Source organism: Paenibacillus sp. UMB4589-SE434 (assembly GCF_030226685.1).
Lineage (GTDB): Bacteria > Bacillota > Bacilli > Paenibacillales > Paenibacillaceae > Paenibacillus_B.
On the sequence record NZ_JASOYK010000001.1, the window covers coordinates 1038082 to 1095752 of the forward strand.

At 42.3% G+C, this 57671-nt stretch carries 56 protein-coding genes and 4 pseudogenes (2 of these 60 only partly in view); 12 read left to right on the forward strand and 48 right to left on the reverse strand.

Features of this window, described 5'->3' with window-relative positions:
• Window positions 1–331, forward strand: the end of a protein-coding gene (locus QP775_RS04365; RefSeq protein ID WP_239331145.1) for an MBL fold metallo-hydrolase. The gene continues 695 nt to the left of window position 1, outside the view; only the last 331 of its 1026 coding nucleotides appear in the window; its start codon lies off the left edge, out of view; it ends in the stop codon at window positions 329–331.
• A 149-nt stretch (window positions 332–480) separates the two neighbouring features.
• On the opposite strand, the gene cysC is transcribed toward QP775_RS04365, so the two are convergent.
• The 6 genes from cysC to QP775_RS04395 are packed head-to-tail and all read right to left on the reverse strand — an operon-like array spanning window position 481 to window position 6126.
• Entirely contained in the window at window positions 481–990 is a 510-nt protein-coding gene (gene cysC / locus QP775_RS04370) for an adenylyl-sulfate kinase (RefSeq protein ID WP_285103909.1), read from the reverse strand.
• Window positions 991–1004: 14 nt separating this feature from the next.
• Complete coding sequence (locus tag QP775_RS04375) at window positions 1005–1862, reverse strand: STM4011 family radical SAM protein (RefSeq protein WP_285103911.1); 858 nt, start codon at window positions 1860–1862, stop codon at window positions 1005–1007.
• A complete protein-coding gene (locus QP775_RS04380) occupies window positions 1859–3235 on the reverse strand; it encodes an STM4012 family radical SAM protein (protein ID WP_285103913.1) in 1377 nt (458 codons plus the stop codon). Before QP775_RS04380 ends, QP775_RS04375 begins: the two co-directional genes overlap by 4 nt.
• Before the next feature lie 19 nt (window positions 3236–3254).
• Window positions 3255–4040 (reverse strand): STM4013/SEN3800 family hydrolase, encoded by a 786-nt coding sequence (locus tag QP775_RS04385; protein WP_285103915.1) that lies wholly within the window; start codon window positions 4038–4040, stop codon window positions 3255–3257.
• Window positions 4041–4060: 20 nt separating this feature from the next.
• Window positions 4061–5278 (reverse strand): STM4014 family protein, encoded by a 1218-nt coding sequence (locus QP775_RS04390; protein WP_285103917.1) that lies wholly within the window; start codon window positions 5276–5278, stop codon window positions 4061–4063.
• Window positions 5279–5280: 2 nt separating this feature from the next.
• Window positions 5281–6126: an STM4015 family protein gene (locus QP775_RS04395; RefSeq protein ID WP_285103919.1), complete on the reverse strand. Its 846-nt coding sequence runs from the start codon at window positions 6124–6126 to the stop codon at window positions 5281–5283.
• Between the two features lie 432 nt (window positions 6127–6558).
• Between QP775_RS04395 and QP775_RS04400 the strand changes: the two genes are divergently transcribed.
• The 4 genes from QP775_RS04400 to QP775_RS04415 all read left to right on the forward strand — a co-directional run bounded on the left by QP775_RS04400 (window position 6559) and on the right by QP775_RS04415 (window position 8859).
• Window positions 6559–6687: an Ada metal-binding domain-containing protein gene (locus tag QP775_RS04400; protein ID WP_483312001.1), complete on the forward strand. Its 129-nt coding sequence runs from the start codon at window positions 6559–6561 to the stop codon at window positions 6685–6687.
• Window positions 6687–7235 carry a methylated-DNA--[protein]-cysteine S-methyltransferase gene (locus tag QP775_RS04405; protein WP_285103921.1) on the forward strand — a complete coding sequence of 183 codons (549 nt, stop codon included), beginning with the start codon at window positions 6687–6689 and terminating at the stop codon, window positions 7233–7235. Before QP775_RS04400 ends, QP775_RS04405 begins: the two co-directional genes overlap by 1 nt.
• Entirely contained in the window at window positions 7228–7941 is a 714-nt protein-coding gene (locus QP775_RS04410) for a 2OG-Fe(II) oxygenase (RefSeq protein ID WP_285103923.1), read from the forward strand. Before QP775_RS04405 ends, QP775_RS04410 begins: the two co-directional genes overlap by 8 nt.
• 99 nt (window positions 7942–8040) lie before the next feature.
• On the forward strand, window positions 8041–8859 hold the full coding sequence (locus QP775_RS04415) for an SPL family radical SAM protein (RefSeq protein WP_285103925.1): 819 nt from the start codon (window positions 8041–8043) through the stop codon (window positions 8857–8859).
• A 296-nt stretch (window positions 8860–9155) separates the two neighbouring features.
• Here the strand turns inward: QP775_RS04415 and QP775_RS04420 are convergent, their stop codons facing one another.
• The 4 genes from QP775_RS04420 to QP775_RS04435 form a co-directional block, all read right to left on the reverse strand.
• Window positions 9156–9839 (reverse strand): DNA alkylation repair protein, encoded by a 684-nt coding sequence (locus tag QP775_RS04420; protein ID WP_285103927.1) that lies wholly within the window; start codon window positions 9837–9839, stop codon window positions 9156–9158.
• Window positions 9840–9855: 16 nt separating this feature from the next.
• A complete protein-coding gene (locus tag QP775_RS04425) occupies window positions 9856–10473 on the reverse strand; it encodes a DNA-3-methyladenine glycosylase family protein (RefSeq protein WP_285103929.1) in 618 nt (205 codons plus the stop codon).
• Between the two features lie 146 nt (window positions 10474–10619).
• Window positions 10620–11255 carry a pentapeptide repeat-containing protein gene (locus QP775_RS04430; protein ID WP_285103931.1) on the reverse strand — a complete coding sequence of 212 codons (636 nt, stop codon included), beginning with the start codon at window positions 11253–11255 and terminating at the stop codon, window positions 10620–10622.
• Window positions 11256–11310: 55 nt separating this feature from the next.
• Window positions 11311–11835: a VOC family protein gene (locus QP775_RS04435; RefSeq protein WP_239331366.1), complete on the reverse strand. Its 525-nt coding sequence runs from the start codon at window positions 11833–11835 to the stop codon at window positions 11311–11313.
• 406 nt (window positions 11836–12241) lie between these two features.
• On the opposite strand from QP775_RS04435, the gene QP775_RS04440 reads away from it, so the two are divergent.
• A complete protein-coding gene (locus QP775_RS04440; protein ID WP_285103933.1) occupies window positions 12242–12976 on the forward strand; it encodes a class I SAM-dependent methyltransferase in 735 nt (244 codons plus the stop codon).
• Window positions 12977–13179: 203 nt separating this feature from the next.
• On the opposite strand, the gene QP775_RS04445 is transcribed toward QP775_RS04440, so the two are convergent.
• From QP775_RS04445 to QP775_RS04495, 11 genes and pseudogenes are all read right to left on the reverse strand, one after another.
• Window positions 13180–14028 carry a stalk domain-containing protein gene (locus QP775_RS04445; protein ID WP_285103935.1) on the reverse strand — a complete coding sequence of 283 codons (849 nt, stop codon included), beginning with the start codon at window positions 14026–14028 and terminating at the stop codon, window positions 13180–13182.
• 115 nt (window positions 14029–14143) lie between these two features.
• A complete protein-coding gene (locus QP775_RS04450) occupies window positions 14144–14854 on the reverse strand; it encodes a HEAT repeat domain-containing protein (RefSeq protein WP_285103937.1) in 711 nt (236 codons plus the stop codon).
• A gap of 175 nt (window positions 14855–15029) precedes the next feature.
• Window positions 15030–16406 (reverse strand): hypothetical protein, encoded by a 1377-nt coding sequence (locus QP775_RS04455; RefSeq protein WP_285103939.1) that lies wholly within the window; start codon window positions 16404–16406, stop codon window positions 15030–15032.
• A 201-nt stretch (window positions 16407–16607) separates the two neighbouring features.
• Window positions 16608–17480 (reverse strand): hypothetical protein, encoded by an 873-nt coding sequence (locus tag QP775_RS04460; protein WP_285103941.1) that lies wholly within the window; start codon window positions 17478–17480, stop codon window positions 16608–16610.
• Between the two features lie 45 nt (window positions 17481–17525).
• Complete coding sequence (locus QP775_RS04465; RefSeq protein WP_285103943.1) at window positions 17526–18026, reverse strand: suppressor of fused domain protein; 501 nt, start codon at window positions 18024–18026, stop codon at window positions 17526–17528.
• Window positions 18027–18248: 222 nt separating this feature from the next.
• Window positions 18249–18851 (reverse strand): hypothetical protein, encoded by a 603-nt coding sequence (locus QP775_RS04470; protein ID WP_285103945.1) that lies wholly within the window; start codon window positions 18849–18851, stop codon window positions 18249–18251.
• A 142-nt stretch (window positions 18852–18993) separates the two neighbouring features.
• On the reverse strand, window positions 18994–19473 hold the full coding sequence (locus tag QP775_RS04475; RefSeq protein ID WP_285103946.1) for a DUF4265 domain-containing protein: 480 nt from the start codon (window positions 19471–19473) through the stop codon (window positions 18994–18996).
• 70 nt (window positions 19474–19543) lie between these two features.
• Window positions 19544–20509, reverse strand: coding sequence for a hypothetical protein (locus QP775_RS04480; protein WP_285103948.1), 966 nt, complete (start codon window positions 20507–20509; stop codon window positions 19544–19546).
• 231 nt (window positions 20510–20740) lie between these two features.
• Window positions 20741–21460: a suppressor of fused domain protein gene (locus QP775_RS04485; protein ID WP_285103950.1), complete on the reverse strand. Its 720-nt coding sequence runs from the start codon at window positions 21458–21460 to the stop codon at window positions 20741–20743.
• A 278-nt stretch (window positions 21461–21738) separates the two neighbouring features.
• Window positions 21739–22405, reverse strand: a pseudogene (locus tag QP775_RS04490) (aldo/keto reductase); the annotation flags it as partial.
• Between the two features lie 129 nt (window positions 22406–22534).
• A complete protein-coding gene (locus tag QP775_RS04495) occupies window positions 22535–23575 on the reverse strand; it encodes an oxidoreductase (protein WP_285103952.1) in 1041 nt (346 codons plus the stop codon).
• Window positions 23576–23816: 241 nt separating this feature from the next.
• Between QP775_RS04495 and QP775_RS04500 the strand changes: the two genes are divergently transcribed.
• Window positions 23817–24575 carry a DeoR/GlpR family DNA-binding transcription regulator gene (locus QP775_RS04500; RefSeq protein ID WP_285103954.1) on the forward strand — a complete coding sequence of 253 codons (759 nt, stop codon included), beginning with the start codon at window positions 23817–23819 and terminating at the stop codon, window positions 24573–24575.
• A gap of 91 nt (window positions 24576–24666) precedes the next feature.
• Here the strand turns inward: QP775_RS04500 and QP775_RS04505 are convergent, their stop codons facing one another.
• From QP775_RS04505 to QP775_RS04565, 13 genes are all read right to left on the reverse strand, one after another.
• Window positions 24667–25509 (reverse strand): aldo/keto reductase, encoded by an 843-nt coding sequence (locus tag QP775_RS04505; protein ID WP_285103956.1) that lies wholly within the window; start codon window positions 25507–25509, stop codon window positions 24667–24669.
• A gap of 279 nt (window positions 25510–25788) precedes the next feature.
• Window positions 25789–26412, reverse strand: coding sequence for a hypothetical protein (locus tag QP775_RS04510; RefSeq protein WP_285103958.1), 624 nt, complete (start codon window positions 26410–26412; stop codon window positions 25789–25791).
• Between the two features lie 34 nt (window positions 26413–26446).
• On the reverse strand, window positions 26447–27814 hold the full coding sequence (locus QP775_RS04515; protein ID WP_285103960.1) for an ABC transporter substrate-binding protein: 1368 nt from the start codon (window positions 27812–27814) through the stop codon (window positions 26447–26449).
• 5 nt (window positions 27815–27819) lie between these two features.
• On the reverse strand, window positions 27820–28983 hold the full coding sequence (locus QP775_RS04520) for an efflux RND transporter periplasmic adaptor subunit (RefSeq protein ID WP_285103961.1): 1164 nt from the start codon (window positions 28981–28983) through the stop codon (window positions 27820–27822).
• Window positions 28984–29002: 19 nt separating this feature from the next.
• Entirely contained in the window at window positions 29003–29881 is an 879-nt protein-coding gene (locus QP775_RS04525) for a carbohydrate ABC transporter permease (protein WP_285103963.1), read from the reverse strand.
• A gap of 13 nt (window positions 29882–29894) precedes the next feature.
• Window positions 29895–30767 carry a carbohydrate ABC transporter permease gene (locus tag QP775_RS04530; protein WP_285103965.1) on the reverse strand — a complete coding sequence of 291 codons (873 nt, stop codon included), beginning with the start codon at window positions 30765–30767 and terminating at the stop codon, window positions 29895–29897.
• Complete coding sequence (locus tag QP775_RS04535) at window positions 30764–31588, reverse strand: hypothetical protein (RefSeq protein ID WP_285103967.1); 825 nt, start codon at window positions 31586–31588, stop codon at window positions 30764–30766. The genes QP775_RS04530 and QP775_RS04535 overlap by 4 nt, the downstream gene beginning before the upstream one ends.
• Entirely contained in the window at window positions 31578–32153 is a 576-nt protein-coding gene (locus tag QP775_RS04540; protein ID WP_285103969.1) for a sigma-70 family RNA polymerase sigma factor, read from the reverse strand. Before QP775_RS04540 ends, QP775_RS04535 begins: the two co-directional genes overlap by 11 nt.
• 501 nt (window positions 32154–32654) lie before the next feature.
• Window positions 32655–33716: an NAD(P)/FAD-dependent oxidoreductase gene (locus tag QP775_RS04545; RefSeq protein ID WP_285103971.1), complete on the reverse strand. Its 1062-nt coding sequence runs from the start codon at window positions 33714–33716 to the stop codon at window positions 32655–32657.
• Between the two features lie 40 nt (window positions 33717–33756).
• Window positions 33757–34755, reverse strand: a complete 999-nt coding sequence (locus QP775_RS04550; protein WP_239331201.1) for a FecCD family ABC transporter permease — start codon at window positions 34753–34755, stop codon at window positions 33757–33759.
• The gene (locus QP775_RS04555; RefSeq protein WP_483311987.1) at window positions 34748–35785 is read right to left on the reverse strand and encodes a FecCD family ABC transporter permease; all 1038 of its coding nucleotides are present in this window, start codon (window positions 35783–35785) and stop codon (window positions 34748–34750) included. The genes QP775_RS04550 and QP775_RS04555 overlap by 8 nt, the downstream gene beginning before the upstream one ends.
• A gap of 84 nt (window positions 35786–35869) precedes the next feature.
• Window positions 35870–37837 carry an AraC family transcriptional regulator gene (locus tag QP775_RS04560; RefSeq protein ID WP_285103974.1) on the reverse strand — a complete coding sequence of 656 codons (1968 nt, stop codon included), beginning with the start codon at window positions 37835–37837 and terminating at the stop codon, window positions 35870–35872.
• Between the two features lie 482 nt (window positions 37838–38319).
• Window positions 38320–39468 (reverse strand): exosporium glycoprotein BclB-related protein, encoded by a 1149-nt coding sequence (locus QP775_RS04565; protein WP_285103976.1) that lies wholly within the window; start codon window positions 39466–39468, stop codon window positions 38320–38322.
• Window positions 39469–40619: 1151 nt separating this feature from the next.
• Here QP775_RS04565 and QP775_RS04570 point away from each other — a divergent pair.
• Entirely contained in the window at window positions 40620–41153 is a 534-nt protein-coding gene (locus QP775_RS04570) for an NAD(P)H-dependent oxidoreductase (RefSeq protein WP_285103978.1), read from the forward strand.
• A gap of 82 nt (window positions 41154–41235) precedes the next feature.
• Here the strand turns inward: QP775_RS04570 and QP775_RS04575 are convergent, their stop codons facing one another.
• The 11 genes and pseudogenes from QP775_RS04575 to QP775_RS25850 form a co-directional block, all read right to left on the reverse strand.
• The gene (locus QP775_RS04575; protein ID WP_285103980.1) at window positions 41236–41595 is read right to left on the reverse strand and encodes a winged helix-turn-helix transcriptional regulator; all 360 of its coding nucleotides are present in this window, start codon (window positions 41593–41595) and stop codon (window positions 41236–41238) included.
• 18 nt (window positions 41596–41613) lie between these two features.
• Window positions 41614–41928, reverse strand: a pseudogene (locus QP775_RS04580) (nucleotidyltransferase domain-containing protein); the annotation flags it as partial.
• Window positions 41929–42121: 193 nt separating this feature from the next.
• Window positions 42122–43678 (reverse strand): ABC-F family ATP-binding cassette domain-containing protein, encoded by a 1557-nt coding sequence (locus QP775_RS04585; protein WP_239331212.1) that lies wholly within the window; start codon window positions 43676–43678, stop codon window positions 42122–42124.
• 188 nt (window positions 43679–43866) lie between these two features.
• Window positions 43867–45183, reverse strand: coding sequence for a condensation domain-containing protein (locus QP775_RS04590; RefSeq protein ID WP_239331214.1), 1317 nt, complete (start codon window positions 45181–45183; stop codon window positions 43867–43869).
• A gap of 359 nt (window positions 45184–45542) precedes the next feature.
• Window positions 45543–46475, reverse strand: a complete 933-nt coding sequence (locus tag QP775_RS04595; RefSeq protein WP_285103983.1) for a hypothetical protein — start codon at window positions 46473–46475, stop codon at window positions 45543–45545.
• 192 nt (window positions 46476–46667) lie between these two features.
• The gene (gene nagA, locus QP775_RS04600) at window positions 46668–47813 is read right to left on the reverse strand and encodes an N-acetylglucosamine-6-phosphate deacetylase (RefSeq protein ID WP_285103985.1); all 1146 of its coding nucleotides are present in this window, start codon (window positions 47811–47813) and stop codon (window positions 46668–46670) included.
• A 2-nt stretch (window positions 47814–47815) separates the two neighbouring features.
• Window positions 47816–48598 (reverse strand): DeoR/GlpR family DNA-binding transcription regulator, encoded by a 783-nt coding sequence (locus QP775_RS04605; RefSeq protein WP_239331224.1) that lies wholly within the window; start codon window positions 48596–48598, stop codon window positions 47816–47818.
• 279 nt (window positions 48599–48877) lie between these two features.
• The gene (locus QP775_RS04610; RefSeq protein ID WP_285103988.1) at window positions 48878–51190 is read right to left on the reverse strand and encodes a fibronectin type III domain-containing protein; all 2313 of its coding nucleotides are present in this window, start codon (window positions 51188–51190) and stop codon (window positions 48878–48880) included.
• A gap of 240 nt (window positions 51191–51430) precedes the next feature.
• On the reverse strand, window positions 51431–51820 hold the full coding sequence (locus tag QP775_RS04615) for a VOC family protein (RefSeq protein ID WP_239331230.1): 390 nt from the start codon (window positions 51818–51820) through the stop codon (window positions 51431–51433).
• Between the two features lie 254 nt (window positions 51821–52074).
• A complete protein-coding gene (locus tag QP775_RS04620; protein ID WP_285103991.1) occupies window positions 52075–52299 on the reverse strand; it encodes a hypothetical protein in 225 nt (74 codons plus the stop codon).
• 112 nt (window positions 52300–52411) lie between these two features.
• Window positions 52412–52546: pseudogene (locus QP775_RS25850) on the reverse strand (IS30 family transposase); the annotation flags it as partial.
• 165 nt (window positions 52547–52711) lie between these two features.
• On the opposite strand from QP775_RS25850, the gene QP775_RS04625 reads away from it, so the two are divergent.
• Window positions 52712–52945, forward strand: a complete 234-nt coding sequence (locus QP775_RS04625) for a hypothetical protein (RefSeq protein WP_239331236.1) — start codon at window positions 52712–52714, stop codon at window positions 52943–52945.
• 11 nt (window positions 52946–52956) lie between these two features.
• Here QP775_RS04625 and QP775_RS04630 read toward each other — a convergent pair.
• Window positions 52957–53100, reverse strand: a pseudogene (locus QP775_RS04630) (IS1595 family transposase); the annotation flags it as partial.
• Window positions 53101–53144: 44 nt separating this feature from the next.
• A complete protein-coding gene (locus QP775_RS04635; RefSeq protein ID WP_285103994.1) occupies window positions 53145–53525 on the reverse strand; it encodes a winged helix-turn-helix transcriptional regulator in 381 nt (126 codons plus the stop codon).
• Window positions 53526–53689: 164 nt separating this feature from the next.
• Between QP775_RS04635 and QP775_RS04640 the strand changes: the two genes are divergently transcribed.
• From QP775_RS04640 to QP775_RS04650, 3 genes are all read left to right on the forward strand, one after another.
• The gene (locus QP775_RS04640; protein ID WP_285103996.1) at window positions 53690–54322 is read left to right on the forward strand and encodes a flavin reductase family protein; all 633 of its coding nucleotides are present in this window, start codon (window positions 53690–53692) and stop codon (window positions 54320–54322) included.
• A gap of 263 nt (window positions 54323–54585) precedes the next feature.
• Window positions 54586–54756, forward strand: a complete 171-nt coding sequence (locus tag QP775_RS04645; protein WP_285103998.1) for a hypothetical protein — start codon at window positions 54586–54588, stop codon at window positions 54754–54756.
• Between the two features lie 503 nt (window positions 54757–55259).
• Window positions 55260–56033 (forward strand): hypothetical protein, encoded by a 774-nt coding sequence (locus tag QP775_RS04650; RefSeq protein WP_285104000.1) that lies wholly within the window; start codon window positions 55260–55262, stop codon window positions 56031–56033.
• 790 nt (window positions 56034–56823) lie between these two features.
• On the opposite strand, the gene QP775_RS04655 is transcribed toward QP775_RS04650, so the two are convergent.
• On the reverse strand, window positions 56824–57671 hold the 3' portion of the coding sequence (locus QP775_RS04655) for a HAMP domain-containing sensor histidine kinase (RefSeq protein ID WP_285105703.1). It continues 388 nt past the right edge of the window; only the last 848 of its 1236 coding nucleotides appear in the window; its start codon lies off the right edge, out of view; the stop codon is at window positions 56824–56826.

Consider the following 57671-nt stretch of genomic DNA (forward strand, 5'->3'; position numbering starts at 1 on the left):
AGGGCATGGCGCCATCTGCGGCCTGGACTTCGTGAGGGAGCAGAGAGAATACCTCCTGAACCTGATCAGCGAGTTTAACAAGCATTACAATGACGAGATTGATGCCTTGTCCCTGACCAAGCAAATTGATATTTCCCGCTTCCTTCATTGGATTCAGCCAGAACGCTTGTATGTTACAGTGGACATCCTATTGAAAAGCAAACGAGGTTTACCACCCCTTCCAATTTGGAACGAGGTGCCTGCTAAGCTGGAAGACATGAAAGCTTTTTTGGCCGGAAAATATGGTAATCAAATCAAGCCATGGGATCCTATGAGTGTTTGGCAAGAATAGCAATTTGAAGCTTGCCTTCTAAAAACATTAGAACGGCCCTGTCGCAAACGATGCGAACAGCGGCCGTTTTTTTGAATTGCTCCACTGAAATAAAATCGACGCTTAAAAACGATTACCTCTCCTCTTAGGAACCAGGCAATCGTTTTTGATTATTTCATTAAGTACTCCAAAATTTCGCATACGTTAGACTCCACACTGTTTGTGTGAGTATGTATCGTGATTTCCGGATGCACGGGCGGTTCATAGACATCAGAAATACCGGTAAATGCTGTGATTTCGCCTTTTATTGCTTTTGCATATAAGCCTTTCGCATCTCTACGTACACATTCCTCCAATGGACAATGCACATACACTTCAACGTATGACTCCAGCTCTGCTCGCGCATAGTCCCGCATTTCCATATAGGGTGCAATCATGGAGATGATTGTCGTAACACCATTGCGGTTCAGCAGCTTGCTAATATAAACGGCACGACGAATATTCTCTAGTCGATCTTCTCTACTGAATCCAAGCTCTCGTCCTACGTTGTGCCTGAGTTCATCGCCATCCAAGCATTCGACCCTGACGCCTCTTTCCTGAAGAGCCGCTGTCAAAGCTAACGCTGTTGTCGTTTTACCAGAGCTTGGAATCCCTGTTAACCATATTGCTGTCCCAACCAATGCACTATTCCCCTTTATGATAAAATAGCAATCCGTTCGAGTGCACGTTCTCCGTAAATAGAATCAAACGGCTGCTCCTCCATATGGATGTAACCTATGTAACAATCACATTGCCTCATACGGCATGGGCGTTCTTTAGAGATTCCATCTAGGCCATCTTTATACAAATTTCCGATCACTTGACGGTCCTTATAGCAGCGTTTTACGCGCCCGTCGCCTTGGACATAAAACACATTTTCTCCTGCACGGCACGGCTTGTCCATACTATCGTAATCTTTGGCATTAAGGACAAAATAAGGGTCAATCTCGGTCAAAAATGCGGTATCCTTGGCAGAATAGTATTCTGGTTTATCTTTGTAGGCATTGACCCACATATAAACATCATCAGGTAGTGCATTCCTTAATGAAGAAATGGAGTTGAACGCACTCTTAACACCGACACAGCCTACACTGAACGGTATTTTTTGTTCATAAAGCTTGCTGCATTGCTGTAAAAATCGCTTTTCCTCCGTCTGCCCCGGATGGTAGGTTACCCAAAATGCAGCAGTAACCGGATCCAATTCGGCTGTCCAATCGAGCCTAGCGGATAAGTTGGTTTGGATAGCGACCTTAGTAACGTGCTGCATGTGCGACAGCTTAACCAAAGCTTCCCTGTACCACCGATGCGTAAGTCCTTCACCATATGGATTAAAAAACAAGGACAACTGATGCCCGCTTCCTTCTTGTGTCCTTACCCACTCGACAAATGTCTGCACCTGCAGCCGATCCTTTGCCAATGTCTCTTGACTATCCATATTCTTGCTAAAAGGACAATAAGGGCAATCATAATTGCATGAGCTCAAGCTCCCGCGAAAATAAATCGTCACTTTCATAACAGTACACAGCTTTCCATGCGCGCCCGTATTTCTGGAGAAATGAACCAATCCCCTATAGAATCGGAGTACATGAGCCCTTCATCCGTCAGACGCAGCACCTCATGCTCTATAGCAGCCAGATCCGTATGCACAAGCAGATTCAACTCGGGATAGTCTACTAGAGCTGACGATGTGAATCGCTCCGCGTAGCTGCTCAATGCCAAGCCTTCTGTATGAAGCAGTGCTTTTAGGATAAAGCGTCGCTGCTGATCATCCTTGCTTAACACAATGCCATAATCTGCATGGGTATAATCGGCTGAAGCCACATAGTCGGCAATGATGCTTGCTGTAGCTGAACGACCTACACTGTATCGCGAGGAGTAATGGACTGTTCTCGTGTAAGATCGTGCGCCACAGCCAAGTCCAATCATGCCCTCCTCCTGGCAACCATAAGGGAGTAATGATTTCTCCGACATAGCATCTGCTTTGGCAAATCTCCGCATCGAGTACTGGGTATATCCATGTGCACGCAAACGATCCCGCGCCACACGATAGAAGCTTAGTCTCTGATCCTCGCCACTCTGCCTGATCTGCTCTGGCTTTACGATCGTGTGCTCACGAGTATATAACGGATAAATAAATAACTCCTCTGGATCATAAGACAACGCCTTATCCAGCGAATATATCCAGCTATCAAGGGTCTGGCCAGGAAGGCCATAAATCAAGTCCAGATTAAGGATCGGAAATTGATACAGCTTGAGCTGTCTCAGAGCTCTTTCGACTTCCTGCGGCTTTTGAGGACGATAGATCGCATCCGCTTCAAATTCTACGAAGCTTTGAATGCCCATGCTGACCCGATCCACCTGCCTGCTTTTTAAAATGTCCAAGCGTTCGGTGGTGATCGTCTCGGGGGATGTCTCTACCGAGATGGAAGCTTGGTTTGGATTCATGCCCATCACATGTTGAGCAATATGAAACAACCGATCCAGTTGGGTAGGTTCCAGTAAAGTCGGTGTACCGCCTCCAATTGCAAATCTGGCAACCGGTTTATTTGGAATGAGCGGAGCCCATTGTGCAGCTTGTCTTTCCAAAGCATCCACATAATTGGTATGTACGTCGGCCCTCTTGTCAGGCAACGTGAATAAATTGCAAAAACCGCAGCGTGCTCCGCAAAATGGAATATGCATATATAAAAATAACGTATCTGCTAATTCCTGACTCCACAATTCGGAAAGCGGCAGCTTCCTCTCCAATTCTCGATAGGAGGTTTTGTGTGGATAAGCGTATAGATAAGATCGGTAAGGCTCTGATGTGAGGTTTTCTTTCCAACTGCGCAGAGCCTCCGAATTCTGGATGATATCCGTGTAATTAGGGTAGACCGTATGGCTCATCATGTTCCCTCCTCTCACCTTACAATATAAATTCGCGATAAGGCACGTTCCACACGACCTCATGCGCTAGTCTATGGCCGTTGTAGCCATCTTCACCGAAGGCGGTGCCATGATCAGAGAACGCCATGCAAAATACAGGCCGTTCTCGTTCTCTGAATGCCTGAAATAATCGACCAAGCTCACCGTCAACATATCGAAGTGCCGCGCGCTGCGTCTCTATGGAGTCTTTCTTTGCTCCTGGTACAAAATAATGATTGGGCCCATGAATCGCTGATATATTCATAAACAGAAACAGACGTTCTGTCTGCTCCGAATTGTGCAGTAGCTTGATGGCATGGTTCACCTGGTGCTCAGTAGAGCGTTGATTCGTAACTCCAAAGGTCATCCGCCAATAGCTTTCTTGGAAATAGCTTGGAAGAACTTTAGCGAGCGGAACTTTTTTGGTGAAAAAGATGACTCCACCTATACAAATCGTACGGTAGCCCGCTACCTGCAATCCAGATACGAGATCCGTTGAATCAAATTGCCATGTAAACGGATGTGTCTTTAATCCCGTATTTTTCGAATGAAACAATCGAACATGCTCTGACTTGTTTGTCGTAGCGGGGGTCGGCAGAAATCCGCCAAAGAAAGCATGATGGGCTGCATAAGTGAAGCTGCCGGGCGAATGTCGCTTTTCCCAATGTGCGTCCCCGCACAAATTCGGACAGTTTGCTTCCTCCAACACAGCGGCGTCATATCGCAGCGTATCCAGCGTAATCATCAGAATATCATGACTGCCTACAATTTCGTTCATGTTAAACATCGTGGTGATCCTCTTCCATTTTAAATATTCGTAGAGCGTGAAGCCATTCTCATTTCCCATTCATAGGGATCGTGTCCTTCATAATGGCTATGATACAGTAAATCCCCAAACGGATTAACATCCAATACATACGGTCTATAGGAACCACTGCTCAGTAGTACATCTATGCCTGCGACGGTAGAGCGTTGAAATACCGATAACGTTTGTTCAGCGCATTGTCGTACGGCAGCTTGAAGGTTGTCAGACATGCCAACCTCCTCCAAACTCATTCGATCACTATCGAGATGCAGATTCGTTATAGGTGTTCTGCTTGCCCTTGCAATACTGTGACAAGCTTGACCTGCTACGACAAGTTGCCGGATATCAAAAGTGCGATCCCGATAAGACGCTTTTGGAATCCATTGCTCTACATGAGCGCCGTGTCCTAATAACCAGTTGATGATTTGGCGAATGACTTGGTGTTCTTTATAGTTCATCAGCTTTTTTACATTATAAAATACAGGTGGTCTACGGAGATAGTTCTCCACACCTATCGTCGTCACGGCCGATTCCGCTCCTGTAACGGGGTTTACCTGATACGCGATTACACCACATGCGCCAGAACCAGTTGCTAGCTTGATAAATAGACGATATGTTCGCTCTTTTGCCATTGCATCCCGAAGTGTATCGTAATCCGGTATGGCTTCCGGTGCAGCTAATCTTCTTGGCACCGGTAATCCAGCTGATGATAAGATCTGGTGCGTATACCTTTTATCGAACATGGCGGCTATATCCTCGGGAGCATTCATCCATCGCGGGGTATTCCACAGTTGTGCTGCCTCCCTGTCCAATCGAGATAACAGCTTGCAATACCCACGAAACCACTGGGAGGGATGATAGAGTTTTCCCTTGATCTCCTTCAGCCCTTTGGCCATCCTTACCAAAATAGGCTGAACAACGCTCTTGTTGTATCTCAGCCAACGCTCGTCTATTTGAGTGTTAGCCGCATCAGGGGCGCCAAGTGCAATCAGCTCACGTTCTACTTCAAAATGTTCCCCGGGCGCGTCGATCCGCAGCAATGGAGATTCAGCAAACATTAGCCCCGAGCTTTGTGCAAGCGAACTTAAGGATGCATTTCCCTGCAGCACATCCCTATAATCCAAAACAAAGGCTGGGGGCAACCCCAGCCGAGCTCTTGCCGCTTGCAGTCCGGTTGTTCTTCTATTACCGGAGTTGCCAATAATAATCATCGATTCCATCGTTATTCCGTCAATGAAGGATAGCGATAATCCTCGTCTTCATCTGAATCCTGTTGATCGCTGATATCTACATTCAGCCCTGACTGCTTCCAACGATTCATCATTTCATCCGACATATAATGATAGCTTAAATCAAGGTTCTTCAGTCTCATTACCTTTTCACTATGGATAAGTGCTTCAGCCCCCTCATCTGTCAAGGTCCCCATAGAAAGATCCAACGTATGTAGTTGATCAAGAATCGGTGCATTGGCTACCGCAATAGCAATTTCATCTTGAATTTCACTGTCTTTGAGCCCCAGATAGGAAAGCAGAGGGAATTTTCCAGGTTCAATCAACTGGAGCACATCCTCGAGACTTCCGTCAAAACCATACTCTTCTACCCCTAAATAAAGTTCTAGCTTCTTTAAGTTTTTGAAACTACCTTCACTTATGCTAGTAATGACGTCATTACTAAGACCGCCGCAAATAATAGTAAGCTCCTCCAGTTTGTCATGGTGAGCCGGAATTAGGCTGAGACCTGTGCTTCCTTTAATTGTGAGAGAGCGAAGCTCGGGATAGGCAGATAGAATCGGTCCTAGGTTAGATTGGTTAATCCAAGAGACCTCGCATTCTTCATAGGACATATCGCCAATAAATAAACTCCGCAACTGCGGAAAGCGGTCTTTCAACCGAACAAGAACTTCGACAATTTCACTGGAATCATTCTCGTAGGCTCCGCCCCAGTCACCGATGACGAGACTTTCAAGTTGCAAGCTCTCATCCTTGTCTGCCATTTCCACTATTAAGTCTACGATTTTGACACCTTTCTCATATTGATCATAATCGACAGATAATTTACATTCGGACATAACAACAATACCTCCTAAAATGAATACTAACTTTTATTATAATAGCCATACTTGCGAGTTACAAATGTTTGCCAATTAATAAATAAATCCTACATAATTGACTAACAGAAGAGAACCCGATATCTGGATCTTTTTCTGTAAAAGTCAAACTGGCATACAGCTTCACGAGTGCCTCGAATCTACACTTAAATTTTGCTCTTAAGAGCGTATATTGGGGGCTTATTAAATAAATTCGAACTTCTACCTGGATCCACAGGTTTATCATCCTCTCTGAACGTGAGTTAACAGTTATCTTATTGTCACATAAGGACTTGTCATTGTAATTTCGCTATCTTGCTATTACATTCCAAAATGCACACAAAAGCCTGTTTTCAGGGTTATACTAACTTTTGTTAACCGTCTTGCAAATCAAGACTGCCCAAAGGGGAATAAATCGGCTTTTTCAAAAATGTCGATCACGCATTAGCCGCATATTTTCGTCCCTGCAAACGGCGCAAGCCACACGGGCAAACGCTGGAAGTCAACCAACGGCTGAAAAAACACTTGAAGGAGGCATTTTAATGACAACTAAAAACAGCAGTCCTCTCTATTGGACCTTGCTTTCTTATGAAAATTGGAAGGTGCATATCGGCGCAACTGAAGCAGGCTTATGTTTTGTGGGCTCGCAGAATCAGCCATACGAAGAATTGGCGACATGGACAAATAACCGCTTTCCTGGACACGGGCTGATTCAAGATGATGAAAAGCTGCAACCGTATGCAGATGAACTTGTTCGATATTTTCAAGGTCAACTTAATCAATTCACCATCCCACTCTTTTATCGCGGAACGCCTTTTCAGGAAGCTGTATGGAAGGCACTTTGTGATATCCCTTACGGTCAAACCCGGTCTTACTCGGAGATTGCTCATCAGATTCAAAAACCGGCTGCGGTTCGAGCGGTTGGTACTGCCATTGGCTCAAATCCGATTCTAATTACGGTTCCTTGCCATCGGGTTATCGGCAAGAATGGATCGCTGACGGGTTATCGCGGCGGAATGGACATGAAAACAAAACTGCTGGAACTGGAGCAAAGCACACCAATCCTTGAAAAGGAGCTGCACCATGTCTGACCAACGTATACCATCATTAGTCAATCTTAACTGGTCCGAGTTGCACCAGACACTTGACGAACAGGGCTACGCCAAACTACCATGTCTTCTTAATTCCGATGTGTGTGAAAGTCTGATGGAAGGCTATGAAGATGAATCACTTTATCGCAAAACCATCGATATGACGCGTTATCGTTTCGGAATCGGAGAGTACAAATATTATCAAACTCCCCTTCCAGATCTGTTACAACAGCTTCGTGATGGCCTGTACCCGGAGCTCGCCAAAGCGGCTAATCGCTGGCTGGAACGTTTGAATCGATCACCAGAGTATCCTGATACTCTGGCTGCCTTTCTCGATCAATGTCATCAGGCGGGGCAAACTCGTCCCACCCCGCTGATTCTTAAATATGAAGTAGGGGGCTACAATTGTCTCCATCAGGATTTGTACGGTGACATCTTCTTCCCCTTTCAAGTCGTATTTGCGCTAAACCAACGAGGCGAAGATTATACAGGCGGCGAATCTTTACTCATCGAGCAGCGGCCACGGGCGCAGAGCAGAGGTCATGTCATTATGCTGAATCAGGGTGAAGGATTAATCTTTCCAACCCAGCAGCGGCCCGTATCAGGTACACGCGGCTATTATAGGGTGACTCTGCGACATGGCGTAGGTACAATCACATCGGGAACACGTTACAGCATGGGGATTATTTTTCATGATGCGAAGTGAACGAACAACCGAATACTCGACATACAAGTTTGATTCAACAAAGAACTGCAGTCTCGCCTATTATACGTATACAAGGCATGGATCGGCAGGTGAACGAGGATGACAGTCCAGTATTTGTACAAAACACCAAAAACACTGCTGAATAAAGGAACTGGTTTTTTGTCCGGCTATAGTCATTCGTTAAATCCTTATACAGGATGTACCTTCGCCTGTTCCTATTGCTATGTGCGGCAAATGCCTGTCTCCACTTTTCGCAGCGCGGAGTGGGGAACCTGGGTAGATATTAAAAAAGAGGCTGCGGTCACATTCCAAAAGGAGTTGCGCAGAGCCAGAGTCAAGGGCCCGGTTACCATCTTCATGTCATCCAGTACGGACCCTTACCAACCAATCGAACACAAGGAGAAAGTTACGCAGTCTTTACTGGAGGTTATGGTCGACAATCCCCCGGACTTCTTGCTTGTTCAGACACGCAGCCCACTTGTCAGCAGGGACATTATGTTGCTGCAACAGCTGGGGGCCAAGGTTCGGGTAAGCATGACGGTAGAGACAGACCGGGAAGATATTCGCAAGCACTTTGCCCCCTATGCTCCTCCCATTCAGGCAAGACTTAAAACACTACAACTGCTTGCTAAATTCGGTATTCCTACACAAGTTGCCATCGCTCCCTTATTACCGAGCAGTAAGCGATTTGCAGAAATGTTGCGTCCCCTGGTTAACCGGGTATGTGTAGACGATTATTTTATGGGGGACGGCAGTGGCGGTAAACGAACGCGCAATTTGGGCTTACAAGCGTTATATAAAAATCTGGGCATGGAAGAATGGTATCATCCATCCGCCTATCAATTGGTTTATGAGCAAATGCGGCAGCACTTTTCGGAAGATGAACTTTACATCAGCCAGAAGGGTTTTGAACCCTAACGTGATCATATGTAAAATCATGTCTCCATTTATTTTCAATCCTGTGTAAAAGTAATAGATGAAGTTGAGTGAAGCCTATGGACTTCAAGAAATATATTGGCAAGACAGAACAGGTAAGAATTCCGGAGCCCCGCAATCCTTACCTGTTTTCGTTTCACCATCATGTATAAGTTTAATTTAATGACGTGAACATTGCCTAATGAAGTCTTATTGCCGCGTTAACATGTTCGCATTGTAATACTCGGTATTTTCCACCTCACGACTTTCATTCTCAAACCTACGTTTGTTACATATTTTTATTTGCGTTTCATACTACGAATAATACGCTTGGTTTCCTGGTCTACTCGGAAAGACTCCGTTATTTTCTGCAAAGCTTTGTTAAATGTATCGTTGTCCAAAGAATTAGATTTTAAGTATGTCATCGTTGGCTCAGGCATTTTGATAAAGCAAATCGATATCGCCCAAGCTACAGCCATTTTTACATAGTATGCTTCATGTTTAATACCATCCAGTTTTTTTAAAACGGCATCCAGATAGATATCGTCTACATAATAATTAAGAAGCATCACGACAGCGAAGCGAAGATCATATTCATTTGTGGATTCAAAATATGGCTGAAGAAAATCCCATACATGCTCTTTATGCTTCTGAGTAACCTTGAGACCTGCACAAAAACTATCACATACCGACCAATTGTCGATGCTTGGTATAAACGCGGCTATATGATACAAAACTTCATCAATGTCCGCCTTCAAGTAGCCAATAATCATTCCGTGCACCATAACCTCTTCAAACCACTCTGCTTGGTTTTCAATAAAATTGCCTGTCCAATTGCCCGTTGCCATTTTTTTCGCGATCTTGCGAAGCTCTGGCAATCGTACACCCAATACATTATTTATATTGGGGATCAAGGCCGCAGAAAAAGCTTGGTACCCCGGCTCTGCCAGCTCGAGTAGCTGTTCCTTCAATGTCATTTCCATGGTAGTAACTCCTTATTTACTCAAACGAAATCACCCACAAATATAGGGAAGCCACCGAACCGAATGGCGAATATTTACGCCGATACTGCTCAAATTCTACTTTTGATAAATCAGAAAGACTGTACAGTTTCATTATCCCTCTTCGGATCGCAATATCTCCCCAACTGACAACATCCCGACGTTCCATGGAATTGATAAGCAACATCTCTGCAGTCCAACGTCCAATGCCATTTAACGTTGTCAGCTGACGAATCACCTCATCATCGGGTAGATCGCGAAGCGTTTCAATATCCCATTTACCTGTCGTGAGCGTTTCGGCAATGGAATGGATACAGACCGCTTTTTTCATCGTCATCCCGCATTTCTGGATATCGTCTGCGCTGTGTCTGGTTATATTTTCAGGCGTGATTTCGCCCAATCTCTCCTGCATTCGATCCCAAACGGTATGAACGGCTTTAACGGACACCAATTGCCCCACTATTGCGTGTACAAGCGCGGGAAATAGATCGGGAATGATTTCACGTTCGACTTTCCCCAAACGATCAATGGCTCTTCCCAAGATTTCATCCTTTTGCTTTAGATAATCGATTTCGTTTTGCCCATACTCATAAAACTTGGTCACGACTCTGTTCAACCAGTTATCCTCCAATCGTGAATGATAGAACTAATGTGTCACCTATTACTATACCTAAAAAGGCTGTATTTAAGTGAAAACTCGAATGAAACAGCAAGATTAAGAACTAATTGAATTGAAACATAATAATTCCTCACAAGCATCAGTCACCGAATAATCATTCCCATTAAACCCACAAAAGTTGAAGCCTGATGACTGGCAATAATACATCCATCTAAATCCTCAACCTCGACACTTAGCTCATTAAAGTTACAGTCGCTAAGATCGACGCCCTTTAGCTTTAATCCGATCATACAAGATTGATCGATATTACAACGGGTAAAGTTTAATTTTTGAATAGTAGAACCATAATAGTCAGCGCTTTCTAAAGAACAATCTTCAAAACTTACTTGTTTAAATCTAGCGAAGCGAAAATTTGAAAAATCAGCTAAGCAGTCCAGAATACGGACATTTTGAAGTCTACTCTGAGAGAAGTTTGTACCAATTAGCTTACAATTTCTAAATTCAATACGATGAAAGAATGAACTTGGAAAATTAACATTTGAAAAATCGCAATTCTCGAAAACAATATCTGTAAGTTCGATTTGTTCCAACGATGACTCTGTAATGGTTACATTTCTAAAAATCATTTTATCCATGGAAACCTTGACAGCATCCTGGTACTCAATTGTTATATTATCAATAACTCCATTACTAATCTCATCTCTTGATTCTAATGAGTGAATAGTTCTTGTTTCGAGCAAATCAACTGGAATTTTAGGCTGCTCAATCTTAAATATCATATTGTCCTCCATCCTTCATCCGTTGATAGATCAGCTATCAAAATGATTATTGCATTTATTCTCCACTAAAACTTTTGGCCCATTCAGCAACCCTGCGACTACTTTCTTCCTCTGACAAATCTTCAATCCTAGTCATAATACTCCACCTTACTCCAAAAGGGTCCAGTATACTACCAAATCGATCACCTGAAACAAAACTTGTAACTGGTTCCCTTACTTTTGCTCCTCTTGATACTGCATTTTCAAATACCTGATCAACATTAATTACATAAATTCCTAAAGAATAACATGCATTGTCTTCATCTGGCGGCAAGACCAATTTATATGCCGGATTCGCTGCTCCCAATTGCAAAAAACCATTTCCAAAATCTAATTCTGCATGGATAATTATTTTATTGCCATTCCCATCAGGTAGTTCAGTAATATCCTTCACCCTTGCATTGAAAACAATTTTATAGAACTCAATTGCTTTAACAGGATCCTTCACGGTTATAAATGGTGTTATCGTTGTCACGCCGTTAGGTGTACCATTCTTTGTATGTTTACCTGATACGGCCGTATATTTTATGCTTTCAGTCAACTTTACTCCTGCTTTATTCATTTACAAGCTCTCCTTATTTTATCATTTATCAAGTGATACCAACGATCCATCTCGGTAATCAATGATTATCTTCATTATAAAAAAACTTCAGTGACATCTACTGTCAGTCAAGTTTTTGAAGTTGATCATATCTACTTATATTTAAATTTACTTCCGCGATCGTTTAGTTCTATCTTACCTTCATCCATATGGTCCAGCATCAGGTTCTGACTGCGAATGGACGCTGGATGGATGATTTTAACTGGATTTGTATATATAAAACCGATATATTATGTGGGAGTTAAGAGCACAGAGTGTTCGTGTTCGATATGTGTAATTGGAAGAACGCGCATGTCGAAATCTACACGTTTAGGCTCATATTATTTATATTTGGGAGGGCGTCGGCATGGACAAAAATTCTGTTTATGAAACAAATAGCTTCTATTGGGATACAAAAGGAAATGACTTTTTAAGAGCAATTGTTCTTCCGTTTTATGGCGCATTTGTCTCAGAAGAAAAATGCCAGCTTTTTGGTGATGTGTCAGGGAAAAAGATGCTGGAAATAGGTTGTGGAAACGGTCAATCCTTGCAATATCATGGGGAACGCAAAGCATCTGAACTATGGGCTGTGGATATATCAGAAAAACAAATCAAAAAGGCAGCGCAGCATTTAAAGGCATGCGGTCTTTCAGCAAAATTGATTTGTTCTCCCATGGAAGAGGAATGTGGTATGCCAGTTGATTATTTTGACTTTGTTTACTCGATTTACGCCATAGGATGGACCACCGACCTTGAGGGTACATTTCGCCGGATCGCTTCTTACCTGAAAAAAGACGGTGTATTTATTTTCAGTTGGTCTCACCCTATTCACAGATGTGTTACTGCAGAAAATAATACGCTTACTTTTAATAAATGTTACTTCGATGAATCTTGGTATTCGATATCTCTTGATGAAGGTGTGATAACCTTATCGGATCGTAAACTATCAACCTATGTGAATGCGTTGGCAAAAGCGGGATTCGTAATTGAGCAAATGATTGAGCAATCTGATGATGAAATTATGCGGGACGATAACAGCGAGTTTGCACAAAGAGCGAAAATGCTTCCTGTAACTTTTGTAATCAAAGCAAGAAAACTATAGACTATTATGACAAAAGCATCTGCCTTCTTCAATGTTCCAGTAACCTGGAACTGAGCCACTTATTCCATCTCAACTTACGTAACCACTAACGCTTTCAGAAGAAACTAAACGACCGTTCCCCGGTAGAATACTGAGAAACGGTCGCAGCATAATGATGTTTTTTATTCTTGTCTTCGTTACACTATTCATATTTCAATGCCATTTTACCGAGCAATTACTTCAAGCACATCGCCGGTTCCATCATCAATAATACGTATATTTTTGTCATCAATGAGTTGAATTGTGCCGTCCGGCTTCAACGTTTCATGCTGCTCCTTTAACCCGTGAGCAATGGTTTTACGAATCAGCCCTTGATTCTTGAATACCAACGTATACAGGTCATGTTCTCCACTCTTTCGATTAGAATATTCAATTGTGACTATAAGTAGATTCTTGTTAGTCCCCTTGAAGTTTAAGTTGAGAACATGAGTATTCAAGTTAATGTCTTTTATGCCTAACGGAATCGAAGTCTTTTGTCCCGTATAAACATTAGTAATATCTAAATCCCCTTTTCCTGCGCGAATCGTATAGTTGTATCCCATCATGCTGCCATAAAAAGTATCCGTATAATTGTTGAGTCCTGTCACGGTTACCTTGCCCGTCTTGGTGTCTTGATTGGCCACTTCCCCCTCCAAAGCAGATGCAAGGAATCTAATCGGCACATAAAGATGACTAATATACCATACAGGTTCTCTGCCCATATCCACTTCTTTACCATCAACTTCGGCAATTTTGCTTCCCATATGGACAACAATACGCTTCTGATTCCTTTTCAAAACCGCCGTCTTGTCACTTTCCATCTCCCAATGCAGACCTGCGTTGCTGCCCAGCGAGAAAAAACTTCCGTAAGTAACGCCGTCCTTAAGCAGCGTCTCAATATGGTTGATACGGCCGTCTTCCCATTGCAGTTCCAACTTCACGTACTTGGATGCTGCATTCGTTTCATGTGATCCAAGCGGAAAAAGAAATGACATGATAACTAGAATGGCAACTGCATTTTTCCAATTGTTCATTTTCATAGCAACCTCACCCACTTAATGTATTTTTCATTCTATAATAGAAACGCGTATATCTTATAAAAAGTTGCTGTTACCATAGGAGTTGGAACGCAGAATGACGATTTTCGAATTATGTTCTTTCGTGTTCTCTTATTCTTGATAATGCTATTGTGGCTGCTAATTTTCCATTATGCATTCCGTTTTTAGAAACCTCTGTTAACTTTTCTTTAGCCGGAATGTATCTATGAAAACCAATAATCTCACATGCTCTCTCTTGCACATACATATCTTCATCATCTAAATACTTTATTAATGAATCAAGATATCTTTTCGGTGTTAATGCCATGATTGAAAAAATATACTGACAACGAACATCATCATTTATTAGTTCGTTAGAACTTATCAATTTGTTCAGCTCTTCAATACAAATTGAGTCTTCAGCAAGCTCAGTATGACTAAATTCTATTTCTGAGGGATAGTCTTTCTTTAATTCATCCCAATCCAAATTAGGATGTAGTTCGAGTTTAGTTATAAATGAACTTATACTTCTAAAACTTGGTGATAAATCCGTTTCCTCATGATTGATGTAACTTATCCTGTATTTGCATGCACCTTGAAAATGTAAACCTATGTAGTTCGAATTATCATCTGTCCATAACGGAATAATATCTTGATAACCCTCCATTTCAGACATAAAATCTGCTGTCTCAATGATTTCATCAAATTCCATTAATCTTAAAAAGTATTTTTGATCCTTCTGTTGTTTGCTGTGAGTTTCTAACTCTTCAACTAATCTAATAGGTAATGTAATGCTGAATCTATTAAAAAGATCTATAAACATATTTCTGCTCCTTTGAAAAAAGATACTTTTGAGCTAACCTACTTGTTAATTGAGAAGAGGCCGCCTTATAGCAGCCTACATGTAATTCAACTATCGTGTCCCGTTAGTTGAATATTCATATCCGGTTTCTTCGTTTGGTTTTGTACAAGCTGCGTCTAGAATATAGATGCCATTCTCAATTCTTCTGCGCAATAAATTGTTTGAATCTTACAAAATACTGCTCTGATGCCTCCCAACGCCTCCAGTCCAAAAAGGACATGTCCTGCTTACCATATTGATCCGGTGGCTGATAATGCCGGGAAACATAAGTTCCGTTGTCCAGTGAATAAAAATAATACGCTCCATCAGGAGTCTTGATTTCAATCCTAGCATCTAGGTAATCTCCATCTTCGTCTATGCGGGCCTGACGGAAGGTGTAACATTTTGAGCCGTCCCAGAATCCGTCATCCTCCGCTTCTTCTATAGATAACGCCTGAATGACAGGATACTGCAAAATGTCTTGCACATCCTGTACCTCAATGTTTCGCAAATAAAGCTCAGCCATATTAACGCAGGTCAGAAACATCGTCCAGCAATCGCTAATCTCTGCTAGCACTTCTTGAGACTCTTCCGTAATGTTCTCCCACTCAGACTCCTTATCTACGGTTTTCCTCAACAAACCGATGGAATGATCTTGCTCTAGCCAAATGTAATACTGATGCCGTGTATCTTCCATATAAACGCTGAGATCCCGCTGATCCCCGTCAGCATCAATATGTTCCTGCTGAGCTTTGAAAAATACGCCTTTTTCCTGAAAATCAAAAGATGGCATGTCATTCGGCATTAAAATACACTGTGTCAATTTTAATATATTTTCCTCATTGATCGTATTATGGGTAAAATATAAATGAACAGGTTTCTCTCTCGTGCGGGTTACATTTAATTCTTTTAATGCGGAACGTCCTTCTGCAATAACGGTTGCCAGCGTGTCAAAAGAAAAGCCAGCATCCTCCTCTTCCATGTCCAGAAAAACTTCATCGATCAAAACCTCATGAATACCCACCGGGAGCTCCTGAAGTACACCGTCTCCCTCCCACACATTTACTAGGCATGCGATCGATTTCTGCCCGTCCACTTGGAATTTGTACTCATCATCCTGAACTAAAACCGCAGCGCTGAGATCACCTTTTACAATTGTTTCCCCATGATTGTAGGAACCGCACAATATTTCAGCAACCAACAGATTGCCCGACACATAAATTTCCTGACCGCCTACAGCTATATTTTTCGCGCTCAAATTACCGATTACCACAAGTCCTATGGCACCATCAGTTTCTTTATTAAAGAGATTGTCTACGGCAAAATTTCCATCAATAAAAAGGAGGATTACCTCTTTTTGTTGCGGAAAAGGCTGCTCCCAATCCAGATTAAGAGCAGGTAGTGTCAAATCCCCTTCATAATATGCGGCAAGATGTTCCTCATTAAAATCCTGATAATACTTGGCCCACCAAGAGCCTTCCGGAAACTTATCTGCAAGCTGACTAAGTGGAATGAATTGAAAAAGGGTGTCCATACCTTGTTTTCCTTTCACTAGTAAGTTTTAACTATTTTCTCATATGTAAAAATTAGGGTCAATCTCAACTTTTTATTGCTGCGCCCGTCAACCAGCCTTGCCCGTTAGCGAAACGCAGCTACCGATCTTATGCTTGCCGGATCGTAATCAGGCTTAATCAGTATTAGGGCTTAGCTTTCAGATCAGGACGCCTTAGGCGAATTATAATTCTGGTATATCGAGACATAGTCGCAGACCTGCTAACTGGCCAGGCATATTTTTTATAGGTAATTGCAGCTCGGTCAATAGCATTGCCCATTGCGAAGGATGTTGAAACGGGTAAAATCCGGCAGCGCCTCCACGAACTATTATGTCATCTTTCGCTCCTTTAATGCGGGTGAACGCGGCAATGGCAAGACCTGCTATGCCAAAATTATTGGATGCAGCATAATTGAGCCCGCTATCACCAAATTGAGTAAGACAAATGTCATCGGATAAATCTCGTGATGGAATTTCTTCTCCACATGTGAATAAATTATTTTTGAATTCCTTGGAGACATACTCCCACTCGGAGTCCCACGGCATTCTATACCCGCTTTTTTCCATAAAAGATGTCGCTTCTTGTAAGTTAACATAGGCAGGAAATGGCCCATCTTCACTATAGAAATCAGGCCTTTCTAAATCATTTGATAGATTAATATTTTCCTCCAGTACCCACTCGTAAACAGGGAAGCGGCTCATTAGGAATGGGTTTATATGAGTATTTTCATTACCATCTGATTGATGGATAAGTTGAGAAATCATGGACCAGTCGTTAGGTTCGCATATATTTCTGATGCTCTCAATATGTTGAGAGCAGGCTCCATATATAAAGTCTCCACCAAATATTAGATTTAAAGGTGTTTCATAAAGTTCATCATAAAAACATGGTATTTCTATTTCTTTACCATTACTGGGGCTTTTTAATAGATACGGTTTTGCGAGTTTGAATCTGCCTGGTAATTTCTCGATTATCGAATTGCAAATATCTCCGCGTCGTTCACGAGAAGCAGATTGCCAATTTTCCAGGCTATTGATTTCTGTAATATTGTTCATTGGATGCACCATCCTCTTCAGCGTATTTTTCTCAGCTTAAGCTGCTTATTTATCAGGACGAGTGGGATCGATTATTGAATGCGGATGATTTTCTATATAAGCGTCAAAAGCATCTATGCCTTCTTGTAAAATTATATACGCTTCTTTAGGAGTAATTGGGACAACCCACAAGACACTAATTACTTCTTCACCTATTTTTATTTCTTCTAAATCTTCACTTTCTCCTCTTAGTTCATCAATTAAAAGGGCCTTTGTAGTCCAGTTCTCTGGTGCGAGTGTGCTCTCAGTCATTACTCGTGGTACTCCCGAAGACTTTATATTTTCAATATTATGGGCAATTAAGTCGCAGAAATATGTGAATATACGATCAATGTTTTCTTGCCCCAAATCGGGTTTTAATGCTAGCATCCATTCAGTCTCAATAGGTTTTCCAGTTTTTCGAATGAAATTAGATAGGCCGACTGTTGCGAATCTTGCAGGGATATTATCATTAATTGATGGAAAATAATATATCTCAATATATACGCCAATCTCTGGTTTTGTCATTATGACTCTATATTCCGGCATAGACCATTCTTTGATATACAAATTAAGTATAATTGTTCTTCTGATGTCGAATTCCAGAATTTTTTCTCGGCATGACTCTTTATTGATTTGCACATCTATCACCTTTTTCTTTAATGGCTTTCTCCGTTTTCGTATCATGGAAACCATTTGGAGCTTTAAGTGCAAGGAAGCAGTTTATAACTCTCTCGTTGTCTCTTGTTTTTACTCCACTTGGTTCTGGTGTTCCACCCTTATGTTCTTTGAAAACTTCATTATAGCTTCCTGAGCTCTATGGATAATATCATCCACTTCGGAAAACTGACGATCCATAGATGCTAGCACCTTCAGCAAAAAAAGACCAAGACTTTGATCTCCTAGACACAATTCCGTTTCGGCGAAATATTCGATGTCTTCGAGTTTTTCTATATTTCTTTTATGATTGATGTTTTTAGGGAACTCGATGTATTGATGGAGGGTTAAGACTGCATCTTCTCCCTTCGTTTTAAAATCGTGAACAATTCCGTTGAATAGGGTGTCTTTGAATCCTTCCTTGAGCCTGCCTTTTTCATTCAATGCATCAGGATGAAATGTCGCCAAATATTTTTCGTTTCTTATGGCCTGATCATTCATGATGTAGGGTACTTTTTCTTCGTCAAGAATCTTAACGATTTCATCAATTGACTTGAACCTTAGTCTTGTAAATCTTGCCGGAGAGAATTGCTTTCGCAAAGAATCTTCATGATTTGAAAGATATGCTCTAAATGAAATTTCAGCATTTCCTTCCAAGAGTTCTTTGAAATAAGCAAGATGCCTTTCATCAACCATATCTGCCTCCTATGCTTCTTGAGCATTTGGGTGTACATTAGTGAAATCTGCAATCTGATAGCCAATTGGACCTGACGATACACCAGGTGCTCGCCATCCGAGAGATCGTGCATAGTGCCGAAGAACAGACGTTTGGGAACGGTTAATCCAGATCTCTAGCCCAACTAACCAACTCTTCATCTTCTAAATGATATGGATTTTTGTAAATATTAGAGTAATAGTATTCCGACTCCAATAAGTCTCTAATCTTATTGAAAACATGATTGGTGGCATGAAATCCATTGCTGATAGGAGCAGTGAAGGCAAGCGAGCCATTATGAAAACCATCTAAAGAGCCAGCAAGCTCTTGTTTGACTATTATTTCAGCAGCTTCTAATATTTCTTTGATAGGCTGCTCTTTGTAAATTTGAACACAAAAATTCCCACCATGCTCTATTAACTCAAAATCTCCGTTTGGATGGAGCTTTATTGTATCTCCTTTTGCAAGCCCTAGAGCTAACCCTGGAGATGCACATAATTTAAATTTTTGATCGCTTAGGTATTCTGCAGGAAGCTCTTCTAAAACTGTTCCCTCTGAATAGGTTCCAGCAAAAACCTGAATCAATGTTAATTTATCGTTCATATGTTGCTCCTCAACTGCGTCAATCTTTGCATAACATTTATTCATGTATTTTATAGTTAACGTGGCATCTTCATGTATGATCAGGGTGCTTTAACTCTCTCCACCCATGTTTGTCGAGTATGTAAATACTTTTTGAGCCAATGCATAGCAAAGTGTCACCAACGACCGAAATATCTTCGCATTCTACAATTTCATCAATCTTCTGAAGCCTGGACTTTTCTTTTGTATAATCAAGTAAAAATAATCCTTCATTCGAAGCGAAGTAGATATGATCTCTATAAAACGCCATCTTTGTTAAAATCATATCGTCATCGTAGTGGCTGACAGCTTCGAACCCGCTGGCTGCATTTCCGCGCAATATGGTTCCATTAAATCCGCATGTCCAAATGACACCGTTGGAGGCACATATTACACTCATCATAATCTCGTCAGTGAATACTTGGCAAAGCCTCCAAGAGTGCCCGTTGTAGTGATATATTCCATTCCGTCCGACTGCATATAAATCTTTGGCGGAATATCCATCGATGTCAGCAATGTCATCGCCGATATTAAATTGATTTATTGCATGGTTGGGCTTTATTATTGGAGCGGGACTTCTTAGTTCACCTGCGATATCATGCCATTGATTAGCATCACGAACATATATTTGCCCACCACCACCGCATGCGTACAAACAGCCATCAATCTCCTTCAAAGAGTTAAGATAACCATACATCGGTGCAACCTTTTTCAATCCGGCATCTACTATTTTTTCTGTGCCTTGTCCCCCAGGCCAGTAATATGAAATATCTCCGTTTTTCGAAAGTGCAGCATATTTACGTTGACTACCCAGCGCAGACTTAACAACACAAAGACATATAGTTGAAAAATAGGGGATGTCTAAGTGACGCCATTTGTTCTCAGGAGCTTGATCGTCAAAATAAAAAATCCTGGTGAACTCAGACAAGTCATCTAAATCATCCGGCTTAGATGCAAACATATAGTAATCATCTTCGATCGCAGCACACTTGTTGAACGTTATTAAAATTGCATTCATAGGTTAAAATCCGATACCATAGCGGACCTCCTTGAGTCATCTATTAAGCCAGTTTTGAGAAATCTATCGACACTTTTCTATTGGAATCTATATTTCTCCAGTCCCTCAATCACTACTCATAACCCTGTTAAGAGGCAGGTAATGGAACGACCTTAATTTTGCAGAATAAATCTGTTCTGAAGAGAGGATGACGTCATCCTCTCTTTGGATATCGATTAGCTGCCAAAACTTCTAGTCAGCTTTGCACGTATTGCGCCGATTCAAATCGATAATCTCGTTAATGCCGTATTCCTCGAATTTATCCAGTAGCGGGTCACTGCCGTGCTTCAACTTCAAATCCATTTCTTCTGAATAGAGAGGGATGATGGCATAAAAGTGTACGGCTCGCCCATCCCCCATGTCCAGCGAAAGAAAATCTTCATCCACATCAAGAGGAGGCAGCAAAATGATTCCGCTCATTTCCGTTTGCTGTGATAGCGGTTCAGCCGGATCCCCATTAGGCATCGTATGCTCCCAGCCTAGCCAAGTATCGTACTCATGGGGAAAACGAGCTAACATTTTGAGCCATTTAATAGGCCAAAAATACACGTGATTTTCTAAATCTTCTTGCGAGATCCGCCAATCCGGCGGCAAGCAGATCATCAATTCTGCGAATTCGTAGTCTTCTGCGCCTTCTGGCGTATTCATGGGCTTAAAGCTCATGCCCGTTGTAAATAACGTATAATAATTGCGTTCGGGTGTCGGTTTTATGACGTGGACATCAATATGAACGACATCCGATAGGATTTCGTGGAAAACGGAATCGATTTCTCCGATATACTGGCGCACGTGGTCTTCGATTTTCTCGCTCCATCCTTCTTCCCCGTACTCCGGTGGCTGCCAAACATGCTGCCTATCGCCATAGCGATAGATTGGGTACCCTGACTCCGAATATTCCGTCAATTTTGACACGGTCGTCTCTCCCTTGCTTCCTATATTTTCATCTAATTCATCATACCATAATGTCTATATGCAAGTAATAATTCCCAACCCCGTTCATAGGTAAGTCGTACGCCACTTTTCGTTTGCCACCCCTGATGGCAAACAGCACCTTACTAACCTGTTGCGATGTGATTTCCTTTACTGGAATAACGCTGGTCAAAGCCCCCCGAGTAATTGCCATACCTGTGCAGGTGAAGCAGAAATTTTAATAAAGGTCGTAGTTATTGCCATATTTATTACTTTCCTTTTTAGTTAACGTTAATTGGTAGAGGAGTATGAGGGGCTACTAGTTTTTGTTCGCGCATTTCTTCCCAGAATGCAGGTGGAATGATCGTGTTCAATGCAGCTTTGTCTTCTGCAATTCGCTCAGGTCGACTAGCACCAGGTATGACAGCAGCAACTGCAGGATTAGCCAGTGAAAATTGTAAAGCAGCTGCCTTGATGCTGATGTGATGACGATCTGCAATATTTCTGATTCTCGCAACTCTTGCCATAATTTCTGGTGACGCTTGTTGATATTCGAAGTGAGTTCCTCCAGCAAGAACACCTGAGCTATATGGACCACCAACGACAATATCCATATTGTGTTTGCATTACCCGCTGCAGCGAGTGCTTATGGTCTAATAAGGTGTAACGACCAGCCAGCAACGATACATCTGGTTTCGTTTCTTCCAATTCAAGCATAAGTTCAATCGGCTCTACTCGGTTTACTCCGAGTCCCCAACCCTTAATTACTCCTTCTTCACGTAAACGTGTGAGTGCACGGAATGCCCCTGTTCGGGCAATTTCAAATTGCGATAACCACTCATCACCATAAAAGTCTTGCGCGACATCATGAATATAAACAAAGTCCAGACGATCTGTTCTCAAGCGTGTCAAACTCTGCTCGATTGAGCGAAGGAGTACATCCCATGACTGGCGTTTATCTCAAAATTAAATAAGAAAATGGCCTGACAGCAGCAGGCCATTTCAAATCAAACGGGCAATGAGATCATTATATAAGCGATTCTTCTTGAATGTTGGTAAACAGGTACTTTTATTTATTCAAATAAAACCGTTTTTTTGCTCCAAACTACTTTTCTTGGCCAATTCAATCACCTTAATCGTATTCATCGCTTCAATTGCGTTTACAGGTAACGGAGCATTATGGGTGATCGCTTGATAAATGCCTTGATAGAAATTTTCATAAGAACCCGGTATCGTTTCTATTTTTTTTGTGGTGCCATGTTTTCCATTTTCAGTCGTCAACTCACCATACCACTGTTCATGGTCTTGCCCCCAACCTGGGCTTCCTGGCACGCTGCCTTGGCGAAGAGCATCTTCTTGTGAGTCCAGACCATATTTAATAAAACTCCCTTTACTGCCGTGAACTTGAAATTTCGGACCGGAACTTTTAACAATTGAACCACTGTGCAGAATGACTCGCATTTTTCCATAATTTAAAATGATATGAAAATAATCATCCACTAAAGCATCCACTCTTTGTGCAAATACATCACCAAACACACTTATTGGGTTACCAAATAAGTACAAAGCCTGATCGATTAGGTGTGCTCCTAAATCATAAAGCATGCCTGCCCCAGGTCCAACTTGTTCTCTCCATCTTTCTCTTACCTCTGGCCGATACCGGTCAAAATGCGCTTCATATAAATAAATTTCGCCCATAGCGCCGGATTCGATACATTGCTTCACGGTCAGAAAATCATTATCCCATCTCCTATTGTGAAAAACGCTTAGCAATTTGTTCTGTCCGTTAGCTATTTCGATTAGATCTTTTGCCTCTTCAGTCTGAATAACAAATGGTTTCTCTACAACAACGTGTTTCCCAGCAAGCAAGGACTGTTTGGCAAAAGAATAATGTGTAGAATTAGGAGTCGTAATGACGACTAGGTCAATTCTTTCATCCGATAGCAGATCTTCTATAGAGGATACGACCTCCATATCTGGAAACTTCCTTCTCACTTTATGAGGATCACTGGAGACAATCTTTAGAATGTCCATTCCCGCAAGAGATTGTATAAGTGGAGCGTGAAAAATCTCACCCGATAATCCATAACCTACAATACCGACATTAATCGTTTTCATTTGGTTTCCTCGCTTTCTCAGGAGCTTGTTAAGCGTCAAGTTTATTCCATTATAATTATCTTACTGAATATTAACAACAATAATTAAGTTTAATAATTATAAATACAGTTATTTAACTTATATATTTTGTATATCATGCAACTTATATGCACATCAAAATGATGATAAATTGTGTTTGCATTGAATTAGGCAGCAACAAATAATAAAATAAAGGGAGAATAATCAGCTAAGGTGGACAAGTATGAACCAAGAAGAAAGAATAAAGTCGATTCTGGACTATTTAAAATCGAATATAAAGATTAGTATGGAGGAAATTTGCTCCCTGTATGAGGTTTCTTATGATACAGCTAGACGCGATATGGTGAAAATGGAGCAAGATGGGTTAATTGTTCGAATTCGAGGCGGAGCAATGCTGCCTTCTCTTACCAAGCATATTAGTAGTTATAAAGATCGGTCAGAAAACACGGAGAATAAACGCCGAATTGCACATGTGGCAGCTTCCCTAATACAGGACGGGGACTATCTCCTTATGGATGCAGGTACTACTACGCAATATACTTCCGAATTATTAACAACCCAAAATAATGTTATTGTGACCAATTCCATCGACATTGCGGCTGTTTTGTGCGATAAACCTGAAACCATCACCCATTTGTTGGGTGGAGAATTAAATACTTGGCATCGATACGCATTCGGCCCTCGTGCAATCGAAATGCTTTCTGATATCAAAGTAGATAAATTGTTCTTAGGTACATGCGGGCTCTCACTTGAAGGCGTGTTTGCTCCTACAGTAGAAGAAGCCTATATGAAAAGAGAAATGATAAAAAGAGCAAACCAAATTATTTTGCTTGCAGATTCAAGCAAGTTTGAAAAAAGTTTATTTCACCGTGTGTGCCAATTCGATCAAATCGATTTAATAGTTACTGATACCGCGCCAGAACAACCATTTGATAAAATTTTCAAGGATTTTGGAGTTAAGGTCATGGTTGCGTCCGACTAGACTGCTATTTAATGGGAAAAGCCGCAAATATGCGGCTTTTTGTATGTTCTTGTTGTTTTAGCTAGTTAGGTAAACAAATTGTGTGTCATCATTAAAAATCAAAATTGTCAGGATCTGGACCTACACGGTGATTTTGATTCAAATCATCCATAAGTTTCATATCTTCATTTGTGAGCTCAAAGTCAAAAATAGCAGCATTTTCTACAATACGATGCTCTTTGGTTGATTTCGGAATGGTAATAATGCCATGCTGTAGATCCCAACGTAAAATAACTTGGGCTACAGATTTATTATATTTAGCAGCAATTTTAGTCAAAACTTCATTATCTAATAATTCGCCTTGCATTAATGGTGACCAAGCTTCCAGTTGGATGCCATGTTTTTCACAGAATGCTTGAAGCTCTTTTTGCGTTAAGCGTGGATGACATTCCACTTGGTTGATTACTGGTTTAATTTCTGCGTCTTTTAATAAGTTTTCAAGATGGTCAACATGAAAATTACTTACACCAATTGCTTTTACCCTTCCTTCTCTATAGAGGGTTTCTAATGCACGCCATGCTTCTTTGTATTTGCCTTCAACAGGCCAATGAATCAGATAAAGATCTAGGTAATCTAACCCCAGCTTTTTTAGGCTTGTTTCGTAAGCTGCGATTGTCGATTCATAACCCAAATCAGCATTCCATACTTTTGAAGTGACAAATACCTCCTCTCTTGAGATACCTGCTGCTTGTATTCCTTCACGAATACCTTGACCTACTCCTTCTTCGTTTCCATAAATCGCTGCGGTATCAATGCTGCGGTAACCATGCTTGATGGCTACTTTAACGGCGTTAACCAACTCTGGACCCTCTTCCACTTTAAACACTCCGAGTCCAAATCCCGGCATTTTTACACCATTGTGGAGAGTCACTGTATCTTGCAAATTCTTTATCATTAAAAATTCCTCCTAAATTAAATAATCTAACTGAACCGTTGATTTTAAAAAGTTTGTTTAACCTTACCGGCAAAATATATTATGTTATACGACAACCTAAAATAAAAGTACGTACTTTTTTGTGCTATAGGTACTTAAAAGTGCCTTTTGCCTTTCCAAGCATACTTCCATTCAGACCAAATTAACTTCATGAGGTACTAACAGCGCTAACCATTCGAATGAGTCTCTATAATAAGCAAAAAAAACCGCTTAGCCATCCTGGCTAAACGGTCCATTATGCTACATCTGGATCGACTCTATCATCTCCACTACAGGCTTCTGCCACGAGTCCTTCTCATCGACTGGAGCGCTAAAGCTAATTTCAAGTAGTGCTCCATCTAATTCCGCCCAACCAAGGAGTCGATAAGTGTCACCCTTCTGGGATGGCATGATGACTTCAATGACTGCAATGTGCTTCCTATGTACGAGCATCGTCTCATTCTTCAACCATTCTAACTTTTCTCCTTCACTGTCATGTTCCAAAATCGCCTTCATCTTCAATCGTGCCCCATCGATTCCGGCATCGGTTACCGGTTGCTCTGGATCATGTCGCAGCTCAAGCTTCACTTTCTTATGGTTATCCGTATAGACAAACTTCGAGTTCGATGTCTCATTCGATTCCAGCTCTAATCCCTGCGGGAGCTTCAGTGACATCAAATTGGAGAACACTTTGCTCATTCCTAGCTCAACAGACTCATTTACCTTATTAATTTTTTGTTCTAGTTCCTGCTGCTCATGCTGTACAGTCAATGCGATCTCCTTGCCCACACCCGCCTCTCGCTCTTGAGTACCTTGGAGCATACTGCAAGCAGAGATGATTGCCACTACGATCGTTAACAATGATACAGCCAGCCATTTTTTCATCACTATTCCTTCCTTATCTCTTCAAATTTTCCAACTACTCATTTAAATAGATTGTCACACGATTTGCGACCAAATCCGCAACCTCTTGCGCCGATTTCTGTCCACTGAAGTAAGCTTTTGCTTCTTCTTCAATAATGGTTTGAATCTTCGAATTATTCTGTTGCGGCGTGATTGCCTGGGCAAGCATCTGCTTGATTATACTGATGTCCGCCTTCTGAACTGGGATCGTGGATCCCATTGGCGACTCAATAGCGCCTTTGTCCTCAAGATCCTTAAACGTCTTCTCGTTTACTTTTTTATTGACCGAGAACCCTTGTAGACCAGGCATCATCTGGCCCTCCTCGGACAATAAGAACTTCATGAATTCCCATGCTTCCGCCTGCACATTCGAATTCCTATTCATTCCTAAGTTCTTATGCATCACGAATGTACCTCCAACCTGCTGCCCAGCAGCGAGCGGCTTATGATAGATCTTCCCTTGCTCGTAGAACATCGCTGGCCCTACGAAATAATCTTCAGGCGACAGGATTAGAGCAGGTGCAAAGAAATAATCACCTGCGTTGACTTCTGCATCTGTAACCACCTTATTCGCATACATCATCTTCACCTGCTCCATCAATCCAACAAATACACTGGCATCGAAGCTCACAGGGCGCTTCTCTTCATGGACAATGCGAGTATAGTTATCAACGAACAGGTTATTCAGCATCTGCTCAGGCGGCGTATTCCCCATCGAATACGTATGCCCGCCTGATGCCGCCAGACGAGTGCCTACCGATGTAAACTCCCCCCATGTCCATGTGCTGTCATCAAATTTCACACCGGATTGCTCTATGGCCTTTGCATCCCCCATAAGACTGTCTAAGGAAAACCGCAAAGGCAGTGAATAGAGTCCACCCCTCATCTTAGCCCCATCCAAAATGTTCATCTCATACAACGTGGAATCAAAAGCAGGGTCCTGCTTCATCAACTCACTCAAGTTAACAAGCGCTTCTTTGTCTACGTATTTCCAGACCGGAAGACCGCTCACATCCAGAGCGATCAAATCAGCTCCTTTACCGGACAATAGCTCTGTATTCGTGGTATTCACATATTTTTCGAGATCCCCTTCTTGATTGGAGCCTTCCCCTTGGCTGTATTCCTTGATTTGAATATCCACATCGGGATGTTTCTCTTCATACCTCTTCTCTGCCTGGGAATACACAGGGTCCTTTTGGAATACGGATAAGACAACCATTTTCTTGCCGTCTTGTCCTTCCTGTCCTTCTTCCTTCACCTTACTGAACTGTCCACCAGTACATGCGGTCAATGCCATCGTTAATCCAACGATTAAACTGAGTACACCTCTTTTTTTCATCGTTAACCTTTCCTCTCCATTCTCCATGCGATCGATGCGGCTCATGCGCATTAGAAGACACTAACGCGTTGGCCTTCTGTAAGCGGCTCGCTGCTTTCCACAATGATGCTATCTTTCATGTAAACTCCTTGTAACACCATCGTTTCTTGACCATTCGTTCCCCCTAATTGGACGGGGGACTTCCGAACGACGTAAGTATTGCCTAACGGCCCTTTACGCTCTTCGATGACTAGCACATACTTGTCTTTCCCCTGCTGATGGATCGCTTGGTTCGATATGAGCATGCCACCTGCGGGCTTCTCCGATTGTGTCAGTTCTACGCTTACGAGTTCATTCGCTTGAACATTTGGATATTGGACCTTCACCACGACCCGTTGACTTGAAACCGTCTGAGACCCCCCACCTCCAGATCCTTCTTGTAAGGCAGTACCTGTTCCTGACCCCGCCACCTGACGAATATCGGTAATGATCCCTTCAATCGGGACTTTGGCCCCTTTGTGTTCAACTTGAACGTTCAACTTCTCCTCCGTCCGCAGTTTTAGGCCCATCGTATCCGGAATGACCATTTCAAATTGATAGCCTTGCTGCCTACTCGCTAAGCTGATATCAGGACCTCCGCTCCCAGAAGGCAGTAGTTCCGTGGCAAGTATCTGGGTCACAACGCCGTCAAATGGCGCGATGATGCGTCTGCGTTCACTCGCCTCTGACTGCATCGTGTTCACTTTTCGCTCCTGGACTCCCAAGGCGATTTGGGCGCGTTCTAACTCCCGGTTCGTGCGGCGAGCCTGCATCTCGTCGTTATTTTGCATGGCTTCAATATAAGCATCATGCAAGTCAACGAGTGCAAGCCGCTGCTGTGCAATGTCCGCCTGAACGTCAAGGATAGCCTGTGCAGCTGCAGAATTTTTATATGTGATTAGCGTCTGGCCCTTAGCTACACGATCCCCTTCTTTCACATAAATCTTCTGAATAGACCATTCTGCCGTATTCGATAAATTGATCTGTTGCCGAGGCAGCAGCCGAGCAGTACCACGCCACTCAGTTACTAACGCGCCTTGCCTCCCTACCTCTGTTTGTACCTTCGGCAGATTTATCGTCAGCAAAGTATTGCTCGATAGGGTAAGGAAAAGAAGCAAACCGCTGAATACCCCGGTGAACCACACTATTTTTCGTTTTTTTCTTGCATCCAGCGCTTCTGGGAACTCTGTAGCCATCCTACTCCTCCTCTCATAGCTACCCTTTAATCCCCGACATTTGAACACCTTCGATAAAATAAGACTCCGCATATAAGAACAGCAGAACCATCGGTGTCATATAAATCAGCGATGCAGCAAAACCAATGCCTTGGGCTTCCTTATGGATTCTGGATAAATAGAGCGATAATGGCTGCTTAAAGGCATCCTCCAAGAAGATCAAAGGCTGCTCGACCATATTCCAATGTTCAACGAACAACAACACGATTAACGCCGCAATTCCCGGCTTCATCAAAGGCAGCATAATGCGAAAAAAAATGTAGTAATGTCCAGCGCCATCCATCTGCGCTGCTTCAACCAACGCATAGGGAATCGAAAGCATAAATTGTCTCAGCATAAACACACCGAATGCCGCGAATATTCCTGGCAAAATAATCGCGCTTGCTGTATTCATCAACCCCAACTTATCAGCAATAATATAATTCGGAACCAGGGTCACTTGAAAAGGCATCAGCATCGTCATCAGATACACCCGAAACCAGCCTTCTCTCCCCTTGAACCGAAGCTTGGCAAAAGCGTACGCTGCCAGTGCACTTACAACCGTCTGTCCCGCAATGATCGCCATGACCATCGTGACGGAATTCCAGAACATGAATAAATACGTCGGCGTCTCTAACAGGACTTTTCCGTACTGTTCGAAGGACAGCCAATCCGGGATGAGCTTCAGATTTACGAATGCAGCAGTCTCCCCTTGCGTAACGACTGGCATTTTACCCACCAGACCGTAATTGCCGCGAATTTCATGCTCCGTCATAAAAGAATTTGTGAATGTAATCACAATAGGTATTAGCATCAGAAGCCCGATGCATGCCATCACCAGGGTGACTGATAGGTTCCGAATGAAACCCTTCTTCTTCATTCTACCTCCCGTATCATTCCATAAATTGTGTATATCGCTTTTCTAATCGAAGCAGCATTGTTACGATGATAAAGATAACGATTACCATCATTGTCGCAGCTGCAGACAGCTTCTGCACATCCATCGCGAAGAACATATTGTTCATATAATGTTGAAGTGTATAGATGCTGTCATGCGGGTAGTCTCCTGCGATTAGGTACGTTTCTCGGAAAATTTTGAATGTATTCATAATCGACATCAGGATGACGAAGACCATCGTTGGCGTTAAATAGACGAGTGTAATCCCGTAACATTGGCGCCACTTGCCCGCCCCCTCCAAATCAGCCGTCTCATAGTAATCCCGCGGAATGCTTTGCAGCCCTGCAAGGAATAAAATGATGTTGTAGCCGATATGCTTCCATAGGTAAAAAATAGTGATCACACTTCTTGCCCAGACCGATTTCATCCAATCTACTTGTTCAAGCCCGGCAGCATACAGCCAAGCATTAAGTGATCGATTCCAATCAAAAAGCACTTGCCACACCATCACGATGGATGCCACCGGTACGACCAGTGGCAGGACATAAGCCATCCTTAGAAATTGCCGCAAATAGAGATTCCTGTTCAGTACGAGTGCGATCCCTAGTGACAAAAGAAGCATTAGAGGGACATTCACGGTCGTGAACCAGAACGTATTCGAGGCGGCTTTGCGAAAAGAATCACTGCTCAGCAGCTCCTGATAATTCGAGAGTCCAACAAATGAACCGCCAACCGTTCGGTCCAACACGGAGTAGACAAGTCCCATTCCAAACGGAATGAGATAGAATAGAGCAAAACCGATCGCACTTGGCAGCAAGAATGTTACAGCAACTAGCCCTTCTCTTCGGCGGAGAAAATTCCGCTTCATGACTCCTCCGAATCATAAAATGCAACACTTATATTACCTTCTTGAAGGTTTACTTGGAACATTGCCTTGCCATCCGCTGCACGTTTGTAAATGACAATAGATTGATCTATTCCTTGTGCTTCATTCGCATGGCCGACTGCCACTTCCGGCTGATAACCATCGATTCGAAGATCCAGTTGTTTCAAGAATACATTCGCCATCGCGATCGTTTCCGATGGTTGTAATTTCGAAGGAAGCGGGGCTGATGGCTTTGTACCTATTGCTTGAACAAAATGTAACTGCCCTGTTTCCGCATCGACATTGGCTACAACCTCTTGATGCGGCTCTTCGAATGTCTTTCCTTTCTCCATCAATATGAGATTCAATTGATGAATCCGCTTACCTCCATTGATCCCCTTGGTAATTTGTGCGCTTGCAATATCGAAGTCCTTCGTCTCAGGAAATCCACGATAGATGCGAGCAAGCAAGTCTTGTACCGTCTTATGCTCGCTAATCTCATCCGCATATAGATTGGTCGTGACATAATCCGAATCCTCATCTTTGGTGACGAAGCTGCGCACATCCTCCGTTCCGGATAGATTGAGCATGGCACGAATCTGTGCCGCTACGGCAGGCGCAGTATGAATGACAACGGGTGTGAGAAGGATAACCGCAAGTACACATGCCACCATGCGAACTTTTACAGTTGATTTTGCTTTATTTTTTTCATTGCGATACCGTGCGTAAGAAGTTTCTAGAATGCGCTCTTGCATTTCAGCTGGAGTTTCCATTGCCTCCGCACAATCCTGTAGCTTATCGCGCAGCTGTTGTTCAATGGACATATAGTTCTTGCTCCTTTGCTGATTCAAAGTTTGGGCTAATCTTGCGAAGCTTCCCCAGTGCAGCATGATGTCTAGATTTGACCGTGCCTACGGGAATGTCCAATAATTCAGCGATTTCATCGAAGGTATATTCGTGATAATAGCGTAGAATAATTACCGTACAAAGTTTGTAGGATAACTGATGAACGATGGTCAGCATCTCCTGATGGGTCTCGGCCTTCAGAACCTTATGATCGGAGAACATATGCTCTTCCACCTCCAAGAGCCGCTTCTTCTCGAAGATGCGGAATCTCCTCCAGCTTTTGGTTCGCCACTTCTGTATTTGCTTCAGCGCGATGCCATGCATCCAAAATCGAAAGGGACGATTCGCATCGTAATTGTCGATCGAGCGCCACAGCTGAAAATAAATTTCGTTTATAACATCTTCTATTTCATTTTTTTCCGTCATCAGAAAGGCAACAGAGCGGTAGATTTCGGGGAATGACCATTCATAGATCACCTGAAACGCAGACGAATCCCCATCCTTCATCCGTCCAATCCAATACTCAATATCAATATCTTTCATGAAAAAAGGGCCCTCCTAAGTAAGCTTACACTCTATATTGCCACGATCATTCGAAAAGGTTCGATAGATGCCCTAAAAAATTATGGATAAATTATTTCATTTGGATGCAACTCGCTTTTACTTCATCAAATTGAACACATTTATATATCAAAAGTACATACATTTATCGATTTTTAAAATAGTGCTTCATAGCTTTTTTAGCTTTTGACAGACTAGATAGCCTAGCTACCTGCCAATTAGAAGCCTGCTTGTTATGATGTTAAATAATTATAGTGTTATATAAGATAACCGTTAGTTCTTCGGATTCCAGCGGACTGATAATTTGGCAAAATACACACCATATATACTTCAAGCAACCACGCTCTCTGAAATAACACGTCCATAGTTAAGATCTTGTACCCCCAAAACAAAAAAAGCCACTAAAATAGCGACTTTGATTGGGATGATATTGTTGTCCCCCGACATATTTATTATTTTGGTTCTAAAACGTTAGTCGTTCATTCAGCTGCAATCCTCTACTAGTTCGAGCGCCCTGTTCATCTCGTCAAACTTGCTGTTATTCGAGGAAACCTGAGCTCTTGTAGGCGCATTCGGCTCAATATACAGCTTGGCACTATTTACGGCTAAAGCTGCGTCCGTGAAAGCTCCAGCAATGAGATACAACTTACTGCCGTAATTTGCCGTATCTCCAGCCACAAACACACCGGGAAGATTGGTTGCCAGTTTCTCATCCGCTTTAAAATTCCAATCCTCTCTCGCTAGCCCCCAATTCAGCATAGGACCGAGATCACCGCGCAAGCCATGATTAATTAAGACGGCGTCCACCGCGAGACGCTTCAGCCCCGTTTCCTTTGTCCATTCCCCGTCCTCATTTAATGGTGCAATCGAAACCGCATCAAGGCGCTTGCCATTCCCGTATAAATCCGTAATAACGTATGGCGTAAGCACTTGAACGTTTGATGCCCTCATCTGTTTCACATTCTGCTCCAGCCCGCCGAAGTGTTCCCGTCGGTGTACGAGCGTCACCGATGCTGCGATTTCCACTAGTGAATTAGCCCAATCGATAGCCGAATCTCCACCTCCAGAGATGAGTACTCTTTTACCACGAAAGCTTGCTAATTCCGTGACGGTATAATGGAGATTTGCCTTTTCGTAATTTTCTGCTCCAGGCAGGTCAAGCCTAGCAAGCTTCAGCGCACCATGGCCTACGGCCAAGATCAGCGTCCGGCTCCAGTGCTGCTCTCCGGTTGCAGACGTTATGAGCATCGTGCCATCAGCCATTCTCTCCAGTCCGGTAATTTGTTGACCCAGCACAATAGTTGGATCAAATGTTTGAGCCTGTTGGGTCATGACCTGAGTCAGTTGCGCGGCGCGAACGGGTGCCAGGCCGCCGACATCCCAGACGATCTTCTCGGGGTACATCAACGTCCTTCCCCCAAGTTCCTCTCTCGCCTCGATCAACTTCGTCTTCATATCGCGCATTCCGCTGTAAAAGGCAGCATATAGACCCGCCGGTCCTCCACCAATGATGGTAACGTCATAAAGATCCAGTTTCTTCGCCATTCTTTCCCTCCTCTGTTCCTGATCTCCCCTGCAAGTTGAGCTAAGTCTTCTTGCGTTTAAATAACAAATACATGAAGAAAGGAGCACCAATGCCTGCTGTGAATACACCTGCTGGAATATCCAGCGGCTGAAAAAGCATTCTTCCCGCCAAATCCGCCAGCAGTAGAATGATTGCACCTATAAACGCGGATACCGGGATAATGATCTTGTAAGAATTACCGACAATCCTCCTGGCGATATGCGGTGCCATCAATCCTATGAACGAAATCGTACCGGCTACGCCAACCGCAGCGCCAGCAAGCGCAACGCTATAAAATAAGAGAATCATCCGACTAAGCTGAATCCTGCTTCCAAGCCCACGAGCAACATCTTCGCCCAAGGATTGCACATTTAATTCTTTCGCCAGCAGCAGTGACAAAGGAATGAACACCGCTACCCACGGCCAGAGCATCTCGACATAGCTCCAATTGGTACCATAGATGCTCCCCGTCATCCAATTAAGTACTTGAGCGGCCAGATACGCTGGCCCGCTAATAAGCAGGAACGTGGTGAGTGCCCCCATTGCGGTAGAAATGCCAATGCCGATCAGTACCAACCGGAACGGCGACACACCTTTTTTCCAAGCTAATACATAATTGATAGTAGCCGTAACCAATGCACCGCCGATAGCAATGAACGGTACCCAGTGAATGCTGTAGCCCGTCACGAAAGTCATGAAGGCAACCACAGCTACCGATGCTCCTCCGGTTATACCCAGCAGATCAGGCGAAGCGAGCGGATTACGAATGACGCCCTGCAATAATGCACCGGCTGCTGCTAATGCTGCACCAATGAGAATAGCCGCTACTATTCGAGGCAGACGGAACTGCATAATGATCAGGTTGCTGGCTTCCATATTTCGGCCGGCAAGAGAAGCAAACACCTCCTCTAGAGGAACGCCAACGCCCCCAAGCGATAAACTAACAAGCGACAAGGCGACAACGATAAAAGATAAAGCGATAAACATGAATGTATATTTCGCTGTATGCGGATTAAGCATGTTGTTTCCTCCTGGCCACATGAATCAGAAAGGGAACTCCGATAATCGCCGTTGCGACGCCTACTGGAACTTCTTTGGTTTCCAGAATAAAGCGTGACGCTAAATCTGCAGTCACTAGAAGGATCGCACCGACAATTGCCGTATAAGGAAGCAGCCATTTGAAATCATGCCCAATCATATATCTGCACAAGTGAGGGACGATAAGCCCGACGAAAGCGATCGGACCAGCTGCTGCTACCGAACTTCCCGCCAATAGTACGATTGCCGCAGCCGACAGTACGCGCACCAGTGTCAAACGCTGTCCCAAGTTTCTCGCGCTATCGTCTCCAAGCGCCATAATGTTTAACGAGCTCGCCAATAGTAGTGAGATCGCTAACCCTGTTACCATATAAGGCAGTACCATCAGCAAATGCTCCAAATCTCTTCCTTCTACGGAGCCGATCATCCAGAATAGCGCAGATTCGAGCGACTGCTTATCAATAAGAATAATGCCCGATGTAATAGAGGAAGTGAAAGCTGCCATACAAGCGCCAGCCAAGGTCAGCTTTACCGGCTCGAACCCGCCTCCTTGCAAGCCCAGCGTATAGACGGCCGCTGATGTTGCAACCGCGCCTGCGAAAGCAAGCCAGACCATGCCGCTCATCGTTAACGAGGAGCCGAACGCGAGCAGGCCAATGACAATAAATAGCACTGCGCCCGCATTTACGCCGAGGACGGAGGGCGAAGCAAGCGGATTCCTTGTCAGAACTTGCATAATTGCCCCGGCTACAGCTAAGCTTGCCCCTACCAGTGCCGCAATCAAGGTTCGGGGAACGCGAGCCGTCGTCAGAATAAGATGCTCGTTGGAGCCGTCGAAATGACTGTAAGCCAGCCATAGGTCTTTTAACCCGAAGTAATGAAGACCGTACAATACACTGCATAACATACTAATCAGCAGCAGGATCGCGCTGACAGCTAGGCCGGCGAGCTTTCGCTTGCTGCTTCGCGTTAGGAAAGGACCATTCATGCCTGCACCGAGTCTCCTTTTCATTGGCAGTTCTAACAACTAAACTGCCAGAATCGTCAACAAGCTGACGCGAATACAGCGTCAGCTTGTCGATCCGATAAGCCTTTATTATTTTACATCAAAGTATTTAACGAGTTCATCCAGCAGCAGATTAGCCGCTTCATATCCACCTGCCGAGTTCCATATGGCTTCATCGACTTGAATAATCTTATTGTTCTTGCTAACACTCAGGTTCTGGAACAACGGATCTTTTTTCCACTCCTCCACGACCTTCGCCGCATCATTCTTGCCTGGAGACTCTGATACGAAGTAGAATAGCACATCACCATCCATACTAGGTATCGTCTCTTTGGACATAACTTCTATAAAGGAGTCTTTATCCTGCGATGCTGGCCGGGCAATGCCTAATTGGCTCAAGAGCACACCGGAGAAAGTTTGCTTCTGGTAGATACGAACTTGTTTGGCGGAGAAGCGGACCACTGATACTTTCGTTTCCGCTTTGCTGCCAAGCTTGGCCTTCACATCCGCGACACGTTTGTCGAAGGCCTCCATAACCTGCTCTCCTTCTTTCTGTTTGTTTAAGGCTTCGGAGTAAAGCTTGAAGTTAATTTTCCAATCTCCTGCAAGATCATCGGAAAATATCGTCGGAGCAATCTGCTTTAATTGGTCATAAATTTTCTCCTGTCTGACCTTATTGCCGATAATCAGATCGGGCTTGAGGCTCGCGATCATTTCAATATTCGGCTGCAGCTCGTCTCCAACAACGGTGACCCCTTCCATCTCTTGCTTGATATGGTCGTACCAAGGATCGCCAATCCAAGACTGAACGGCTCCGACCGGTTTGATGCCGACTGCCAACAGCGCCTCCGTTCCTTCATTGGTCAATATAACAATACGTTCAGGGGTGCCTGTGAGCGTTTCTTCCCCCATCGCATGTTTAATTACTCTTGTGTCACTCGCCGGGCTTGCAGCAGGACTTGTGGAAGCTGCTACATTACTACTGGGCGAGCTGCTGTTTGCCGATGTGGCGTTCGTTCCTCCTGTTGTACATGCGCTTAACAAGAGGGTGAAACAAAATAATAAAGTTGCTGCCATTGCTGTTCTCGACTTGCGATACATCGGTAATACCCCTTCTCTCTTATAATGATAACGATTCTCAAACTCATTACCAATATAACGCTGCTGCCTTCTAGCAACAATAGGAGATCTAAACATAACGGATGGATTATTTCGACACTGCTCCTGCTGCATCGCAGCTTCTTTAAAGCTTGTGGGAGAAGCACCTTCGTATTTCTTGAAGATACGGCTGAAATAATAGCTGTCGGTATAGCCTACACTCTCTGCAATTTCCTTCAAGGTAAAATCGGTGGACAGAAGCAAATGCTTCGCCTTGCTCATCCGTAATTGAATCAAATAGTCGATCGGGCTCGTTCTGACTTGCTTCTTGAAGGCGCGCAGCAGTTGCCTGGAGCTGCAATCAAGGTGTTCAAGCAGCGACTCAAGTGTAATCGGCTCCCGATAGCGCTCATGAATATAACGTACCGCTTGGGCCACTAGATCAGGCTTGACTGCTATCACATTCTGTCGTTCCATCTGCTCCAGTATTTCATGGACCATTTGATAAAAAATCGCTTTAACTTGAAGTTTCTCTATTAGATTTGAACGATGCCACTCCTTGCTCATGGAGGTGACATGATGGAAGATGGAGATCGGGTAATGAGGCTTGAACATATACTGCATTTGAAACGGATTGTGCTGCTCTATCAATTTGACTGTTTCTTTACGGGCTGGTAGCGCCAGCACCGCTTTATACATAATCATATAATAATCCAGCAGCTCCTCTGCCGTAATATCAAGATAGAAGCCCTTGCCCCCATGGATCAAGGAAAACTGGCTGACGTGGTGTGCAATGCCGTCCAGCTGGAGTTGTGCGCTGCCTCTAGTCACATATATGAAGGCACTTGATGGCAATCTGTATGCATGCAGCTCCTCTTCTTGCTCCATTATTGTATGCCGTACATCTATGATCTTAATGAATGCCTGATTCCATAGCAAAGCTTGATCATTCAATTTCACTGTCTTGCGCTCCTCTTCTCTTTTACTCTATGTTGTGAGATTTATACCTTCATCATATATGATACTGATTATCATTTGCAACGATAATTGCATGTCCATTTCCCAGCGGCTCTTGTTACATATTGCCATCTTCGATTCCTTACAAAAACTACTTCTGATCCAACAAAATTGGGTTCTGACGGGCGCTGGATTACCACATAAAGAGTAACATAACGTGGAATGAGGAGGGTCAGACCAATTCAGCTATGTTCATATTTCCATTTAGAAGCAGTGTGTCATTTTTAATCTAATTTATTAATAAAACCACATAGGGCATCCCAATAAATGAGTTCGACTGTTATCATGAAAAATTCCTTCAAGATACCCGCTAGCATATGTAGTCAGCTTAATTGCAATTAACATATTTTTAGATTAACCAGTCGCCAATTGATATTTGACGACTGGCCGCTTATCCGCAAAGTAATACTAATAAATTGATTACTTTAATTTATCGTAATACCGCCACTTGCATATCCTGCAACAGAATTTATTAATGATATTCCAGTAGCGGTTGCAGAAAATACGAGCAGAAGTCGGTCTTGAGGTGAAACTGGAATAGCTAATCCAGGTGTCAAACCATTGCTGACTTGACCTATGGCAATAATTCCTGTTAGTGCAGGTGCCAGTGTAACAGAAGCTCCAGGTATTGCAACAAATGTGTTATTTGGTGTTGTTGATCTAAATAATTGTGCAGTGATGGTAATTGTTGAACCAACTAGTGCTAGAGCTAAGGTCGTGCTAAAATATGCTGCAATATTCGTAATTGTCCCTGCGCGTGGTACTGAAAATGCAAAGTTTAGTAGAGTTCCTCCTGCTCCAGTTAAATCTATAGTGCCTCCAACAATGCTAACACCTGTTCCTGAATTCCCAAATCCAACTAAACTAGAGGTTCCAATAAGTCCACCTGCAATAGTTGTTAAAATAACAGGAAGACCAGATGCATAAGGTATAATTGCACTAGATCCTGTTACTCCCGTCGCTCCAGTAGCGCCAGCGACTCCTGTTCCCCCAGTGGCACCAGTAGCACCCGTTGCCCCAGTAGCGCCGGTTGCACCTGCCCCACCAGCAGCACCAGTTGCACCAGTAGCGCCAGTAGCGCCAGTTGCACCTGTTGCTCCACCAGCAGGCCCAGTAGCGCCTGTCACACCTGTATTACCTGTAGCTCCAGTAGTACCGGTTCCTGTTGCTCCTGTCGCTCCAGTAGCACCTGTACCACCTGTACCGCCAGTAGCTCCTGTTGCTCCTGTAATTCCACCAGAAGGACCTGTTGCTCCAGTCGCCCCAGTAGGTCCAGTTAATGAAGGTGCTGTCAAGATGCTATTAAGCTTAGACTCTAAGAGCATCTCATTCTTGAGAGCAGTCATTAGTGTATTTTGTACACTATCATCAATTGCTAGCAAATCGCTGATAGTCGCTGGTATTGTTAACCCAGGTAAAGTTCCAACAGCATATTGTATTTTTTCGGCTTCAGCATTAATGACATGACCTAGGCCTAATTCATCTATCGCAATTGATGCTAACAATAAGTTTAACGCATCTTCTCTTGATAATGTGATACTTGGTGTTATATTTGGAAGATTCGCTTGTGACATGATTCCACCTCGCATTTATATTTGCTCACGCATTATCTTATGTCTCAGAACTAGTAAAGTTCGTGATTTATGCATATATCCGCATATGACTATCCATATAAAACATAGAATATAAAAGTACATTAATGAAATGAAAAAAAGAGGGTGCCTGTGCCCTCCTTTTAAAAAGATATCTATAAAATTAAATTGTTATTTGCTAGATTAGAGTTTTATCTAAAGGCATTTAATGAATTAGGTTAGTTTTATTCCAACAAATTTAGTCTGATTATTACGCATTAGCTTCACTGGTACCACTAGAGCCATATGACACTGATATTTATCATATGCATTTTCTTATAATAAGGTTCCGTAATGAATAACCTCTAGCATAATAATTAATGCAAACCTGTAGGCAGACAATAACGTTCCTGAATTAACCCTTGAGCACCAGCCATATTCAATCATGAGCATTCCCGCCTCGAAAAGGAACGTTTAGAAATTGATACAACTGGTGCCAAAGAGCTATAGGGATGAGATGTCTCAAAAATAGTATATGAATTTAACAAGTTGATTATTCTAATAACTTCAATCAAACAAATAAGACTAATGCGGCTGTACCCACTACACTCTTTGCAGATGGCCACGCTAGCGTAAGTGTACTAGGACTCACCCCACATACGCAAAACGGCTTTCCTTCTGGCCACGTTGATGGTCTAGTAATCAGGTCCACTGAATTCTTGTGCAGCATCACATCACACTTTGTCCCACTCTGTGCAGTCAGCCACGCTAACGTTAGCGCGCTGGTGCTTATTCCCGCTCGTGCTAAGCGCGGCTCCCTGCCCCTTGAACACATGACCTTGCCTATCAGATGTCCAAATATAAGATCCATCCGCTGCCTAGATACAAATCGTATGATAGCATGTTGTTTTCTTATTAAAAATATAAAATTCTATAATCTCATGGCACATATTGTAACTGTCAAGCTATAATTCAGGTTCGTTATCAGTACCTCTGATCGCTCAAGAGAAGAGGGGAATGCAAGCATTTGCTTCCCTCGCCTTCACGATTAACACTTACCTTTATGTAAGTACCTGTACTAAAAGTGCATACTTACATTTTTATAGTTCTGACCTTATACTCAAGAAGTAATATCACCTAAGGAGGAAAAATCTATGAAAACTCTTGTTATCGTAACACACCCAAGTATAGAGACATCCATCATAAATAAACGGTGGGCAGATGAACTCAAAAAATATCCAGAAAAGTATACTGTACATGAGTTGCATAAAGTTTACCCTGACGGAAACATCAATGTTGAAAAGGAACAACAATTAATTGAATCACATAGTAATCTTGTTTTACAGTTTCCTGTTTATTGGTTTAATAGTCCGCCACTGCTGAAAAAGTGGCTTGACGATGTATTTGCTTATGGTTGGGCATACGGTTCAAATGGAGGCGATAAATTAAAAAACCGCAAAGCTGCGTTAGCTGTATCTGCCGGGATAAAGGAAGAAGACTATCGTGAAGAGGGTAGATACCAGTATACGCTCGAACATTTATTATCCCCTTTTGAAACTTCTTTCCGGTATTGCAATGCAGATTATCGCCCGTTCTTTGCTTTTTATGGTACTGAAAGTTTTGAGCCAAATGCTGGCGAATTGGACAAAAGCGCACTAGATTATCTGAATTTTATTGACAACCTGTAATGAGATAGCCTAATTAGGCCAAAAAGAAGTATGCCCTGTTCAGGGGATACTTCTTTTTAATTTCATAAAAAAGAAGTAATTCCTACTGCTGTACATCCTCTAGAGTTAGATCTCTGTTATTCTCACCCCACTCACACATCATATTTAACAATGGGATCAGGGTTTGGCCACGGGCTGTTAATGAATATTCCACTTTGGGAGGGACTTGAGGAAATTCCTTGCGGTTGATAAGACCATCTGACTCCAGTTCCTTTAACATAATGCTTAGCGTCTTAAAAGAAATGATTCCGATACTTCGCTTCAACTCATTGTGCCGCATAACCTTGTTTTCAGACAGCCAATACAGAATAATCATTTTATACTTACCGCCTATTAAGGACAACGTATACCCAAAGCCGGTATTTTTTAATTCCACGCCAGTAGGGACACAGGTGTCGCGCACAGTTACACTCTCCTTTTAGCCATGTGTCAAGGGCCAATCACCTTCTATTGTTGCGGCTGCTTCCAGCAGGAAAACTGAACTGATTACGTTCACTTCAGCTTTCCAAGGCCCTGCTGACCATTCATAACTAAATTCTACGTTTTCGCTTGAATCATCTATGACACAAAACATCTCAATATCCGAGAAGGGTCCGTCTGTACCCCGGGATACAGATCCATAGACTCCTATTGCGAGTACTTGTTCTTTGTATAGCTTATGGAGTTTAGCCGCAATTTCTTGGCAGATTTGAAGTCTTTCTTTTCGAGAAATTTCTACTGGTCCATTCATGTTCATCTACATACATCTCCCTTTACTATATTACTAGCGAGTGGACTTTGACACATGAATGGAGGACCACGTGCCTAACGGGGAACTTTATCTGGATACATGAGTTCATTCACCTCCAATTTACTATATGGTAAAGCTACAATAAAATAAGCCGGCGCTATCGCCTCATTGGCGACAGAACCAGCTTAAAGTACCTATATTAAAAAACTTTTGTTGTCCATGATTCACAATTCCATGTTTCTGTAACAATATCCCGATAGAATTCAGGTTCGTGAGAGATAAGCAGGATACTGCCTTTGTAAGCTTTGAGGGCACGTTTCAGCTCTTCCTTCGCATCGACATCCAGATGGTTAGTCGGCTCATCGAGTACGAGCAGATTTGTTTCTCTGTTAATGAGCTTGCATAAGCGAACCTTTGCCTTCTCACCGCCGCTTAGCACAGCGATCTTGCTCTCAATATGCTTCGTAGTGAGACCACACTTCGCCAGCGCCGCACGTACTTCGAATTGGGAGAACGAAGGGAACTCATTCCATATTTCTTCGATGCACGTGTTATAGTTTGTATCCTTAATTTCCTGCTCAAAATAGCCGATATCCAGATTGTCTCCACGTTCAACAGAACCAGAGATCGCTGAAAGCTCGCCTAGAATACTGCGTAGCAGTGTCGTCTTCCCGATACCGTTCGCACCAACAAATGCGATCTTCTGGCCGCGCTCCATACGAAGATTCAATGGTCTAGACAACGGCTCATCGTAACCGATAACAAGATCTTTTGTTTCAAATACTAGCTTGCTGGAAGCTCGCGAATCCTTGAAGTTGAACTGCGGCTGGGGCTTCTCCTTCGCCAGCTCGATGACATCCATCTTATCCAGCTTCTTCTGCCTGGACATCGCCATGTTGCGTGTAGCAACACTTGCCTTGTTACGCGCAACAAAGTCCTTCAGATCAGAGATCTCCTGCTGTTGACGCTTATAAGCAGATTCCAACTGCTGTTTCTTCATTTCATACACTTGCTGGAACTTATCATAATCACCAACATAGCGGTTCAACTCTTGGTTTTCCATATGATAAATCAAGTTAATAACGTTGTTCAGGAAAGGAATATCGTGCGAAATGAGAATAAATGCATTCTCATAAGTTTGCAGATATCGCTTCAGCCATTCGATATGCTGCTCATCAAGATAGTTTGTGGGCTCATCCAATAACAGGATGTCCGGCTTCTCTAGCAATAGCTTCGCCAACAACACTTTGGTACGCTGACCGCCGCTGAGGTCATTTACGTCTTTGTCCAGACCGATATCATTCAGCCCGAGTCCACGAGCTGTTTCTTCGACTTTGGCATCAATCAAATAGAAATCTTGATTAGTCAACGTATCTTGAATCGTACCTACATCTTCAAGGAGCTTCTCCAGCTCTTCCGGTGTTACGTCCCCCATCTTGCCGTACATGTCATTCATTTCTTGTTCCAAGTCAAATAAGTATTGGAAGGCTCCCCTCAAAACATCACGGATCGTCGAGCCCTTGCTCAACACGGCATGCTGATCAAGATATCCAACACGCATCCGCTTGGACCATTCCACCTTACCTTCATCTGGCTGCAGCTTGCCAGTAATAATATTCATAAATGTGGACTTGCCTTCGCCGTTGGCGCCAATCAGTCCAATGTGCTCGCCTTTGAGCAGACGGAAGGACACGTCCTTAAAGATCGCACGGTCTCCGAAGCCGTGACTTAGTCGTTCTACGTTTAATATGCTCATGCATGACACCTTTTCTTTTATACTTTGTACTAGAACATTATAAACGTTGTAGCGACTAGAACTCAATGTATCCTCTTCTATTTTATGAAAAATAACATTTACTTCTGTTCCAACCCCGATTCTAACCTGCTATGCAATCCCATCAGAACTGAACGCTAAAACCTTTGAATTTAATAAGTGGTGAATGGCTATGTCGTCAGCTCCATCATTATGTCGTCAAGAAGTCTGCTTACTTCTTGTTCAGAAACAGCGGGTGTATGGTAACCTACGCACAAAGTGAGTATATTACGATATGAGCTTACACCCAGACAGAAAAAGGGGGCGTACATAATCGGCGAAGTCATATAACCATTTACCGTATTACAAGCTGCAAATTGGATAGTGTGTTCTGAGATGACGCCGAAATTCGTCATTAGCGGCAATGCCATTTGCAGCTGACTGACCATCTCATGCTGCTTGGCCATCCCTGCTTTTGCAGTAGAAAGAGGCATTGCAGCCATCTTCTCCATTCCTGCTGCAGAAGACAGGCCGGGAGTATGCTTTTTAATTGCATCCATGGCGTGCTTCACCTTCTCTAAAGTTGCTTCAAATAGCTCGCCGTCGTTCATCTCAATCTCAGGCATTTCCATACCGGATAAATTACATAATGCTCCTGTTGTGCGGCTCGGCAAATACCGGCGCAGATCGACTGTTATGCCAATGGCCTTTTCCTTGGTACGAGGCGCCATGTAGACTGCTTGCTTGGCAATAGAGCGAAAGTACGCCGCAAGCACTCCGTCATTGAGCGTTGCCCTAGCTGCCTTGGTTCGGTTAATGAGCTTTTCTGTCTGGTATTGTTCCAGACTTCTCACTGCAATAACAGGAGTTAGATTCTCTTGAGAAGTGGATGGGAAAGACCAAAGGGAAGCAATTCCTGCTTGCTGTTGGTGGGCTGACCAAATATCTGTTATTCCCGCTGCAGCAAACAGTGGAGTTTGGTCCCTAAAACCTTGTTTGCCCTCCATCATGACTTGATGGATCGTTTGGTAAGACTCTCCCTCAAATAACCGGGTATATAGCGTGGCCAATAGCTGGATAAACTCTTTCACCCCTGCCCCATCCATGCAAAGATGTGATATTTTCAAGCACAACGAATCATGTCCAGATCTAAACAGCCGTGCCTCTAGCATTGGACCGTTAACCCAGTCAATCGGCTGGGCTATGTAGGCTTCTATTAGGGAGTCTCTTTCATGATCTTGACAATTTTGAACAGACAATATCGACTCGATCGCACGTTCTGTATATTTTTCCCAATAAGGTGTTTCAGCTTCTACAAATCTACTGTTTAAAATAGGATTTTTGACAGATGTTAGTTGAAGAGCCTTCTGTAATAAATTTGTATCGAGCTGCCCAGCAAAATGTAGTACAGTCCCAATTTGTTGGACTGCAGTAAACAGCCCCATTAAGTAATTCATCCGATCCTGTGATGCAGCTGGATATATAATAACTTCTTGTTCTTCCTTCATAAGTAATCCGCCTCCTGTCAATAAATGTATCGATTATTATTTTTATAATTAAACAAACAATATAATGTTTCGTCTACTTATATAATAAACGTATTTTAAATATATTTATAAAGATAGTCAATATACTTCTTTTTCGGGAAAATAGATCGTATATCAGATCGGTATCATATGCATTCTAATTCCAGATTTTTTTGAGGGTAAAATAAAAAACCGCGATCATCGCGATTACTTCACAAACAACGGAGGACACGACTCTTATCTGTCTACATTTGAGCTGAATTCTGCAATTCCTGTGATAGGGCTTCTCTCGTCTCTCTGAGGTACGTGGGCAATGAGTCCCATATCAGCCTAGGCCTTATTTATAAAGCGGTAACAGCTGCCTCAAACTCCCCCTCCACTTCAGAAAGCTGTTCTAGCGTATCTGCGAGAACGCACCACTCTTGTAACATCGCAGCAGATTGGCATTTGCCAAATAATCGGGCTTGTAGTTCTTTTAAATGTGCTAACTGCGTATGGCTGCCAGCAAAAAATCTTGAAAAGTCCATAGCCCGTTTCGCACCAAGCGGTAGTGCAAAATGTATAAGATGTTCGATCTCTCCGTGGACAAGATTTCCGCTTCTGATATGTTCGGCTTTAGCGAGAATGGCGTTTGTACCGACCACATGATTAGAATCAGTTCCATATATTGCTTGTTGCTTATAACGGGATTGAAATAAACGGAGGGAGCGCTCATAAACAAGTTCTACTGAAGGGGACTCTATCCGCTCAGGTGACAGCCAATAACGGTAAGAGCCTTGGCTGCACTTGATTCGTTCCGCCTTCCAGGCCAGATCCAACTGCTCTAACGGCAGCCATACATACGGATATCCTGCTGGATCGTGCAGCATTATTTCTTGTACATTGATGTCTAATGCAAGAACATAATGATCACTTCCTCCCACATATCGATAATTTGGATTGTAGGTTAAATGCCCCATATCCAAAGGCCCTAACATGACCGGTGATACGGCAAGATCTTCTCTTAATTCGTCCAACGGCATTAGTGCCCCGTCTTGTTTCACTTTTTCTTGAACATGAAAGCCGAGTATATCAAACGCTCGGTTAACACCTTCATCAGGGCTGCTTGAGCAGCTATCGAAGAAGATCCAATTAGATTCTGAAAGAAAAGCTCCTAACGCGAATCCTGTCATAACTTCAAAGAAACCAGGCTCAACATCCTCACGGATCGTCGACAACAGCATCGAAGCCGAATTGGCATAACAATATGCGCCATTTCCCAAATAACGTGTCATATCATTCATCCTTTCATAACCGCTCATGTATTTCTTGCTCTTTATTCAGCGAGCTAGATTAAAAGCGACACTATTATTCATGATGCCAGTCGAAATGGATGTCTTACTTATTAACGCTTACCTTCCAACAAAAAGACGATCAACACTGATGATTCATGTGGTTGATCGTCTTTTTGTTATTATTCGAATGAATTAGACCCGTTTTCCCTCAATCATCGTCCATTGTACTTCATACTTCTCATTGAGAAGAACAAAATCTGCGTCATAGCCGAGTTCAATTTTCCCTTTGTTCGTCAGACCTAAAATACGAGCAGGTGAGGTTGAAGCCATTTGTACAGCATCTGTGAAGGATATTCCATGCGCTGTAGTTAGTCGCAACGCTTCATTCATTGTTACCGTACTTGATGCCAAAGTACCATCCGCTAACCTTGCAACTCCCTCGGATACCGTGACATGATGGCCACCAAACAGATATTCTCCATCCCCCATACCCATCGCTTGAAGCGCGTCTGTAATCAGTACCATCCCTTGCGGTCCTTTAATACGATGCATCAGACGGATGATTGCTGGATGAAGATGAACTTCGTCGACGATCGCTTGCAGACTTACATGCGGCTCCTCGAATGCGGCAACGATCAGACCGGGGTCCCGATGATGAATTGGTCTCATGCCATTAAAGCAATGTGTCACATGACTCGCGCCTGCCCCAAATGCTTCCTTCGCTTCCTCATACGTAGCATCAGAATGCGCAACGGCAATGACAACTCCTTGCTCCTTTAAATAGGAAATCAGCTCTAGTCCACCCGGCAATTCTGGAGCAATCGTCACCATTTTTATAAGCGAACCAGCTTCCCGGAATATAAGCTTCATTTCATCCAGATCAGGATGGCGAAGATATTTCTCATTCTGCATCCCTTTCCGTCTCGGATTCAAATAAGGTCCTTCCAAATGAATGCCAGCGATCTTAGCTCCTTGCTCACGACCAACCACCGATTTCACGCGGCAAATCATGTTCAGTAGATCATCGATCGTGGAACTTACAGTTGTCGCCAAGAATGAAGTGCATCCGGTGGCCGCACATGTCTGAGATACTGCTTGAATACTTTCTTCCGTGCCATCCATCATATCGTAGCCATTTGCTCCATGAATATGAACATCTATCATCCCAGGGATGAGCCACATCCCTTTGCCATCTATCCGTTCGTAGTCCTCGTCGAATGTAGAAGCTTCTTGCGTCTCAATACGCTCTACCTTCCCATTTGTAATCCAAACTGACGCGGAAGGCAGGATTTGATGTGGGAGCAATACGTTGACATCATGAATGATTTTGTTGTTCATTTCTATTCAACTCCGTCCTCAGAATTATTTGTTGTACATTCAATCAGTGTGATATTATTCTGATCTAATACTTCTCTCATTTCACTGTTAACAGACTGATCTGTCACGATAATATCCACGTAATCAAAATCTAACTTAAATCTTGACTTTGCCGCGAATTTCGTATGATCCACAACAAGGATCACTTGATCCGATTGCTTGGCCATTTCCTTCTTCACTCGAACATCATCTTCATAGGGATAATAGAGTCCGTCTGGCTGAATGGACGTTGCCCCAATGTACGCCTTATCTGCACGAATTTCACTAATTTTATCGATAACAGAGGGACCATATAATAGTCGGTTCTGGGCATGCAGATAGCCGCCAAGTACATAAATGTTCAAATCATCTCGTTTGGAGAGAATGCTTACATTATCAATTGAATGTGTAACGGCGGTAATCTGCTTCGCTTGAATATGTTCCGCGACAAATTGGACAGTTGTCGATACGTCCAAAAATACCGTCTCATGATCGTGAATCAGCTTAGCCCCAAGCTGACCGATAGCGTTCTTGCTGGTGGATTCTTCAATGAGACGTTCCTGATAGGAAGAGAGCTCCTTCTGAAGACTGGGAAGAGCTACCCCGCCATGCGTCCGAACAACGACACCTTCTTGAACCAGTTTGACAATATCTCTGCGCGCTGTGTCTCTGGATACTTGAAAAATCGAGCATATTTCGCCAACACTCATCGATTGATGTTGCTTTAAGTAATCAAGAATGTTTAATAATCTTTCTTCTTGAAACAAACGGGGTGCACTCCTTTGATAATGATTTTATACTTTAACATAAGTATATATAAGTACATTGAATATTACAATAAGCATTTATAAGTATTTATCGTGATTAACTACACTCTAGAACCTAGAATCCACTTACATTATAAGATCTATTGCTGAATTACTTCCAACCAGTATGTAACGCCTTTGTGCTGCCCTTATTCAGACAGGCAACGGCAAATAACCTCAGCAGCTTCCAGCCGCCGAGGTTATTTATTGAGTTATACGTTAGAACCTAGATGCGGTTTGTTAATACACGGGAACCGGATTAGCAGGCACTTTGATATCCGCATGTACTGTGCTTGTACTGACCTGAACCGGCTCCGAATTATTTCGAACTCCAGCTGCCTTTATGACAAAATGATAGCTTTTGTTTGGATCAACGTTATTTAATGTATACTTATATTCGGTTTGACCTGCAACAACTGGAATATATACGCTCCAATTTTTGTTCACCTTGTCATCCTGCTCATAAATTCTGAATCCTCTGACAGGCTCTGTGACAACCGAAGGGGAATTCCATGAAATAACGGCTTTGCCACCACTCTCGATTTTGACTTTAGCTTGCTCTACCTTAGCAGGCTTATCGTCTGTTCGCTTGATGCTGTACTCGTCGTATTTCTTTACGCTCTCCCCTTTTGCCGCCGTATATGACGTAAATTTGAGAAGTTCATTAGTGATCGAGACATCGGTGAACATTTTTTTGAACGGCTGAGCATTAATAACAGCAAAATAATCATTATACCCTGGGTATTTCTCATAAAATTTTCCCCCTACAGAGTTTGTCATCAGATACACGGTACCCTGAGGATTGACTACATTACCTTGGGGATCTTTAATTACGTTTTTAATAGGCTTATCGTTCAGCATTTGATAAGATCTCATATACATATGATCATGTGCTTCGAACACAATATCTATGCCCATCTCATCGAATACAGGTATCAAGTACTTCTTATAAAATTGGATGCGGCTATCTTCCCACTGCCCCGCATTGTCGCCTGAGGAATACGGACCTTTATGAAAGGATACGAATTTCCACTTCTTATCGGATTTTGCAACTTGATTCCTCATCCAATCCAACTGGGCATTGAATTCAGGATCCACCCAATCCAGTTCACCTTTTTTATTGAGTGCTCCCTCGAACTGGGAGTTAAATTGCATAAAGAGCGCATCCCCATATTCAAAAGCATAAACAGAACCCTCATGAGTGCCTGTAACTACGCTTTTTGGCAAATTAAAATGGTTGTAAAAATTATTGTTATCTGTCGTTTCATCCCCGTCATAGTCTTTGACTTCATGTCCGCCAAGCACGGGAACAAAAGGAACACGAGCAAATTCATACTGCGGAACGCCTAGAAACCATTGCCATTGGGATTCCAAATCGCCGTTATCCACCAAGTCCCCGGTTAAAATAAAGAACTTCGGATCGCCAATATGATCAATCGCCTTGCGGAATGTATCTTGCCACAGCTCAAATGTAGATTTGCTGGAGCCCTGCGAGTCGGAGCCTACAACAAAGCGGAAATCCGCATTATTCACTTGATCGGTAGTAAAAGAACCAATAGGGCCCCATCCATCTGCATCTCCGTTGCCAGCACGGTATTTGTATGCCGTACCCGGCTTGAGCTGATTTGCAATGACCTTATGGCTTGCAAATTTCTCCTTTTTCTTAGCTGATCGATCACCTTTCACCATGAAAGTCTCAATAATAGTGGAACTTCCGGTATACACAGTCGTTTTAGCTTCTGGGAATACATCATTCACTACTTCTGCGGCTTCAACAACCTGCAGCTTTGTTCCTGATACGTTTTTTGGTGTGTACCATGCAAATGCCAGACTAGTTTTGGGATCTCCGTTGAATGTCATATTTAACAATTGGGGAATTTTCTGAGAATTTACTGTTTTGCGCTCGCCGCTGACCACAACATCTCTTATTCTGCTCGAGCCCGTATTTCCTATCGAGTCACTTCCTGATACTCGTGCATTTGAGTTCACAAGCCAGCGAATATATAATCGATTTTGATCATTGGCTTCGTTTGGAAGCAGAGCATCTACTAATGATCCTGTAGCATTGTAGTCAGTTCCTAGTAGAAGCGTACCTTTGTTTACGTCTTTCCAATTAGTTAAATCTGTGCTTATTTGGACCTTGAAATCTCTTGGTCCTGAGGAAGAGGATTTCTGTTGTGAAGATAAAGTGATATTTTCCAGGCCTTTTGTTGAGAGGGTTGCAATCCATGCTTTTTTGTCTTTACCATTATCCCAACCTTGATAACGAATGCTTTTTTCGCTTTCTTCAAAAGTAAAGCCCTGTCTGGTACTTCCCCCAACCTCTTGTACGATCGACGAGGAATCTTTATAAAGGCCTGATGAAGCATTAAACACCCCGGGGTCATTTTTAATGCTCGTAAAATCCCATTTTGCTGCAATTTCAGTACTTGCCACCACTGTCTGTTCTTCCACCTCGTCAGCAAAAGCCAAATTGGTGAATAACAACATAAACATGACTAACATAGCAACTGCTCGATAACATTTCTTTTGCAAAGCACGATTAACCTGCATTTCATACCCTCTTTTCTCATAAAATATAAATCTTTATCCAAAGAGATGGTAACACACTATTATGTTATGCCTAAGTTATTTACTTAAACTATAAATTTTAAGTTAAAAAACTTGATTTTATGGCTCTTATTCGATTTCTATTATGTTGAAAATCGAATTTCCTGCACTACGAGACATAATTTAAATTGATTCAATAATACCCTCGATTTCATTTTGAATATCTACACTCGACTCAGCTTGTTATTCTGCATAGATGGAGTGGATGTTTCCTTCTGGATCGGCAAAAAAAGCGGCTGTATGTCCCCAAGGCATGAGCGTAGGCTCTTTAATTGCAGTGCCGCCATTTGAAATGATTTTCTCATAGGCTAATTGGACCTGTTCAGGCGAATCACATGGGAAGCATAGTTCCAAAGCTTGTCCCCTATGCGCTTCGGAATAAGAGTGATGGCCATTCGTATTGGCCCCCATTAATTGTTTGGAGCAAATGGACAGGCGAACGCCACTATTTTCAAACTCCACGTACTCTTCAGAGTCGACAATAGTTGGGAATCCAAGCACATCCCGATAAAATCGAGTCATTCGGGGAACGTCATTCGTTAACAACGTAAGTACGGTTACTTGAGGTTTCATATATAAAACTTCCTTTCCGGATTTTTTTAGACATGAAGCTAGATTACGGAATATCAGTCTTTAACCTGTATTGAGATCCTCTAGGAACTATTTGTAGCCCCCTACAGTCGAAAGCAATCTATTGCTAGTATGTCATCACGTTATAGGACACTTAAATTTCATTAGTTTGCTAACTACCACATACTAAAGCTAACCTTGGTTATTAATGTTCAATATTGTAGCAAGATCAAGTATTGTACTCTCTATCCTTTCAACTATTTATTCTTCTGCTTTGCAACTTGCATACCGCCGATGATAAGCATGATAACCCCAATTACTGCTAGAATAATCCGAACTAAGAATGGACTCAATGAAAACAGAGTTTCACCTTGCCAGTGCAATCCGAACAACCTTTCATTCAGGCCCACAATCGCCAATAATGGCTTAAGAAACAAACTCAGCGCTAATAATACTATCCCCCAAATAATCTTGCTATTCATTGAGTCATAACCTCTTTTCCAATTCAGATAAATGAAGATTAGTTCGCAATAAAACGACCTATCATTGCCTTATTAGAATTTTATCCGATAATGTTATTATTCGGATACTTATCAATTCTCGTGCAATACTTGAAGAATGTCGACCTAGCTGAAGCCCAATTTTGCGGCAGTACCAACCCAATCAATGCAGCACTTCTAGTTGTCCTCGTTCAATTATGTAAAGCTCATGGTGGGTTCTCCTGTAAATGATGGTTGTGTGGTAACTTCCATTTTACACGACTCCATCCATAGGCTTCTTTGTGATTTTAGCTGTCGCACTTCATATTACAAGTTCGTCATAAAATAAAATTTTTATGTGATTTGGTGTACAATATACATAGAATTATTTTATAGATTAGCTGGAGGTGATCATATGAATTTACTTAATATCTCATTTGTGATATTGATAATAGTAGGATTATTATTCGCCGCTTATGGTTTACATAAAAAATCTCAATTATCAATATTCTTTGGTGGGATGGCTTTCTTAGCACCAGTTTTTCATTTCATTGGTTGGACTCCTGTTTTACCTTTCGTTGCTCCGATTGCATTGGTAATTTCATATTTTGGGATGAAAAAGGTAAACCCGCTTAGACAGACTCTTTAAAGGGTCTTTTTTTATGCACACCTTAACACTTCAACTGTTCTATAATTTGACTTCTGACACGATGAAATAAGCATTTGCTCTACTCGTTTTATCAAACGCTAAGTATAACCAACGAAACCAATAAGGCCGTTATCCAAATATTTTGTAACAACCCCTTAAGGTTCCCAAACCTAAACATTCCCTCCACTATATTTTACTGTTAGGTTCCGTAGCTGCTATTTTCTGTAGGCTCAATACTTAAATTACTAGGGAGATTGTGCAACCCCCATTTGCACATAGCCTCCAGAATTGGCATCAAAGTTCTGCCCCTTGGAGTTAAAGAATATTCCACCTTAGGAGGTGTTTGCCGGTATTCTCTCCGGTTGATAATATTGTTTTCTTCTAGCTCCTTCAACTGGGAACTCAGGACCTTGTGAGTAATGTATGGAATGCACCGCTTGAGCTCACCGTAGCGTATAACCTCTTGGTTGATTAGTTGATACATGATTTTCATTTTCCATTTGCCGCCAATCATGGTTAAAGTATAGTCAAACGGAGTCAGGCTATTTTGTTTTTCCGTAGATTCGGTCTGTTTCATCATCTCATTGGGTTCCCTTCCCTTAAAGTAAGTACACACTTTAAAGTGCATACTATTTTTTTTGAGAATATGTGTTAGTATGAGTTCCAAGTGCAAGCAGAACTTCTCTCTGGTTAACAGTTTAAACCGAAACTGCCACCGCAAAAAGTAATGAAAGGATAATAATTATGCCAAGCTATGATGCAATCGAGTTTAATATGAGCGATTTAAGTGAGCATGAAATGTATAAATTGATGATCGGTTCAGTTGTACCGAGACCCATTGCGTGGGTTTCGTCCAAAAGCAAAGAAGGCGTATTAAATTTGGCACCCTTTAGTTTTTTTACTGTTGCTTCCCGTAACCCACCAACACTGCTGATTTCCATCGGCCCGGGCGTAGGCGAACGAGACGGTACGGTCAAGGATACACTGACCAATATTCGTGAGCTCGGAGAGTATGTTATTAATATGGTTTCCGAGCCACTAGGCGAAGCGATGCAGCGTTCCTCCGCTAATGTAGCACCTTCAAAGAATGAGTTTGAACTTGCAGGAGTCACGCCCAAGCCCTGTAAGTGTGTGAATGTACCAGCTGTACTTGAAGCCCCGATCGCTTTCGAGCTAAAACTCGATCGAATTATACCCGTCGGCGGAGATCATCTAGTTCTTGGAATCATAGAGCATGTGCAAATGGACCCCGCTTCGTATGCAGGAAATTTTAAAACAGCAGTGGATAAATGGAAGCCATTGGCAAGCTTAGCCGGTGACTATGCCGGACTGACAACTACATTTTCACTTATACATGTAGCTGATAAAAATATTTAGCGGAGCAGATGTCATCTCCGTCATGACAAATCTTTCTCCATTCCAATTTTCTCAATGTTTATGTCAAGACCAACTCTTTCAAGGATACTTTTCCCTTCAAGAACACCGAATTGAAGAACCGGCCATTAGCCGATTTCACTACGCGTGTCCACAGATCAGGTTGTTTTCACTTATCGTAATCATATCGTATAAATGCGGGTTTCGCGAGATAGCACGAGCTGGCTGTATTCCATTCACCATACCTCTAAACGAGGAGAGGAAAGATGGATGTGTTATTTAAAAACAAAAAAAGAGTAGCAATCGCTTCATGCATAACAGCAATAACTCTTTTGGGAGCCGCAATTCCCGTAAGTGCAGCGGATACGCCAAGCAATACTATACCAACTGTTTCTTATGGAAATACTACTTCGACAGAGATACGCCTCTACCAGTAGTTGTTGTTCCAAACACATGGAATCAATTTGCTTAAGATTTTCGTTATGATTCTTGGGATAAGGATACATTTGTAGCATTGAATGCATCCGCTGGTGTGTCTCTTGCAACTACTTGTACCTCTCAATACACGATTAGTGGAAGTACTGAATATAACTTCGCATTAATAGCTAAGGCTACTATAAGTGGTAATTGGGGGCAAAGCTGGGGGAAAACCCTCTACTGTAACTTACAATGCAGAAAAGGGATTCACTTATGAGCTTTGGAGCGCTAATAAAATCAAAAGAACATATTAGTCGTATCCTCGAGAGGGTAAAACAGGACTGGCTGCGCAGAGCAACGGCAGTGATGGAACTTATAAATGGTTCTTCCGATATAAATAGATGATATAATAACCGTTGATAGAACAATCAACGGTTATTATATCATCCATTAAGGAGTGGTATAAATATTCGAATTTAGAAAAAGTCACGTAACAGTCATTTTATTTATTTTTATAGTAATTATGAGCAGCTGCAGTTCAAAAAATGATACAATTCCCACTAAAGTTGACTCATCTAATATTTCTCAATCACAGCTAGATAAAAATGATGCTGATTTAGTACCCAAACTAGAACGTAATAATAAAAATCAAGTTTCTTATCTCTTTTTTAATGAAGCGGATGTGACTAAAACTATTTTTTTATCCTTCTATGCCAATTACGATAGACGGACAATAGCTAAGGTGGAGCTTTTACAAGACAATAAAACAGTAGTGAGTAATGTTAAACTTCATGATAAAAAGATCACGAATAATGGAAAATTCACAATTTCACTATCTAAATATATCCCGCAATTTAATAAAATTAAATTTTTTGACGAAAATGATGCTCTTATTTTTACACTTCAAACAGGTCAATACTTTCTCGAAAAAATAAATATTAATAATAAAAATAATGAAGATTCATGGTTTTTAGATTCCTACTACACCTTAGAAGATGCTGGTAGATTCAAAATAAATGCGAAGATCAAGAAAAAAGGGCAAAACAAGTACAGCTATAAAATATTATTACCAAAAAAAATAAAAGATCAAAATATTTTGAAGCAAGAAGACAAATCGTCAATTAAAGATAATAATTTTAGTTTTAATTACGAAAGCCAAATTGACTTAAAACAATTTGGAAATTATGAAAGCATATCTTATGATATGTCTGTTATTCAAAGTGATATTTATGGAGGTCAGTCCTTAATAATGTCTGTGAATATTCCTTTATCAAAAACTAATATAATTAACAATTAAAATACGGAATATGATTTTTAGACCCATTCTAGTGGCTTCCAAGTAAACCACCTGATGTTCTTACGTTTATGATTTATCCTTGTGCCTAAATCAATTATGAAACTAGCTTGTCCCCTCGCCTATTAAGTTTTTTGTAGACTACTATTTGATTATCAAAAACATTATGGGACTGCCTTGACGGCCTCTATTTCAGTGGTCACGAAAAAAAGATGGAGCATTATCAGCGGACATTCCTATACAGAACGTCCGCTGATAATGCCTTTCTTTATAGCCTCCAAAAGGTCAAAAGAGGGGTTAAACTTTCTTAATCGCTTTGAAATCTCTAAAAAGCTAATTTAGCATATACAGCATACCAAGTCACTTACAAGCTTGAGATACACTTCCTCCGCCATGAATTAACTTCATCAAGATAATTTCCTAATTTCCATCCTTCATCTTCTTTTACCTTAGATCACTGGATCAAGCAAGCAACTCTGATCATGGGACGAAAGTGAGTGTCATCAAGAGAAACCGTAACAAACACTTAGTATCAGCAATTAATCACTTGTCGAGAACCCAACACACTTAGATTCATCGTTTTTCTCTGCCAGATTACGGCAACGTCCGTATTCTTCTGGTGAGGTAGTAATTAAGCAAGAAAGAAAAAAGTGGCCGTGATTCTCGAGACTGTATGATGTATTTTCTTTTTCTCTAATAATTCATTTATACTTATGTTTTGATCCAAAAACTAATAATAAAAAAGCAGCACGGGACATAGCTGCCCAGAACTGCTGCTCATTTTCTTCTACACTTAAAACTTTATGAAGGTAACCGTAAATTTGGTATAGGCATATCTTTCACTTTCCACCTTAATCAAAGCTTGATGCGCTTCGATAATGGATTTGGCTAATGCCAAGCCAATTCCTACCGATTCATGCTTTTTAGAACCGCTTGCTTTATAGAATCTCTCAAAAATATGCGGCAATTCCTCAGCAGCAATTCCTTCCCCAAAGTCTTGAATCACCAACTCCGTATAAATTGGTGTATCTTCGATTGTAATCTTGATCTTATCGCCGGGATCGGAGTGCTCAATCGCATTCTTCAGCAGGTTCAATAATGCTTCTTGCATCCATAGTTTATCGTGTGCAACGACTACTTCCTTCGGGCCATTCCAGTCAATCAATATATTCCGATCAGTAATCATGTTCTCCAAGCGATCTATAGCATCCTCAACGGACTCAACCAAATTGGCCGGTTCTTTCTCAAATGAAATGGCTCTTGCATCGATTTTCGCTACCTTCAACAAATTTTGAATCAAGAGATGCATTCTAGAGATTTGCACATCGTTATTTTGCAGCAGCTGAACTTGCTGCTGGCGCGGCAAGCTTTCATTCAGCATCATCTCATTGTAGATGGATATCGTAGAAAGCGGCGTTTTTAATTGATGGGATATATCCTGCAGCATTTGTACTAAAAATTCTCTCTCTTCACGCAAATCCTGCATGCTTTTTCGAATAATATCTTTCATCGAACGAAAGGAAACCACCAGCTTAGCGAGATCCCCTTCTTTGTTTTCATTGATGACAACTGAATAATCCCCATCGATGATTTTTTTGGCTGCCGAGGTAAGCTGTCTAATTTTCTGGAAAATCATCTTAT

Bases quoted from the DNA above. Each gene is read 5' to 3' on its own strand.
- QP775_RS04375 (WP_285103911.1), bottom strand. From the start codon at position 1,862: ATGAAAGTGACGATTTATTTTCGCGGGAGCTTGAGCTCATGCAATTAT.
- QP775_RS04380 (WP_285103913.1), bottom strand. From the start codon at position 3,235: ATGAGCCATACGGTCTACCCTAATTACACGGATATCATCCAGAATTCG.
- QP775_RS04385 (WP_285103915.1), bottom strand. From the start codon at position 4,040: ATGTTTAACATGAACGAAATTGTAGGCAGTCATGATATTCTGATGATT.
- QP775_RS04390 (WP_285103917.1), bottom strand. From the start codon at position 5,278: ATGGAATCGATGATTATTATTGGCAACTCCGGTAATAGAAGAACAACC.
- QP775_RS04395 (WP_285103919.1), bottom strand. From the start codon at position 6,126: ATGTCCGAATGTAAATTATCTGTCGATTATGATCAATATGAGAAAGGT.
- QP775_RS04405 (WP_285103921.1), top strand. From the start codon at position 6,687: ATGACAACTAAAAACAGCAGTCCTCTCTATTGGACCTTGCTTTCTTAT.
- QP775_RS04410 (WP_285103923.1), top strand. From the start codon at position 7,228: ATGTCTGACCAACGTATACCATCATTAGTCAATCTTAACTGGTCCGAG.
- QP775_RS04415 (WP_285103925.1), top strand. From the start codon at position 8,041: ATGACAGTCCAGTATTTGTACAAAACACCAAAAACACTGCTGAATAAA.
- QP775_RS04420 (WP_285103927.1), bottom strand. From the start codon at position 9,839: ATGGAAATGACATTGAAGGAACAGCTACTCGAGCTGGCAGAGCCGGGG.
- QP775_RS04430 (WP_285103931.1), bottom strand. From the start codon at position 11,255: ATGATATTTAAGATTGAGCAGCCTAAAATTCCAGTTGATTTGCTCGAA.
- QP775_RS04440 (WP_285103933.1), top strand. From the start codon at position 12,242: ATGGACAAAAATTCTGTTTATGAAACAAATAGCTTCTATTGGGATACA.
- QP775_RS04445 (WP_285103935.1), bottom strand. From the start codon at position 14,028: ATGAACAATTGGAAAAATGCAGTTGCCATTCTAGTTATCATGTCATTT.
- QP775_RS04450 (WP_285103937.1), bottom strand. From the start codon at position 14,854: ATGTTTATAGATCTTTTTAATAGATTCAGCATTACATTACCTATTAGA.
- QP775_RS04455 (WP_285103939.1), bottom strand. From the start codon at position 16,406: ATGGACACCCTTTTTCAATTCATTCCACTTAGTCAGCTTGCAGATAAG.
- QP775_RS04460 (WP_285103941.1), bottom strand. From the start codon at position 17,480: ATGAACAATATTACAGAAATCAATAGCCTGGAAAATTGGCAATCTGCT.
- QP775_RS04465 (WP_285103943.1), bottom strand. From the start codon at position 18,026: ATGACAAAACCAGAGATTGGCGTATATATTGAGATATATTATTTTCCA.
- QP775_RS04470 (WP_285103945.1), bottom strand. From the start codon at position 18,851: ATGGTTGATGAAAGGCATCTTGCTTATTTCAAAGAACTCTTGGAAGGA.
- QP775_RS04475 (WP_285103946.1), bottom strand. From the start codon at position 19,473: ATGAACGATAAATTAACATTGATTCAGGTTTTTGCTGGAACCTATTCA.
- QP775_RS04480 (WP_285103948.1), bottom strand. From the start codon at position 20,509: ATGAATGCAATTTTAATAACGTTCAACAAGTGTGCTGCGATCGAAGAT.
- QP775_RS04495 (WP_285103952.1), bottom strand. From the start codon at position 23,575: ATGAAAACGATTAATGTCGGTATTGTAGGTTATGGATTATCGGGTGAG.
- QP775_RS04500 (WP_285103954.1), top strand. From the start codon at position 23,817: ATGAACCAAGAAGAAAGAATAAAGTCGATTCTGGACTATTTAAAATCG.
- QP775_RS04505 (WP_285103956.1), bottom strand. From the start codon at position 25,509: ATGATAAAGAATTTGCAAGATACAGTGACTCTCCACAATGGTGTAAAA.
- QP775_RS04510 (WP_285103958.1), bottom strand. From the start codon at position 26,412: ATGAAAAAATGGCTGGCTGTATCATTGTTAACGATCGTAGTGGCAATC.
- QP775_RS04515 (WP_285103960.1), bottom strand. From the start codon at position 27,814: ATGAGCCGCATCGATCGCATGGAGAATGGAGAGGAAAGGTTAACGATG.
- QP775_RS04520 (WP_285103961.1), bottom strand. From the start codon at position 28,983: ATGGCTACAGAGTTCCCAGAAGCGCTGGATGCAAGAAAAAAACGAAAA.
- QP775_RS04525 (WP_285103963.1), bottom strand. From the start codon at position 29,881: ATGAAGAAGAAGGGTTTCATTCGGAACCTATCAGTCACCCTGGTGATG.
- QP775_RS04530 (WP_285103965.1), bottom strand. From the start codon at position 30,767: ATGAAGCGGAATTTTCTCCGCCGAAGAGAAGGGCTAGTTGCTGTAACA.
- QP775_RS04535 (WP_285103967.1), bottom strand. From the start codon at position 31,588: ATGTCCATTGAACAACAGCTGCGCGATAAGCTACAGGATTGTGCGGAG.
- QP775_RS04540 (WP_285103969.1), bottom strand. From the start codon at position 32,153: ATGAAAGATATTGATATTGAGTATTGGATTGGACGGATGAAGGATGGG.
- QP775_RS04545 (WP_285103971.1), bottom strand. From the start codon at position 33,716: ATGGCGAAGAAACTGGATCTTTATGACGTTACCATCATTGGTGGAGGA.
- QP775_RS04550 (WP_239331201.1), bottom strand. From the start codon at position 34,755: ATGCTTAATCCGCATACAGCGAAATATACATTCATGTTTATCGCTTTA.
- QP775_RS04555 (WP_483311987.1), bottom strand. From the start codon at position 35,785: ATGAAAAGGAGACTCGGTGCAGGCATGAATGGTCCTTTCCTAACGCGA.
- QP775_RS04565 (WP_285103976.1), bottom strand. From the start codon at position 39,468: ATGTCACAAGCGAATCTTCCAAATATAACACCAAGTATCACATTATCA.
- QP775_RS04570 (WP_285103978.1), top strand. From the start codon at position 40,620: ATGAAAACTCTTGTTATCGTAACACACCCAAGTATAGAGACATCCATC.
- QP775_RS04585 (WP_239331212.1), bottom strand. From the start codon at position 43,678: ATGAGCATATTAAACGTAGAACGACTAAGTCACGGCTTCGGAGACCGT.
- QP775_RS04590 (WP_239331214.1), bottom strand. From the start codon at position 45,183: ATGAAGGAAGAACAAGAAGTTATTATATATCCAGCTGCATCACAGGAT.
- QP775_RS04595 (WP_285103983.1), bottom strand. From the start codon at position 46,475: ATGACACGTTATTTGGGAAATGGCGCATATTGTTATGCCAATTCGGCT.
- nagA (WP_285103985.1), bottom strand. From the start codon at position 47,813: ATGAACAACAAAATCATTCATGATGTCAACGTATTGCTCCCACATCAA.
- QP775_RS04610 (WP_285103988.1), bottom strand. From the start codon at position 51,190: ATGCAGGTTAATCGTGCTTTGCAAAAGAAATGTTATCGAGCAGTTGCT.
- QP775_RS04615 (WP_239331230.1), bottom strand. From the start codon at position 51,820: ATGAAACCTCAAGTAACCGTACTTACGTTGTTAACGAATGACGTTCCC.
- QP775_RS04620 (WP_285103991.1), bottom strand. From the start codon at position 52,299: ATGAATAGCAAGATTATTTGGGGGATAGTATTATTAGCGCTGAGTTTG.
- QP775_RS04625 (WP_239331236.1), top strand. From the start codon at position 52,712: ATGAATTTACTTAATATCTCATTTGTGATATTGATAATAGTAGGATTA.
- QP775_RS04635 (WP_285103994.1), bottom strand. From the start codon at position 53,525: ATGATGAAACAGACCGAATCTACGGAAAAACAAAATAGCCTGACTCCG.
- QP775_RS04640 (WP_285103996.1), top strand. From the start codon at position 53,690: ATGCCAAGCTATGATGCAATCGAGTTTAATATGAGCGATTTAAGTGAG.
- QP775_RS04645 (WP_285103998.1), top strand. From the start codon at position 54,586: ATGGATGTGTTATTTAAAAACAAAAAAAGAGTAGCAATCGCTTCATGC.
- QP775_RS04650 (WP_285104000.1), top strand. From the start codon at position 55,260: ATGAGCAGCTGCAGTTCAAAAAATGATACAATTCCCACTAAAGTTGAC.